48 protein-coding genes, 12 tRNA genes and 1 rRNA gene (1 of these 61 running past the window's edge) are annotated in these 57,671 nt (G+C 52.0%); 52 read left to right on the forward strand and 9 right to left on the reverse strand.

Annotated features, from left to right (window positions below):
- The 16 genes from AC0YNX_RS24105 to AC0YNX_RS24180 all read left to right on the forward strand — a co-directional run.
- Positions 1–92, forward strand: a 23S ribosomal RNA gene (locus tag AC0YNX_RS24105); the annotation flags it as partial.
- 90 nt (positions 93–182) lie between these two features.
- Positions 183–258 (forward strand) — tRNA-Asn (locus AC0YNX_RS24110).
- A 5-nt stretch (positions 259–263) separates the two neighbouring features.
- Positions 264–351: transfer RNA gene (locus AC0YNX_RS24115), tRNA-Ser, on the forward strand.
- A 20-nt stretch (positions 352–371) separates the two neighbouring features.
- Positions 372–446, forward strand: a tRNA-Glu gene (locus AC0YNX_RS24120).
- 15 nt (positions 447–461) lie between these two features.
- Positions 462–537: transfer RNA gene (locus AC0YNX_RS24125), tRNA-Val, on the forward strand.
- A 15-nt stretch (positions 538–552) separates the two neighbouring features.
- Positions 553–629: transfer RNA gene (locus AC0YNX_RS24130), tRNA-Met, on the forward strand.
- Between the two features lie 41 nt (positions 630–670).
- Positions 671–747: transfer RNA gene (locus AC0YNX_RS24135), tRNA-Asp, on the forward strand.
- Between the two features lie 15 nt (positions 748–762).
- Positions 763–838 (forward strand) — tRNA-Thr (locus AC0YNX_RS24140).
- A 9-nt stretch (positions 839–847) separates the two neighbouring features.
- Positions 848–923: transfer RNA gene (locus tag AC0YNX_RS24145), tRNA-Lys, on the forward strand.
- Between the two features lie 35 nt (positions 924–958).
- Positions 959–1,041 (forward strand) — tRNA-Leu (locus tag AC0YNX_RS24150).
- A gap of 8 nt (positions 1,042–1,049) precedes the next feature.
- A tRNA-Gly gene (locus AC0YNX_RS24155) sits at positions 1,050–1,124 on the forward strand.
- Positions 1,125–1,127: 3 nt separating this feature from the next.
- Positions 1,128–1,204: transfer RNA gene (locus AC0YNX_RS24160), tRNA-Arg, on the forward strand.
- Positions 1,205–1,213: 9 nt separating this feature from the next.
- Positions 1,214–1,290 (forward strand) — tRNA-Pro (locus AC0YNX_RS24165).
- 378 nt (positions 1,291–1,668) lie between these two features.
- Positions 1,669–3,834: an alpha-L-rhamnosidase C-terminal domain-containing protein gene (locus tag AC0YNX_RS24170; protein WP_475818258.1), complete on the forward strand. Its 2,166-nt coding sequence runs from the start codon at positions 1,669–1,671 to the stop codon at positions 3,832–3,834.
- A gap of 110 nt (positions 3,835–3,944) precedes the next feature.
- A complete protein-coding gene (locus tag AC0YNX_RS24175; protein ID WP_475818259.1) occupies positions 3,945–4,517 on the forward strand; it encodes a xanthine phosphoribosyltransferase in 573 nt (190 codons plus the stop codon).
- A 73-nt stretch (positions 4,518–4,590) separates the two neighbouring features.
- A complete protein-coding gene (locus AC0YNX_RS24180) occupies positions 4,591–5,061 on the forward strand; it encodes an SRPBCC family protein (RefSeq protein WP_475818260.1) in 471 nt (156 codons plus the stop codon).
- 92 nt (positions 5,062–5,153) lie between these two features.
- On the opposite strand, the gene AC0YNX_RS24185 is transcribed toward AC0YNX_RS24180, so the two are convergent.
- Positions 5,154–5,774, reverse strand: a complete 621-nt coding sequence (locus AC0YNX_RS24185; protein WP_475818261.1) for a GntR family transcriptional regulator — start codon at positions 5,772–5,774, stop codon at positions 5,154–5,156.
- An 81-nt stretch (positions 5,775–5,855) separates the two neighbouring features.
- Here AC0YNX_RS24185 and AC0YNX_RS24190 point away from each other — a divergent pair, with 81 nt between their 5' ends.
- The 6 genes from AC0YNX_RS24190 (at position 5,856) to AC0YNX_RS24215 (ending at position 11,143) form a co-directional block, all read left to right on the forward strand.
- Positions 5,856–6,497, forward strand: a complete 642-nt coding sequence (locus AC0YNX_RS24190; protein ID WP_475818262.1) for a GntR family transcriptional regulator — start codon at positions 5,856–5,858, stop codon at positions 6,495–6,497.
- Positions 6,498–6,612: 115 nt separating this feature from the next.
- The gene (locus tag AC0YNX_RS24195; protein ID WP_475818263.1) at positions 6,613–7,761 is read left to right on the forward strand and encodes a mandelate racemase/muconate lactonizing enzyme family protein; all 1,149 of its coding nucleotides are present in this window, start codon (positions 6,613–6,615) and stop codon (positions 7,759–7,761) included.
- Positions 7,762–7,885: 124 nt separating this feature from the next.
- Entirely contained in the window at positions 7,886–8,656 is a 771-nt protein-coding gene (locus tag AC0YNX_RS24200) for an SDR family NAD(P)-dependent oxidoreductase (RefSeq protein WP_475818264.1), read from the forward strand.
- A gap of 16 nt (positions 8,657–8,672) precedes the next feature.
- On the forward strand, positions 8,673–9,611 hold the full coding sequence (locus AC0YNX_RS24205) for an SMP-30/gluconolactonase/LRE family protein (protein WP_475818265.1): 939 nt from the start codon (positions 8,673–8,675) through the stop codon (positions 9,609–9,611).
- Between the two features lie 18 nt (positions 9,612–9,629).
- Entirely contained in the window at positions 9,630–10,451 is an 822-nt protein-coding gene (locus AC0YNX_RS24210; protein WP_475818266.1) for a phytanoyl-CoA dioxygenase family protein, read from the forward strand.
- A 164-nt stretch (positions 10,452–10,615) separates the two neighbouring features.
- Positions 10,616–11,143: a hypothetical protein gene (locus tag AC0YNX_RS24215; RefSeq protein ID WP_475818267.1), complete on the forward strand. Its 528-nt coding sequence runs from the start codon at positions 10,616–10,618 to the stop codon at positions 11,141–11,143.
- Between the two features lie 73 nt (positions 11,144–11,216).
- Here AC0YNX_RS24215 and AC0YNX_RS24220 read toward each other — a convergent pair whose 3' ends face one another.
- Complete coding sequence (locus AC0YNX_RS24220; RefSeq protein ID WP_475818268.1) at positions 11,217–11,564, reverse strand: DUF805 domain-containing protein; 348 nt, start codon at positions 11,562–11,564, stop codon at positions 11,217–11,219.
- Between the two features lie 117 nt (positions 11,565–11,681).
- On the opposite strand from AC0YNX_RS24220, the gene AC0YNX_RS24225 reads away from it, so the two are divergent.
- Entirely contained in the window at positions 11,682–12,200 is a 519-nt protein-coding gene (locus AC0YNX_RS24225; RefSeq protein ID WP_475818269.1) for a hypothetical protein, read from the forward strand.
- 93 nt (positions 12,201–12,293) lie between these two features.
- Positions 12,294–12,995 carry a class I SAM-dependent methyltransferase gene (locus AC0YNX_RS24230; RefSeq protein WP_475818270.1) on the forward strand — a complete coding sequence of 234 codons (702 nt, stop codon included), beginning with the start codon at positions 12,294–12,296 and terminating at the stop codon, positions 12,993–12,995.
- 56 nt (positions 12,996–13,051) lie between these two features.
- Here AC0YNX_RS24230 and AC0YNX_RS24235 read toward each other — a convergent pair whose 3' ends face one another.
- Positions 13,052–13,894, reverse strand: coding sequence for a WYL domain-containing protein (locus AC0YNX_RS24235; RefSeq protein WP_475818271.1), 843 nt, complete (start codon positions 13,892–13,894; stop codon positions 13,052–13,054).
- The gene (locus tag AC0YNX_RS24240) at positions 13,881–15,227 is read right to left on the reverse strand and encodes a helix-turn-helix transcriptional regulator (RefSeq protein WP_475818522.1); all 1,347 of its coding nucleotides are present in this window, start codon (positions 15,225–15,227) and stop codon (positions 13,881–13,883) included. Before AC0YNX_RS24240 ends, AC0YNX_RS24235 begins: the two co-directional genes overlap by 14 nt.
- A 173-nt stretch (positions 15,228–15,400) precedes the next feature.
- Between AC0YNX_RS24240 and AC0YNX_RS24245 the strand changes: the two genes are divergently transcribed.
- From AC0YNX_RS24245 to AC0YNX_RS24260, 4 genes are all read left to right on the forward strand, one after another.
- Entirely contained in the window at positions 15,401–16,195 is a 795-nt protein-coding gene (locus AC0YNX_RS24245; protein WP_475818272.1) for a nucleotidyltransferase domain-containing protein, read from the forward strand.
- Positions 16,196–17,422, forward strand: coding sequence for an RtcB family protein (locus AC0YNX_RS24250; protein ID WP_475818273.1), 1,227 nt, complete (start codon positions 16,196–16,198; stop codon positions 17,420–17,422). It abuts the gene before it with no gap.
- 321 nt (positions 17,423–17,743) lie between these two features.
- Positions 17,744–18,856: an N-acetylmuramoyl-L-alanine amidase gene (locus tag AC0YNX_RS24255; protein WP_475818274.1), complete on the forward strand. Its 1,113-nt coding sequence runs from the start codon at positions 17,744–17,746 to the stop codon at positions 18,854–18,856.
- 216 nt (positions 18,857–19,072) lie between these two features.
- Positions 19,073–21,223: an acyltransferase family protein gene (locus tag AC0YNX_RS24260; RefSeq protein ID WP_475818275.1), complete on the forward strand. Its 2,151-nt coding sequence runs from the start codon at positions 19,073–19,075 to the stop codon at positions 21,221–21,223.
- A 93-nt stretch (positions 21,224–21,316) separates the two neighbouring features.
- Here the strand turns inward: AC0YNX_RS24260 and AC0YNX_RS24265 are convergent, their stop codons facing one another.
- Both AC0YNX_RS24265 and AC0YNX_RS24270 read right to left on the reverse strand, forming a co-directional pair.
- The gene (locus AC0YNX_RS24265) at positions 21,317–21,538 is read right to left on the reverse strand and encodes a hypothetical protein (RefSeq protein WP_475818276.1); all 222 of its coding nucleotides are present in this window, start codon (positions 21,536–21,538) and stop codon (positions 21,317–21,319) included.
- Between the two features lie 89 nt (positions 21,539–21,627).
- Positions 21,628–22,896, reverse strand: a complete 1,269-nt coding sequence (locus AC0YNX_RS24270) for an MFS transporter (protein WP_475818277.1) — start codon at positions 22,894–22,896, stop codon at positions 21,628–21,630.
- Between the two features lie 406 nt (positions 22,897–23,302).
- Here AC0YNX_RS24270 and AC0YNX_RS24275 point away from each other — a divergent pair, with 406 nt between their 5' ends.
- The 6 genes from AC0YNX_RS24275 to deoC all read left to right on the forward strand — a co-directional run bounded on the left by AC0YNX_RS24275 (position 23,303) and on the right by deoC (position 29,814).
- On the forward strand, positions 23,303–24,433 hold the full coding sequence (locus tag AC0YNX_RS24275) for a BMP family lipoprotein (RefSeq protein WP_475818278.1): 1,131 nt from the start codon (positions 23,303–23,305) through the stop codon (positions 24,431–24,433).
- A 126-nt stretch (positions 24,434–24,559) separates the two neighbouring features.
- Entirely contained in the window at positions 24,560–26,083 is a 1,524-nt protein-coding gene (locus AC0YNX_RS24280; protein WP_475818279.1) for an ABC transporter ATP-binding protein, read from the forward strand.
- On the forward strand, positions 26,080–27,153 hold the full coding sequence (locus tag AC0YNX_RS24285) for an ABC transporter permease (protein WP_475818280.1): 1,074 nt from the start codon (positions 26,080–26,082) through the stop codon (positions 27,151–27,153). The genes AC0YNX_RS24280 and AC0YNX_RS24285 overlap by 4 nt, the downstream gene beginning before the upstream one ends.
- Positions 27,154–27,156: 3 nt before the next feature.
- Positions 27,157–28,113, forward strand: a complete 957-nt coding sequence (locus AC0YNX_RS24290; RefSeq protein ID WP_475818281.1) for an ABC transporter permease — start codon at positions 27,157–27,159, stop codon at positions 28,111–28,113.
- A gap of 75 nt (positions 28,114–28,188) precedes the next feature.
- On the forward strand, positions 28,189–29,106 hold the full coding sequence (locus AC0YNX_RS24295) for a sugar-binding transcriptional regulator (RefSeq protein ID WP_475818523.1): 918 nt from the start codon (positions 28,189–28,191) through the stop codon (positions 29,104–29,106).
- A 24-nt stretch (positions 29,107–29,130) separates the two neighbouring features.
- On the forward strand, positions 29,131–29,814 hold the full coding sequence (gene deoC, locus AC0YNX_RS24300) for a deoxyribose-phosphate aldolase (protein ID WP_475818282.1): 684 nt from the start codon (positions 29,131–29,133) through the stop codon (positions 29,812–29,814).
- Between the two features lie 403 nt (positions 29,815–30,217).
- On the opposite strand, the gene AC0YNX_RS24305 is transcribed toward deoC, so the two are convergent.
- Positions 30,218–30,769, reverse strand: coding sequence for a helix-turn-helix domain-containing protein (locus AC0YNX_RS24305; RefSeq protein ID WP_475818283.1), 552 nt, complete (start codon positions 30,767–30,769; stop codon positions 30,218–30,220).
- A gap of 170 nt (positions 30,770–30,939) precedes the next feature.
- Here AC0YNX_RS24305 and AC0YNX_RS24310 point away from each other — a divergent pair, with 170 nt between their 5' ends.
- Both AC0YNX_RS24310 and AC0YNX_RS24315 read left to right on the forward strand, forming a co-directional pair.
- Positions 30,940–32,151, forward strand: a complete 1,212-nt coding sequence (locus tag AC0YNX_RS24310; RefSeq protein ID WP_475818284.1) for a glycine C-acetyltransferase — start codon at positions 30,940–30,942, stop codon at positions 32,149–32,151.
- A 32-nt stretch (positions 32,152–32,183) separates the two neighbouring features.
- Positions 32,184–33,158, forward strand: a complete 975-nt coding sequence (locus AC0YNX_RS24315) for an NAD-dependent epimerase/dehydratase family protein (protein WP_475818285.1) — start codon at positions 32,184–32,186, stop codon at positions 33,156–33,158.
- Between the two features lie 98 nt (positions 33,159–33,256).
- Here the strand turns inward: AC0YNX_RS24315 and AC0YNX_RS24320 are convergent, their stop codons facing one another.
- The gene (locus AC0YNX_RS24320; RefSeq protein ID WP_475818286.1) at positions 33,257–33,778 is read right to left on the reverse strand and encodes a DinB family protein; all 522 of its coding nucleotides are present in this window, start codon (positions 33,776–33,778) and stop codon (positions 33,257–33,259) included.
- A gap of 102 nt (positions 33,779–33,880) precedes the next feature.
- Between AC0YNX_RS24320 and queF the strand changes: the two genes are divergently transcribed.
- From queF to AC0YNX_RS24400, 16 genes are all read left to right on the forward strand, one after another.
- Complete coding sequence (gene queF, locus AC0YNX_RS24325; RefSeq protein ID WP_475818287.1) at positions 33,881–34,384, forward strand: preQ(1) synthase; 504 nt, start codon at positions 33,881–33,883, stop codon at positions 34,382–34,384.
- 21 nt (positions 34,385–34,405) lie between these two features.
- Positions 34,406–35,608: an MFS transporter gene (locus AC0YNX_RS24330; protein ID WP_475818288.1), complete on the forward strand. Its 1,203-nt coding sequence runs from the start codon at positions 34,406–34,408 to the stop codon at positions 35,606–35,608.
- 466 nt (positions 35,609–36,074) lie between these two features.
- The gene (locus AC0YNX_RS24335; RefSeq protein ID WP_475818289.1) at positions 36,075–38,933 is read left to right on the forward strand and encodes a tandem-95 repeat protein; all 2,859 of its coding nucleotides are present in this window, start codon (positions 36,075–36,077) and stop codon (positions 38,931–38,933) included.
- A 78-nt stretch (positions 38,934–39,011) separates the two neighbouring features.
- Positions 39,012–40,451, forward strand: coding sequence for a glycosyltransferase (locus AC0YNX_RS24340; protein WP_475818290.1), 1,440 nt, complete (start codon positions 39,012–39,014; stop codon positions 40,449–40,451).
- Between the two features lie 91 nt (positions 40,452–40,542).
- A complete protein-coding gene (locus AC0YNX_RS24345) occupies positions 40,543–41,040 on the forward strand; it encodes a DinB family protein (protein WP_475818291.1) in 498 nt (165 codons plus the stop codon).
- A gap of 188 nt (positions 41,041–41,228) precedes the next feature.
- Positions 41,229–42,224 carry a glycoside hydrolase family 43 protein gene (locus tag AC0YNX_RS24350; protein WP_475818292.1) on the forward strand — a complete coding sequence of 332 codons (996 nt, stop codon included), beginning with the start codon at positions 41,229–41,231 and terminating at the stop codon, positions 42,222–42,224.
- Positions 42,225–42,482: 258 nt separating this feature from the next.
- Positions 42,483–44,219: a type 2 periplasmic-binding domain-containing protein gene (locus tag AC0YNX_RS24355; RefSeq protein WP_475818293.1), complete on the forward strand. Its 1,737-nt coding sequence runs from the start codon at positions 42,483–42,485 to the stop codon at positions 44,217–44,219.
- A 128-nt stretch (positions 44,220–44,347) separates the two neighbouring features.
- Positions 44,348–45,265, forward strand: a complete 918-nt coding sequence (locus AC0YNX_RS24360) for an ABC transporter permease (RefSeq protein ID WP_475818294.1) — start codon at positions 44,348–44,350, stop codon at positions 45,263–45,265.
- Between the two features lie 13 nt (positions 45,266–45,278).
- Positions 45,279–46,175 (forward strand): carbohydrate ABC transporter permease, encoded by an 897-nt coding sequence (locus AC0YNX_RS24365; protein ID WP_475818295.1) that lies wholly within the window; start codon positions 45,279–45,281, stop codon positions 46,173–46,175.
- Positions 46,176–46,317: 142 nt separating this feature from the next.
- Positions 46,318–47,895, forward strand: coding sequence for a response regulator (locus AC0YNX_RS24370; protein WP_475818296.1), 1,578 nt, complete (start codon positions 46,318–46,320; stop codon positions 47,893–47,895).
- 28 nt (positions 47,896–47,923) lie between these two features.
- Positions 47,924–49,648, forward strand: coding sequence for a sensor histidine kinase (locus AC0YNX_RS24375; RefSeq protein ID WP_475818297.1), 1,725 nt, complete (start codon positions 47,924–47,926; stop codon positions 49,646–49,648).
- Between the two features lie 103 nt (positions 49,649–49,751).
- Positions 49,752–50,873: a family 8 glycosyl hydrolase gene (locus AC0YNX_RS24380; RefSeq protein WP_475818298.1), complete on the forward strand. Its 1,122-nt coding sequence runs from the start codon at positions 49,752–49,754 to the stop codon at positions 50,871–50,873.
- A gap of 94 nt (positions 50,874–50,967) precedes the next feature.
- Complete coding sequence (locus AC0YNX_RS24385; protein ID WP_475818524.1) at positions 50,968–53,049, forward strand: alpha-glucuronidase family glycosyl hydrolase; 2,082 nt, start codon at positions 50,968–50,970, stop codon at positions 53,047–53,049.
- A gap of 29 nt (positions 53,050–53,078) precedes the next feature.
- Entirely contained in the window at positions 53,079–54,152 is a 1,074-nt protein-coding gene (gene uxuA / locus AC0YNX_RS24390; protein ID WP_475818299.1) for a mannonate dehydratase, read from the forward strand.
- Positions 54,153–54,223: 71 nt separating this feature from the next.
- The gene (locus AC0YNX_RS24395; RefSeq protein WP_475818525.1) at positions 54,224–55,093 is read left to right on the forward strand and encodes an SDR family oxidoreductase; all 870 of its coding nucleotides are present in this window, start codon (positions 54,224–54,226) and stop codon (positions 55,091–55,093) included.
- 83 nt (positions 55,094–55,176) lie between these two features.
- The gene (locus AC0YNX_RS24400; RefSeq protein ID WP_475818300.1) at positions 55,177–55,971 is read left to right on the forward strand and encodes a Nif3-like dinuclear metal center hexameric protein; all 795 of its coding nucleotides are present in this window, start codon (positions 55,177–55,179) and stop codon (positions 55,969–55,971) included.
- 202 nt (positions 55,972–56,173) lie between these two features.
- Here the strand turns inward: AC0YNX_RS24400 and AC0YNX_RS24405 are convergent, their stop codons facing one another.
- On the reverse strand, positions 56,174–57,671 hold the 3' portion of the coding sequence (locus AC0YNX_RS24405; protein WP_475818301.1) for an endo-1,4-beta-xylanase. It continues 3,413 nt past the right edge of the window; only the last 1,498 of its 4,911 coding nucleotides appear in the window; its start codon lies beyond the right edge, outside the window; the stop codon is at positions 56,174–56,176.

The following is a 57,671-nucleotide window of genomic DNA, read 5'->3' on the forward strand; positions in this document are numbered from 1 at the left end:
ACCCCTGAAAGACGATCAGGTTGATAGGTTCGAGGTGGAAGCGCGGCAACGTGTGCAGCTGACGAATACTAATCGGTCGAGGGCTTATCCTAAATAAGTAAATCCAGCTAAAGCAAGAAACCTTCGCAAAGGTTCGTATCCAGTTTTCAGGGTGTTAAGTATTGCCCGAACATTCATGTTGTTCCCTGATAGCTCAGTTGGTAGAGCACTCGACTGTTAATCGAGTTGTCACAGGTTCGAGTCCTGTTCGGGGAGCCATTCATGGGGAAGTACCCAAGTGGCTCAAGGGGACCCTCTGCTAAGGGGTTAGACCGCGTTAGTGGTGCGAGGGTTCGAATCCCTCCTTCTCCGTTGCAATTTTTCAAAAGCAAGGCCCGTTGGTCAAGTGGTTAAGACACCTCCCTTTCACGGAGGTAACAGGGGTTCGAGTCCCCTACGGGTCACCATTTCAAACTTCCTATGGAGGCTTAGCTCAGCTGGGAGAGCATCTGCCTTACAAGCAGAGGGTCGGCGGTTCGATCCCGTCAGCCTCCACCATATGATTTTCAATGACGCGGGGTGGAGCAGCTCGGTAGCTCGTCGGGCTCATAACCCGAAGGCCGCAGGTTCAAATCCTGCCCCCGCAACCAAACATCCTTATTTCGGACCTATAATCGGAATAAGTAAACGCGGAGCCGTGGTGTAGTGGCCCAACATGCCTGCCTGTCACGCAGGAGACCGCGGGTTCGAATCCCGTCGGCTCCGCCATTTCTTCTCAATCATGCCGGTGTAGCTCAGTTGGTAGAGCAACTGACTTGTAATCAGTAGGTCGTGGGTTCGACTCCTATCGCCGGCACCATTTTCACATGAGCCATTAGCTCAGTTGGTAGAGCACCTGACTTTTAATCAGGGTGTCGTAGGTTCGAGTCCTACATGGCTCACCATTTTCTAGCCAAAGAAAATGGATGCAACATAACGTGCGCGTATGGCGGAATTGGCAGACGCACCAGACTTAGGATCTGGCGGGCGACCGTGGGGGTTCAAGTCCCTCTACGCGCACCATAATTTTTGCGGAAGTGGCTCAGCGGTAGAGCATCGCCTTGCCAAGGCGAGGGTCGCGGGTTCGATTCCCGTCTTCCGCTCCATTAGTGCCCTTAGCTCAGCTGGATAGAGCATTTGACTACGAATCAAAAGGTCGGGAGTTCGAATCTCTCAGGGCACGCCATTTTTATAACGGGATGTAGCTCAGCTTGGTAGAGCACCTGGTTTGGGACCAGGGGGTCGCATGTTCAAATCGTGTCATCCCGACCATAAACAACAGACAAGCTTCTTGCCTAGTGCAAGGAGCTTTTTTTTGTGCTTGTCTGAGCCAATTAATTAAAACGTTTTATATGATCTTAGCTAATATAGAAGTGATTTTTCTGCTGTTTTTATAAGTTAGTGTGTCACATATTCAGTAGTATCAAGGGTTTGGCTTCAGAGAAAACATGCTTTGTTTTATTGTTGTTGGTATTGCCCCTTCGATGTTAAGATGACATTACATAATAATGTAAGCGCTTATAGCTTATCCTTCGCAGGCTATATTATCGGCAGCGTACCGACGATTCTAGTCATCGTCTTCGGCATGAAGTACTAAATCGAAGGCATGGTGTCCGGTGCTATTAAATCGTAGATGAAAAGAGGAACTATATGGACACTCAGCAATTCGATTTGAAGCTGCCGCTCTGGCTGTGGCATGAGGAGAGAGATCATCGCCCAAGCTGCGTGCTGTCTCGTAAATTTATACTAGAGCAGGATATAAACGGTGTATCCTTTCACGCTTCGTTCACGGGCGCAGCTCGCGTCATACTGGATGGCGTACTCGTTGCGACGCTTCCAGAACGGGCGGGCAATGCGGGGGAATGGCTAACCATTGGGGGATTCCCTGGCGATCTGAAGGCAGGAGAGCATGAGCTTCGGCTTGAGTTGGACTGCCGTGCATTCATTCCGATTGTGGAAGTGAACTATTATCTATGGAATCGTCGTGTTGGGGCAATTGGTTACCTGCAAGGGGATGGCTTATGGCTGGTGACAGACGAGTCGTGGCAAGCCGATGATGAGCATGCAGCCGTCATCTGCAGGCTTGGCGAGGAGCCGTTCGGTGATCTGGAGAATAGTCCGGCTGCATTCGTAGCAGGCGGTTATGGCGATATTGAAGCCTATGATTTGAATGATACAGCTGTAATAGCAGAGGAGGCGCTTCGAGCGGCTGTCTCGAACGGCGTCGTGAGCGTAACCGGTAAGCATGGTCAAGACGGAACGCTTGTGAAGCCGGAGCAGGAGCAGCTAGAGCTGTTCTACCACCTGCGCAAGCAGAATGAATGGAAAGCGATGCGCGGACTGCAGCGCGAGATGGGGCTCACCGGCGCCTCGTCGGTGACGATTGATCTGCAGGCGGAGCATAATTGCCGTTTCGCCGTTGCCAATACCGGAGCGGAGCGAGTGAAGCTGCTCTGGAATGGCGCGGAGTCTCTGCATGAGCTGGCACATTACGAAGGCTGCATAACGGAGTGGCTCGAAATAGAGCCGGGGCAAACGCAATATACGCTGCCGCAAGGCTGCCGTTATATCCAGCTGTTCGTGCTGGGCGAGATCGGACAGCCCTTCGCGCTTGAGCTGAAGTTTCAATCCGTTCATGTGGCGCTTCGTCAAGCCGGTACATTGTCGAGCGATTCCGAGCAGCTGAATGAGATTTTCCAGGTGTCTGCGCATACGAGCCGAATTTGCCATCAGATCGGTCTATGGGACGGCATTAAGCGAGATCGGCTCAATTGGACGTTTGATTTCTATTTGGCAGCCAAATCGTGTTACTTTCTATGGGACGACACAAAGGTAATACAGAGAGCGGTTCGGGAGCTTGGCGTCGATACGCCGAGCGGACATTGGATGAACAGCATCTGTGAGTATACGCTCTGGTGGCTGAAGACGGTGTGCGAATATTATGTGCAGACTGGCGACAAGTCCTTCGTGCTGGAGATGAAGGAGCCGCTGCAGCGCCATATTGCATGGGTGGGGCAGAATACGCAGCCTGGAAGTGGACTTCTGCCGCAAAATGGCGTCCTCGTGGAGTGGGTGCCGCTTACGGATGAGGAGCGCGCGGTTGCACTGCAAGCGATCTATGCGCTGACTCGGGCAGATTTGCTTAAACTGGCTGTAGCAATGCCGGAGCTGGAGCTTAAGATCGACTGGCCGCTTCAATCGCTTACTTCGGCTCATTACTTGAAGCCGTCGTACGCACTTGCGGTCAAGGTGCTCGGCATCGCGAGCGGCTATGTGTCGGATGATGCGGCAGTCGCTTTTCTAGACAGCTATCAATTGGCTGATCCGATTACGCCGTTATCGGCTTTCCAGCTGGCGGAATGCTATTCTCGATATGGCAGGCATGAACGTGCATATGAGATTATTAAGACGGTATGGGGCGGAATGCTGGACAATGGCGCTACGACATTCTGGGAATCGTATACCTTAAGCTCGGACGACAGCTCGAAGCGGGATTTTCACGATGCGCTCACGACGTATACCGCTTACGGCTCTTATCGGATGAGCTTGTGCCATGCTTGGTCGAGCACGCCGGTGAAGTGGATAGGCGAGGTTGTGCTCGGCATCCAGCCTCTGTCGCCGGGCTACAGCAAGGTACGAATTTCGCCGACGCCAGTTGGCGGTATCCGTTCCTGCAGCGGTACCGTGAATACGCCGCACGGTGATCTGACCGTTCAGTGGTATTTTGACGCAGATGGAGCTTTCCGCTATGTGGTGACTGCGCCTCCGGGCGTAACCGTCGTCGAGATGGCTGAAAGTGAACAGCCTTCGGTATAGCCCCTTGGGTTAAAACAGCCGTTTCCGTGCTCACGCGCGGGAGCGGCTGTTTGTTGTGCGGCGGAACCTGCAAGGGTAAAATGGGGGAAAGAGGAAGGAGCGTGTTGCTTGTGGAGCTGCTGAGAGAAAAGATTAGACAAGAGGGCATCGTCCTTGCTGGCGGGGTCTTGAAAGTGGATACGTTCTTGAACCATCAAGTCGATGCGGGGCTGATGATGGCGATGGGACAAGCATTTGCAGAGCTATTCCATGATGCGGGCGTAACGAAGATTATGACCGTAGAGTCCTCCGGCATCGCTCCGGCTGTTATGGCGGCCTATCGGATGAGCGTTCCGATGGTGTTCGCACGCAAACGGAAGTCGCTCACGCTGCAGACGGATCTCTATACCGAGAAGGTCTACTCCTACACGAAGCAGGAGGAGAGCGAGGTTACCGTGTCGAAGAAATTTCTTGAGCAAGGTGATAGAGTGCTCATCATAGATGATTTTCTGGCGAATGGCGAGGCTGCGCTGGGGATGGCACGCATTGTAGAGCAAGCTGGAGCAGAGGTTGCTGGCATCGGCATTGTTATTGAGAAGTCGTTCCAGGTAGGCAGAGGAAAGCTGAACGATCATGGGTATAGGGTAGAGTCGCTAGCTCGTATTGCTTCGCTTGATGGCGGTATGGTGACATTTGTTGAGTGATAGATAACTTGGGGCTGCTGTGTCTATAAGGTAAAGGGTTGCAATATTGAGCCGATACGGAGGATTGATGACGATGTCTAACGAACGCGTACGGAATGCAGTAACGGAGAATGACCGGGAGATTATCAACTGGCGAATCATGCACGCGCCGCGCGAAGAAGTGTTCGAAGCTTGGCGCAATCCGGAGCAGCTAGCGAGCTGGTGGGGACCGAATGGATTCACAAATACGTTCCAGACGTTCGAGTTCGAGCCTGGCGGTCAATGGGAGTTTGTCATGCATGGACCAGATGGCACGGACTATAAGAACAAGAGCGAGTTCATCGAGATTCATGCGTCGGAGCGGGTCGTGTTTAAGCATCTGAACGGGCCACATTTTCAAATGACGGCGATCTTCGAGGAAGTGGATGCGAAGAATACGAAGCTTACATGGCGAATGCTGTTCGATACGGCAAAAGAATTCGAAATGGTGAAGTCGTACGCGGTGGAAGGCAATGAGCAAAATTTCGACCGGCTGCAGGCTCTGCTGCTGAAACAGCGCGGATAATGAGAAACGTCCTCGGCCTAGTGCCTGAGGACGTTTTGTTGTTGTGGGGTTTGAATAGCGGTAAAGTGATGTGATGTAAGCAGTCGCTTTGATTATTGCCACGTCAGCTTCAGCATACGCAGGTAGCGGTTGATTGCTTCGTTAGCGATAGCTGTTGGGCTGCTCAGGCTGTGCAGCAATGACTGTATGCAGCTGTACATGTCCTGCTGATAAGGCGCTATCCAACGCTTGCGGTTGCTGGACCAGAACAAGCGGGAGGCGCTTCGATCAAGCGTACGAAGCATCTCTTCATTGTGGCTCAGCGCAATCGTGCGCGTGAGGAACTGGTATTCGAAGCGGCAGAGAGCTTGTATATCGCCGCTATCCAAGGAGGCGAGATCGGCAAGCAGCTCGCCGGATAGCGCTGGCAGTGCCGCCGCATCGCGCAGCTGCACGCTCGTTACCGAGAAGAGCAGCATTGCCGCGATCAGCTCTAGCAGGTCGCCGACTCGTTGTGCGGAAGAATCGAGAATGAGCACGCCATGCTTCGGGACGATACGGACGAAGCCCTCTGTCTCCAGCTGCTGAAGCGCTGCACGGATCGGCGTCCGGCTCATATCGAGCTGTTGGCTGAGCTGCACCTCGGAGGTAACGGTTCCTTTTGCCAATTGGTTTGATATAATCCGTTCATAGATGGTTTGATAGGCTTGCTCGCGCAGCGATGGACCGGGCATGGGAAAGGAAAGGCCTCCTCTAAACCTTGTTAAGAAAGCGGTTAAGAGGAAGTATAGCATAGGAAAGGGGACTTGGAGCAGATGAGCAGCGTAGGGGAAGGTAAAACATTGCGCGATACCGCTTTTGACGTGATGAAGCGGAACATTGTCAGCGGCGAATGGCCAGGAGGCATGTTTCTGTCTGAGAAGTATCTGAGCGAGCTGCTCGGGATGAGCAAGACGCCGATACGCTCTGCGCTTGACCGGCTTGAAATGATGGGCCTTGTGAAGCTGTCGCCGAAGCAAGGAGTCATTGTGCAGGAGGTATCGCTGAAGAAGATACTAGAAATCTACGAGCTTCGCCTGTCGCTTGAGACCTTCGCGGTGCGAAAGCTGACAGGGAAGATGGACGACGCCTTCTTCATGCGGCTCGATGAGAATTTGGCGCTTCAGGCGTTAGCCATTGAACGGGCGGATATTACGCGCTATGTCGAGCTCGACGGGCAATTCCATGAGATGATCGTCGCTGGCTTAGATAATGAAGAATATATGGAAGTGATGAAGCGAATTCAGGATAAATTCATGTTGGTGGTCCGCACGACGTTCGTCCGCAACAAGGGCCGGCTAAAGGGCAGTCTGGAAGAGCACTGGCAGATCCGGCATGCGCTGGCTGGTCAGGATACGGAGCTGTCGCTTCGGCTTATTGAACAGCATATTGAGTATGTGAAGGTCATTATGCTGTGATGATGAGATGCTGAATCGATGATGATTTATTGATGTATACAAGTTAGACATCTTGTCCGAGTTATTCGCCCTATGCTACGTTGGATCTACCAACGATTAGGAGGAATACCCTGCGATGAAGATTACTGATGTTCGCACTTATATACTAGGTAACCCGTGGAAGAACTGGCTCTTCGTGCTTGTTGACACGGATGAAGGCATTACCGGCCTCGGCGAAGGGACGCTGAACGGGTTCGCGAAGACGGTGGAAGCCGCCATCCACGAGCTGAAGCATCTCATTATCGGACGCGATCCGTTTGATGTAGAGACAATTAGCCTAAAGCTGTTCCGCGATGTCTATTCCGACGGTGGCCAAATTCAAGGCTCCGCGCTGGCTGCAATAGAAACCGCTTGCTGGGACATTATGGGCAAGGCGACGAATCAGCCTCTCTACAAGCTGCTTGGCGGCAGCTGCCATGATCAGCTCCGCGCCTATGCGAACGGCTGGTACCGCGGACCGAATACGCCGGACAACTTCTTCGAGAAAGCGAAGATTGTCGTGGATAAGGGCTATACCGCGCTGAAGTTCGATCCGTTCGGCGCCGCATGGCGTACGGTGACGAGACAGGACTTCTCGGCGGCGATTGAGAACATCGCAGCGGTACGCGAAGCGGTCGGCCCAGATGTCGATATTCTCATCGAAGGGCATAATCGATTCAGCGTGCATACGGCGCTGCAGTTCGCGGATGCCATGCTGAAATACGAGCCGACGTGGTTCGAGGCGCCGGTGCCGCCGCATCTGATCTCGTCGATGGTGGAGGTTGCGCGTCGCAGCCCCGTGCCTGTCGCTTGCGGCGAAGACTACTACTCGCGCGAGCAGTTCGCGGAATTGCTGCGCCACGACGCGGTGCACATCATTCAGCTGGAGCCGCAGTTCCTCGGCATCTCCGCTTCAAAGCAGGTGTGCGGCATGGTGCATGCGCACAACGGCGTGACCGCGCCGCACAGCGCGCAAGGTCCGGTCTGCTCCGTGGTCTGCAGCCACTTGAATATGGCGACGCCGAACTTCTTCCTGCATGAAATCTTCGACGAGTTCAACGAGCCGTGGGAAGAGAATGTGCTGCAGCCGCCGCTTAAAGTGCAGAACGGCTTCCTCGTTCCGCCGGAAGGCCCGGGCCTTGGCGTAGAGCTGAATCTGGAGGAGATCGATAAGCATCCGTATCAAGTCGGCAACTGGCTGCCGCTCTTCAAACAAGGCTGGGAGAAGCGCGAGACGGTGAAATAACAGGTAGGCAGTTAGGCGAATAGGCAGACAGGCAGACATGTAGATAAGCAAATGGGCAGTTAAATGAATAGGCAGCATTCGGCTTCAATGTAGGGGACTCGTAGCGGAAGCGGGGTTGAATGGTATGGACAGCTGGAAGGATAAGGTTGTCATCGTTACAGGCGGCGGGAGCGGCATCGGCCGGGCGGTCTGCCGGCGGTTCGCGGCGGAAGGCGCTAGCGTCATCGTCGTCGACCGTGATGCGGCGAATGCGGAAGCAGCCGCTGAGGAGATTGCAGCGGCGGGCTTCCGCGCCGCTGCGGTGGAGGCGGACGTTGCCTCGGAAGCAGATGTGAAGCAGGTAGTGGCTGAGACGCTGGCGCGTTTCGGCCGCATTGACGTACTTGTCAATAATGCGGCAGTTTGCCCGCAGATTCGGATCACCGAGATGAGCTTGCAGGGATGGAATGAAGTCATTACGAATAATTTAACATCGGTTTTTTTATTTTGCCGCGAGGTCATTCCGTCTATGGTGCAGCAAGGTGGCGGTGCGATTGTGAACGTCAGCTCTGTTCACGCGCTTGCAACGCTGGATGGCTATTCGGCCTACGCCGCATCGAAGGGTGGCATCGTCTCGCTGACGAGAGCGATTGCGCTCGATTTCGCCAAGCAGAATGTCCGAGTCAATACGGTTCTGCCCGGCGCTGTGCATACGCCGATGCTGGAAAGCAGCGTGAAGAATTTGGATACGCCGCGCGAGGAAACGATGAAGACGTGGAACGAGGCGCAGCCGATCGGTCGCGTCGGGCAAGCGGATGAAGTCGCCTCTGTCGTTCTGTTCGCAGCGAGTCCGGACAACTCTTTCATGACAGGCGCATCGCTCGTTGTGGATGGTGGTCTCACAATAGATCTTTAAGAGAGTAGGGGAATTTATGGATCAGATGGTTGCGCAGGCTGAGGTGCGGGACCGGGTAAGAGCGTTCGCACAGGAAGCGGTTTTGCTGCTGGATGCGAAGACGGTCCTCGGGGAAGGGCCATATTGGCATGCGGAGCAGCGTAAGCTGTATTATGTCGATATTGCCGGGGAAATGTTTTGTCGATTCGACCCGATCACGCTGCAGAACGAAAAGTTTCCACTAGGCAAATCGGTCGGTGCCGTCGTATGCGATGCATCCGATCCCGATGCGGTTATTGTGTCTACACGCGACGGGTTCGAGCGGTATCATATGGGTGCAGACACGCTGACAGCACTTGCCGATCCAGAAGCGGACATGCCAGGCAACCGGTTCAATGATGGCAAATGCGATTCAAAGGGGCGTTTCTTCGCAGGAACGATGCAAAATGTCGAAGTAGATGTAACCGGTTCCTTGTATGTGCTGGACACAGACGGGCAGTGCCGTAAGCTGGTCGAAGGTGTCGGCGTATCGAATGGCATCGCATGGAGCCTCGATGAGAAGCAGTTGTATTACATTGATTCAATGAAGCAAACGGTAACGGCCTTCGACTATGATGCGGCAAGCGGTGCGCTTGGCAATCCGCAGATTATTATCGATTTCCATAAGGAAGACGGCTTCCCGGATGGCATGACCATCGACAGTGAAGGCATGCTCTGGATTGCACATTGGGATGGCTGGCAGGTGTCGAGATGGGATCCTCGAACAGGCAGCAAGCTCGGAGCAATCTACGTGCCTGTTGCCAAGGCGAGTTCCTGCGTCTTCGGTGGTGATGACCTGATGACGCTGTATATTACGACAGCAAGCATCGGCACTTCGCCTTCCGCGATGGCGCTGCAGCCTCATGCAGGCGGAATATTCACCTATCACCCTGGCGTGAAGGGAACGATTACGAATCCGTATCGCCCAAACTTGTAAGCAAGGGGGAATTGGGTCATGAGCAATGGCCAGAGCAGCTCTGCAGCCTACACGGTAACGGACGAGCAAGTGAAGCACTATAAGGAGCAAGGCTTCCTGATTGTGCAAGATTTGTACACGCCGGAAGAGTGTGATCAAATTATTGCCCGCGCAGAAGGGATGGTCGACGGCACTGTTCCGATGTACAAAGGCAATGCGCTGTACATGGAGCCGGAAGCAGTCGAGCGCGGACTTGTATCGGATGAGAAGCCCAATTCGGAATACTTGTTCAAAATCGGCCACGAAATGCATCTCTCCGACCCCGTGTTCCGTTACTACGCCTTGCACGATAGAATCGCGGATGTGCTGAACGCCATTATCGGGCCGGATGTAAAATGTATTCAGAGCATGTACATCGACAAGCCGCGAAATCTCGGCATTGGTCAGCCGTACCACCAAGATTCGCATTACTTGAAGACGGTGCCAGATACGGTAATCGGGGTATGGATTGCCTGTGATGATGTTGATGTCGCGAATGGTTGCTTGCATGTCATTCCGGGCAGCCAGAACTCTCAGATTTATCCGCACGACGTTCCCGTGGACGTGATGCAGCGCAAGTATTTTCAAGAGGTGCATGCCGCGAGGACGATGCGCGAGGTGCCTTGTATCCTGCCAAAAGGAAGCGGCGTCTTCTTCCCGGGTACGCTGCTTCATCGTTCGGGCAATAACGTGACGGAGGATCGTCAGCGGCGTGCCTATGTGCTGCACTATGCAGATGCTCATTCGAAGCCGGGACGCGTGCCTGCTGTTCCGAATCCGCACCTGCTTGTGCGCGGACGCCAGTATCCGGGCTGCATCTAAGCCGCTGTTACCGGTGCAAGTTTTACTCAATCTTTAGCAAGAATGGCGCTGGAGGATATGCCAATCTCGTAAACAATCGGGTATGATAGAAATAGAGGCAAGCCTGCTTTGTTGAATCTTAATAGGCGATGGATTGCGTCAGGTTCGTACACGAGGAGACGGTGATGATGAAACGTCATGCGCTAGGCATCATGCTTACGATCTTGGGTTTGACAGCATGTATCTCAACAGTTTCGGCCTACAGTAATCCTACCTATGAGCCGATCGCCCGTACTCCGGATACGATTACAGTCTTCATCGACGGGATGAACGATCAAGGCGGCAAGATCTCGGTTACAGCCGACCCGATTGAATGGTACGAAGGGAAGGACGCCGACGCTGCCTTCGCGAAGCATGAGCCGGATTCAGGATTGACGAGCGCGCCTGACGGCTACTACATCGTCAATGACGACGAGAAGCTTCAGACGTTCGAGGTAGATCCGCATGCCGCCGTGCAGATGCAGATCTATGATCATGACAGCTTGTACAGTACGACGACCGAGTGGAACAAGAGCATTCCTCTGCCGAAGCTCGAGTCGCTCTTTCATGAAGCTGACGGTGAAGGCGGGCAGGTTGACGTGAGCCAGTACCCCTACCATCTCACGCTGAAGAACGGCAAAGTCGTACGGATTGTGCAGCAATTTATTCCTTAAACTTGAAACAGCGCTACTCGCTGATAGAGGAAAGCCCTCGTCTATGAATCCCATAGTCGAGGGCATTTTTGTGTTAGCCGAATTTCGGATTCTCGCCGTAGCGATTGGTGCCAGGATCGCTGTCGAGGCAAGTAAAGATCAAGAGAACAATGAATCCAACGAACGGGATGAGTCCGATTAATACCCACCAGCCGCTCTTATCGGTATCGTGAAGCCTGCGTACAGTTACGGCTAAACCTGGCAGGAAGATGAAGAGTGAGTACAGCTTCGATAGCAGGTTCGAGAGCCCAAATATGTTCTCAAGGATGCCGAGGATCGCGGAGATGATCAGATTAATGAGGATGAACATCCAATATTCCTTACGCCTTGCCCGACCTTGGAAACCAACGTAGTTCTTAATGACTTTTACATACCATTCCACCTTCTGTTTCCTCCTCTCTGGCCAGCATAGGAAAGGGATGGTAACGGCTGGTATTTCCTATTGTATGTAGTAAACTAATGAGTATGAGAATCTGAACGCTGAAGGAGCTGCTTGCCGATGTTTGATCCAACCGTATTTGACAACTTGAAAGTAGCTATTGAGAACCAGGTGTACGATCTCGATAATATCGCAGGCCAAGTGCTTATCACGCATCGTATTGACCGGATGGAGCTGGCCGTAATGGCTCGCATCTTCGCGCTCCAATTTACGCTTGTGAACGGAGCGGGCATTACCGCCGAGATTCGGCTTGAAGCGTCGCTCAAGGATATCGCGGCGGAGCTGCTCGAGCAAACGGGAGAGAAGCCCGGCTGTACGCTGCGTATTCGATTCTATATGCCGGTGCAGAACGTAGACGAGACTTGTAAAGCGATCGAACAGCAGATCGAGACGCTCTGGCAACCAGAGCTGCCGCCGACGCAGACGCTGAGCTTCGGCTATGGCGAGCAGCAGGAGATCTACAATAACGAGATCGAGCTGCATTTCAACCGCAAGATCAACGAGGATCAGATGGAGGATCTGCCGGAGCTGATCGACCATATGCTGCAGACGCTGGAGGCGCTGGATAAGCTGGCGTAAATAGGCCAAACCAATGGGATTCATAGGAAGCGCGTATTTCACGTAGCGTCGTGCGCGGGTCTATGATGGAAGCAATCAGTTGGAGGTGGTCGTATGGACAATCAAGCTAGTGCGAACCAGCATGTTCGCAGTACATTTAATGAAACGGCGGCTGTGTATGACCAGCAGCGGCGGAAGTTGATTCCTTGCTTTGACGATTTCTACGGTGTCGCTACGTCGCTCGCGGACTCACGGCATGAAGCGCCCAAGATTCTTGATCTTGGCGCAGGAACAGGGCTGTTCGCTTCGCTGCTCGTGCAGCGGTATCCGAATGCAACACTGACGCTCATTGATCTGGCGGATAATATGCTGGACGTGGCGCGGGCGAGGTTTAGCGGTAATTCGAACGTCCGGTATGTGTGCGCGGATTACACAAACTTCGTTGCTCCGGAATCATACGATATTATTATTTCGGGCTTATCGATTCACCATCTATCAGACGAGGATAAGGTACTGCTGTATCGGAATAGCTGGGCGAACCTGCGCGAAGGCGGCGTGTTCATTAATGCGGATCAGGTGCTCGGCCACTCGCCGTTCATTGATGAACGTTACAAGTCGGATTGGCGGGGCAAAGTAGAGGTAAGCGGGCTGTCCGAGGCCGAAATTGCCGCTGCTTATGAGCGGACGAAGCTGGATCGGATGACGGACCTTGCGTCACAGCTGGGGTGGCTTGCGGAAGCGGGCTTCCGAGACGTCGATTGCATGTATAAGTACTTCAATTTCGTCGTTATGTTCGGTAGGAAGATAGCGGAATAGGAAGCAGATTTCCTAATAAACAACAACAAAGAGGCTTGCGCCAGCAAGCCTCTTTGCTATGTGGCGAGACCCTCCGAATCCTCCGCATTGGGGTAGACGGCTGCTTCCGCATACCTGGCAAGCGCCTTCCTCGATGACTCGAGCATCCGCCGGCGCAAGTACTCGCCTTCTATGACCCGAATCCGTTTGCCGAGGAACCGGATTTTGCTAAGCACATACTCGGCTTCGTCGCTCAGGAAGCTTAGGCGAATGGCGTAAATGCCCGCATCCTCTTCATAGTCGACGGTTTTCTCGAAGCAAGAGAACGCATAGAGAATACGCGACAGCTCCCGGTTGTAAGCGGGCATTACTGCAATAACAGCCGCTTCCTTGCGTTTATTCAGCCGCTCGCGAATGGAGCTCAGCGCTTGCTCCACGTGCTGCGGCTGCATCTCAGCTTCGGCAATCGACACAATCTTATCCATCTTCGTGCTCATGAAAGCGCGCTTCCTCACGTTATACCAGAGCAGATACCATTCGCGCTTCACCATCGAATATTCGAGTTTATAAGGAACTCCTGCATGCTCCTCGTATTGGCGTCCATCTCGAATGGAGAACGTAAGAGACACGGCAGCTCGGCTTGCAATGAAACGGCTTAAACTGCGCAGCAATGGATGATAAACCTGCTTCTCGAAGCTGCGGGCTTTCTCAATGAGATGCTCCTTCACTGCGAGAGATACATCCTCGCTCAGAATCGTCCGGAGCTTCTCCAGTGTCTCAGGCGCGAAAGCCGCTTCCGCCGCCGGATGCTGAAGCATCAGCTTCAGCCACGCCCGCTCGTGGGATGTAACCATGAACGTACCAGAGTCCTCCAGGCGGGAGATGACCTGGTAGTTGAATATTTTCTCAAACGGATTCATAGTAGGACGCAATCTCCTTCCATTCCTCAATCATCTCACGCCGAAGCGAAGCGGGCGAGAGTACTTCACAGCTAGATCCGAAGCTGCGCAACCAAGGCCGGATCTCCGTCGTACCGTTGACGACAATCTCGTAGATGAAGGAATCTTCCTCTTCCTCTACGATTTCACCCCACTGCCCTTGCAGCAGCACGCGATCCCGCACGAAATTCGGTTCGGAACCGCCCGGATGAAAGAACCGTACCCGCACAGTCACAGCTCGGCCGGTATCGATAAGCCAGCTATGCTTAATGCGCGCTTCCAGCTCAGAGCGCTTCGCCTCGTACAGCTCCTCGGCAACCTGCTCGCCTTCCTCAATCTGCGTCATCCCTTCCAGCCGGTACTTCCGAATGCCGTCGCGGCTGTTGTTGGCAAGCATATACCAGCGGCCATACTGGTGATCATAGACGACCTTGATCGGCAGCGCGGTTTCCGCTCGACCTTCATGCTCACGCTCGAACAAGGGATTCGTGTTCTTGGAGGCGTAGCTCGTATCCGACTTTGGCGAAAAATAAAGAAATGTCACTTTGCGCCGGTTCTGAATCGCCCCGAGCAGCGTAAACAGATGTGCCTCGTCCAATATGCGAGAGTAGTAGTGGTACTTGTATAGGAACGGCTCTGTGGCATCTGACTTGCCGCCACTGCCGTTTCCGCCGCCATTGCTTTGCTTATGCGCAGCGCTCTTCTTCAAGTGATCGCGCAGCAGATAGCCTTGAACGGACGGTACTTGCGTATTCGCCATCACATCAACGTAGTTCAGTAGATCACGCAGCTCGTCGCCGTCTAGCTGACGAACGAGATCGTCCTGCATCCGGTAGCGATACGGTCTCGGACCCGGCTCCCGCTTGATGACCCCGACCTCCTCCAGGTAGCGCAGGTCGGAGCGGATCGTTTTCTCGTCCGGGAACAGCGAGATGTCTGCGCTATGCGGCGCATTGCAGCAGACGTCCAGCAGCTCAAGCGCAGTCTGCGGCTTCTCATTCAGAGCCGCGAGGAGCAGCGCGAGGCGGACGCTCTCCGATTCCTTGAGCGACTTGGCGCGGAACAGGAAGAGCAGCAGCGGGTCAGCGGAATCATAGTAATTGAGGCGAAGCGCATCCGCGATCTCTTTGCTCTGTTCCTCGGGCGGCTGACCGTGAGTAGCGGACACAATTTCTTTCAGCTTGCGGATGGTCTTGTCAAAGGTATGTACAGAGATGCCGAGCCGCTTCGCGAACTGCTGCCGATTGTAGGCACCACTCGTTAAGACGAGCATCCTCAGGAACTGGATCTCTTTATCGAAGCTTTCTCTAGCCAGGGCGGTTCAACCTCCTTAAGCGACGTACAATGCTCTAATGGTAATATTTTAACAGGGGATGCTTGGAACGAGAACGGGAATTTATTGGGTCGTCATACTTACGCCATGTTCGCGAAGAGCGAAACCGGAGACAATAGGTGCAGGCTTAAGTGAAAAAAGGAGGCGGACGGCATATGACCGTATATACGCGAGAACAAATTGTAGAGCAGCTAAGAGGCATCGAACGCGAGGAAAATGTCCGTATCGTCTATGCTTGCGAGTCCGGCAGCCGGGCGTGGGGATTCCCCTCCAAGGACAGCGATTACGATGTGCGATTCATCTATGTGCGGCGGGTAGAGTGGTACTTATCGATATTCGATCGGCGCGACGTGATCGAGCGTCCGATCAGCAGTATGCTCGACATAAGTGGCTGGGACATTGGCAAAACGCTGCAGCTGTTCCGTAAGTCGAATCCGCCCTTGCTCGAATGGCTGCAGTCGCCGATCCCGTATTTGGAAGAGACAACAATTGCCCAGCAAATTCGAAGCTTGGCGAAGCAGGCGTTCTCGCCGAGATCGTGCCTCTATCACTACTTGCATATGGCAAGAGGCAACTACCGCGTTTATTTGCAAGGGGACCAGGTGAAGCTGAAGAAATATTTTTACGTGCTGCGGCCGATACTGGCTTGCAGATGGATCGAGCGGGAGAACACGATGCCGCCGACGGAGTTCCAGACGCTTGTAAATGCCATGCTGCCACAGGACAGCGAGCTTACGAATACGATTAACCAGCTGCTAGCGCGCAAAATCGCCGGAGACGAGCTGGATTACGGGCCCCGTCTCGACGTATTGAACGAGTATCTAGAGCAGCAAATGTCATATTTCGAAAATGCCGCACCAGCGGTAGCAACTGTGGATGTGCTCGCAGAAGAGAGACTAAATGAATTATTTCGCGCCGCAATTGCGGAAGCGTCGGGAAGAGGGATATAGATGAGTTATACAACTATTGAAGGTGTGCGTGTGTGGGGAACACCTGATGAAGGAGCGGTCGCGCAAGCTCTGACTTGTGCGGAAACCGGCAACGTCGTGCAGACTCTGCTTATGGCGGATCATCACAAAGGGTACAGCCAGCCGATCGGAGGCGTAGTCGTCTATGACGGTCAAATCTCGCCATCCGGTGTAGGCTATGATATTGGCTGCGGGAACAAGGCGGTTCGCACGAACTTGCTGGCAAGCGAGATCAAGCCGAAGATCGCTTCAATTATGAACACGATCGCGCAGCGTATTTCGTTCGGCGTCGGGCGTGTGAACGATGTGCAGGTCGATCATGAGCTGTTCGATGACCCGGACTGGGCGGTGTACAGAGCAGTCGGCAAGCAGGAGCATGATAAGCTGCTGGCATTGGCGCGGAGTCAGCTGGGGACCGTGGGGAGCGGGAACCATTTTGTCGATTTGTTCGAGGAGCAGGCGACGGGCTTGTTGTGGGTGGCGAATCATTTTGGCAGCCGCGGGTTTGGGCATAAGACGGCGAGCGGCTTCCTCAATCTCTCGGCGGACAGAGAGTTTCTGGGGAATGCGCCAGGCGAGAAAATGGATCAACCGCCGACTCTGTTCGATATCGACAGCGAGCTCGGCGATATGTACTACCGTGCGATGCGACTTGCAGGCCGATATGCGTACGCCGGGCGCGACTATGTGATGAGTCAGGTGCTGTCCATTCTAGGCGCAGAGGCGGACATGGAGGTACATAATCACCATAACTATGCGTGGAAAGAGCAGCATGGCGGCAAAGAAACGATCGTCGTCCGCAAAGGAGCGACGCCATCCGCGCCGGGGCAGCTCGGGTTTATCGGCGGGAGCATGGGCGATATCTCCGTCATCGTGCGCGGCAAAGCGACGGAAGAGAACCGCGATGCGTGTTACAGCACGGTGCACGGAGCGGGCCGAGTGATGAGCCGGACGGCAGCCGCAGGCAAAATGAACTGGAAAACGCGGAAACGCAGCGGTGGCCTAATCTCTCCGCAGCAGATGAAGCAGGCGGTTGAAGCGTTCGGCGTCGAGCTTCGCGGGGCGGGTACAGACGAGAGTCCTTTCGTCTATCGCAAGCTGCAGGATGTGCTGGACGCGCATCGTGAAACGATTGATGTGCTTCATGTGCTCAAGCCGATCGGGGTGTGCATGGCTGGCGCGGATGAATTCGATCCGTACAAGGATTAATAGGCTGGCAGAGGCACGGGGATAGGAGTATTGACCCATCTCGGCAATAAAAGAAATCATGTATTCTCGTGTATTCAAAACGAATTCTCAGGTATATATGGATAACTATGGAATATGTGAATGACCCGATAGTCGCTTGTGTAAATGGCTTTACCCAGTGTCGAATAGAGTCGACTAGGGAGATTGATATAGTCTAGGATGCGCCCCTGTTTGAAACTATCCATCGCGGGCACTATTTTAGGCAAAAAAGAGGATGTCGCATTCTACCAGCTGCTGCTATAATGGGAATCAACCTTTTCTATCCACCCGGAAGGAGATTCTATGCGCAAACTCATCAGTCTCGCTATTATTATGATTCTAGTTGTCGGTTCACTAGGCATGACAATGGCGGCAGCCACATCCAAGTTCCCTTATCAAGCCAAAGTAAACACCACCGCAATGAATGTTCGAAGCGAGCCGTCTCTTCAAGCGTCGGTCGTCGGTCAGCTGGAATCGGGCGACGTCGTAACCGTAACGGACGAAGAAAGCGACGGCTGGGTACAGATTAAGAAGAATAAAATGACCGGCTGGGCAGCCGGCTATTTGCTCCGTAAGCTGGACAGCTCGGGCAAAGCAGAGAACACCTCGGCAGCTTCAGCGCCGCCGACAAGCGGCACGGTCAGCACAAGCTCGGGATCTACAGCGACCGTCCTTACGGAATCGCTGCGAATTCGCTCCGGTCCTGGCACGGGCTACAAAGTGGTCGGCTCGCTCATGCAAGGCGAGCAGGTAATGATTAACGGCAGCCAAGGCAGTTGGCTGAAGATTAAGACATCGGCGAAGGTGAATGGCTGGGTCGCGAAGCAGTACGTTGGCAAAGGCGCGCCATTGTCGGCACAGTCATCCGGCGGCAAGGGGCTGAGAGGAAAGCTCATCGTCGTCGACGCCGGGCATGGCGGCAACGATCCGGGCATGATCGGCACGACGCAGGACACGAAGGAGAAGACGCTGACGCTCAGCACGGCGAACTATCTGAAGCAGGAGCTTGTCCGGCTAGGCGCGCGCGTTATTATGACGCGTACAACAGATGTGAAGCCAGAGTTGTCTGAGCGCGTGCGGATTAGTGAATCGGCACATGCGGATGCTTTTGTCAGCATTCACTACAATTCTTCGGTGAAGAAGTCGACCGGAACGTTGACGTTCTTCTACTCGGAGAAGAAGGATCGTCCGCTTGCGCAAGCGGTGGAAGCGGAGCTGAGAAGCGGCACCGGCCTCCCAAGCAAAGGCGTGTCATTCGGAGATCTATACGTGCTTCGTGAGAATAGTACCGTCGCTACGCTCGTGGAGTTAGGCTTCTTATCGAATCCTAAGGATGAAGCGCTCGTTCGCGGAGCTTCCTATCAGAAGAAAGCAGCTGCGGCAATTGCGAGAGGGCTTGCGGATTATTTTGGATAACGAGTTTTGAGGCTATCAAGCTAATGGCTTGGTAGCCTTTTTTGTGTGAATTGGTTACATTTACTAGGGGGCAGATACTCGTTTGAAACCGAAATGTAACTGTTCTGTAACGACATAAACTATTATCCGTTTTATAATGATTCATGCAGGTTACATATTTGAGAGTTATTGAAGCAAGAGTGAGAGTTGCCCATTAACGGAAGGAGAAGGAAGCAAGTGCCAAAACCATTAGGAAACAGTGGACGCTATATGCCCGGATTGGATGGATTGCGAGCGATCGCTGTCTTTGCGGTCATCGCCTATCATCTTAACTTATCGTGGGTGCCAGGCGGACTGCTGGGCGTTGGCATGTTTTTTGTCCTATCCGGCTATCTGATTACGGATATTCTATTAAAGCAGCATAGCAGAGGGAATAAGCTGGCGCTCGGAGACTTCTGGATTCGCCGCGCTCGCAGGCTGCTGCCTGCTATGATCATAATGCTAGGACTAGTCTCGATTTGGCTAGGGATCACGGATTCGCAGCGTTTGTATACGTTGCGTGGGGAGATCGGGGCAGCCTTGCTCTATATGAGCAACTGGAGGCTAATCTATCATCAAGTGTCGTATTTCGAGAGCTTCGGCCCGCCTTCGCCGTTCGGTCATTTATGGTCGCTCGCGGTCGAGGAGCAGTTCTATCTCGTCTGGCCGCTGCTGCTCGCACTTCTCGTGAAGTTCGTTCCGCGGCGCGGCACGCTTGCGATCGTTATTCTAGCCGGCGCAGCAGCTTCGGCTATTGCGATGGCTTACATTTACGTGCCGCAGCTCGATCCAAGCCGTGTCTACTACGGCACGGATACACGCTCTTTCGCGCTCTTGATCGGCGCGGCGCTCGCAGTCGTGTGGCCAAGCTGGAAGCTGGCAGATTTAATTGCAACTCCGCGGTCGGTGAAAGCGCTTGATACGATAGGCTTGATCGGGTTCGCTATAGTCGTTGCCATGATTGCATTGGTGGGCGAGTACGATGAGTTCCTCTATCGCGGCGGCATGGTTATTCTCTCCTTCGCTACAGCCGCTGTGGTTGCAGCGCTGGCGCATCCCGACAGCCGGCTCGCTCGCATCATCGGCAGCAAGCCTCTGCAGTGGTTCGGCGCAAGGTCTTACGGCATCTATTTATATCATTATCCGGTCATCGCACTCTCAACGCCGTCGGCGGAGCTGGATACTTTCAATCCGGTGCGTGCATTATTGCAAATTCTCGCATCGATCGCGCTAGCGGAGCTGTCCTGGCGGTTCGTGGAGGAGCCAATTCGCCACGGTGCGATTGGGAAGCTGGTTCAGCTGCTCAAGCAATCATCACTTAATAGAAGACCGAGCCGCAAAGTCATGTTCGCCTCTGTCTGCATACTTGCTGTCGTCAGCGTATCCTGCTCGGGGCAGAGGAACATTGTACAAGGTGATTCCGTCGGCCAAATCATTGATACGGGCATTAAGAGCGGAGGTTCCTTTCTTGCAGGGGGACAAGCTGTAGTGAAAGGCGGAGGTTCGGCGACTGGATCAGTGCAGAACGGGACGAAGCCGGAGCCGGAGACGAATACAGATACAGATACAGATACAGATACGAATGCAGATACGAATACAGGTACGAAGGATTCTTCGGGACAGTCTGATGCGTCATCTGGAGAAGAGAAGCCTGGCGCTGGCAGCGATGTGAATACAGGCTCGGGTTCGGGTTCAGCTGGTACAGGTGCAGGTGCAGGTGATGCGGCGGGCAAACCTGATGATGCGAATTCGGATCAGGGTGAGCCGAACTCGGGGCAAGCTGCAACGGGCGACAATCAAGTCGGCGATGGAGCGGGTCAGCCAGGGAAAGGTGAAGGAGCGACTGAGCCTCCGCCGAGCAATCCAAACACACCGGTTGCGCCGGAAGATACGGTGACGGTCATTGGTGATTCGATTCTTCTGGACGTGAAGCCGTACTTGGAGAAGCTGGTGGACGGAATCGTCGTGGATGGCAAAGTCGGCCGTCAAATGTTCGAGGCTGACGATGTGGTGGAAGAGCTGAAGCAGACCAAACAGCTCGGCTATACGGTCGTGATCGAGCTCGGAACGAACGGCTCGTTCACAACAAAACAGCTCGATTCGCTGCTTGAGGCAATAGGAGATAATCATCGCGTCGTACTCGTTAATACACGCGTGCCGCGCAAGTGGCAGGATGTCGTGAACGACCTGCTCAGTGAGACGGTCAAGAATAAACCAAGCTTAACGCTAATCGACTGGTATTCCGCAAGTAAAGGCCGTGACGACTTCTTCGGCAAAGATGGTGTCCATCTGAAGAAGCGCGGCGCAGAATTTTTCGCAGATATGATCGTCCAAGGCATTGGACGTTAATAGTGGAATAAAGAAATCCCCGCCTTACACGCATCGTTAGGATGCGTGTGGGGCGGGGATTTCTGTTGTTTGGCTTAGGCGGTTGTTCTCGCTTCAGCAAGCCGGATAAGCCAATATATCACTAATTTGGTTCAGCGGGTAATGGAAGGTGGCGAATTGGGACGCATACATGTACTGCATGACATACACTTCGCCGCCTTCAACCCGGCATAGAATGCCGGAGACGCCGGTGCCGTTTCTGAGCGAGATGCCGACGGGCCTGCCCATCAGATAAAGCGCCTTCTGCTGCAGCGGCATTTGGCTTGGCATGAACATAAGGACCTCTTCCTCCTTCTTGGATAAGAGCCTGGTGTTGTGCTGCAATTAGTGTATGTTCATGCAGGCGCTATGCCATCCGCTGCTGCCTATGCGCCCTGAACGCTCGCGCTCTTCTTCACTTCCGCTCCACGAACCTTCATATAGAGGAAGCCGGAAGCGATCAGCACACCGCCAGAGATGTACCAAGTGATAGAGATCGATGCATGCTCTGCGATAAATCCGTGAATGAGCAAGCCGATCAAGCCGCCGAACTGAAGGAACAACGAAGAGAGCGACTGCATCGTCGAACGGTTGCTCTCATCAAGCTGTTCATTGAACAAGGTGGAATCCGGCGAGCTTGCCATGCCATTGCTCATAAACAGGACAAAGTAGAAGACAGTAAAACCGATTATCGTGCTCTGAGCAGCCAGAATGAGAAATAGGATGCCGAGCAGTATACGTGCAACGAGCAGCAGTGTGCGGAAAGGAATGTTCATCCAGCGGGCTAGCGGTCCGATGAGAAGGCCGCCAACGGAAGCTGAGATGAAATAACCGGCGGTAAGCAGGCCAAACTGCCATGTTGCTGAATTCGCGCCAAGAATGTCCTTCACCTGAGGCTGCCAGTAGGTTTCGAGGCCGGAGAATGCGAAGCCCCATGCGAAAGTAGTGAGCAGCAGCATGAGGACGGCCGTTTGTTTGATTCCGTAGCGCACAGAATCTGATACAAGCTGCGGCAGCTGGCGGAAGCCGTCCGTCATTCGCGCAGAGCGAGAAGTATGGATTTTCTCTACAACAAGCCTTTCAGTGAGTACATATTGCACTACAATCATCAGCGCCATCGCGATGAAGTTAATCGAATAGATGCCTGCCCCGAATTTCGTGGTGTAGCTCCCGAGCAGATCCGGCAGCGCGCCGCCTGCAAGCGCGCTTATTCCCATCGCAAGCGGAATATAGATGTTCGCTTTGGCTAGTTTGCTGTTCAAGTCGCCGCCTGGCTCGAGGCGGTTGAATTCATCAACGAACCACGCGTCGATCGATCCGGAGGACAGCGCTCGCGCCGCTCCGAATAGCACATATCCAAGCATGAGCGAGATTAGATTCCAAGATAGCATGACGAGCACCACCGATCCGAGCAGGAAGAGCAGCGAGAGTTGGTAGACGCGTTTGCGTCCCAGCGCATCCGATAAGCCGCCGGTCGGCAGTTCAAGCAATAACACGGCGCCGGAGTATACGGCGAAGATGAGCCCGATCTCCTGTAGATTGAGCCCTTTTTCAAGCATGAAGAGACTGGATACAGGAAGAATGAGGCCGATGATAAACCAATGGAGCGATTGATTGATAATGTACACAAGCAATAATTTGGATACGGAATTCATTCGTTTTGTAACCTCGCATTTGTAGGAAGATGGTTTAAGTCTACACTCCCAATATCGATTCGGACAAGGTTAAGAAATGGCATAGACAAGCAGAACCGATCACACTACAATAAACTAGGTATTACTTACCAATTTATGGATGCGATATTGGTTATTCGCGAAAAAAAGATGGAAGAAATGATTCATTTTGGGAATGCTAACAGTGTATAAATCTAGTGTGATAGGCTTGTTAGAAAAGTTGACACAAAGAGGTAAGGAGCTACGATTAAACGAAGAAATCTTATTTACAAATACCTAAATTCCCCGTATATTTGATACTGGACAAACAAATGCTAAATTAGGTTTTTTACAAATGTTCAAACCAGGGGTTAGCAGTGAACAAAATATGGAAATGAGGAGTGGGATCATGAAAAGAACATTAACGACAATCGCAATGTGCTTGCTCGCGGTTACGCTGGTCGTTGGTTGCGGAAGCAAAAACAACACAGGTAACAACACAGGCAACAATGCAGGTACAAATGCAGGCACGAATGAACCTGCGAAAGCATCCTTCAAAGCAGGTATGGTTACGGACTCCGGTACGATCGACGACAAGTCCTTTAACCAAGGTACTTGGGAAGGTCTGGAGCAAGCAACGAAGGATCTTGGCGTTGAGAGCAAATATCTGAAACCAGCAGGCACAACAGAAGCTGACTACCTTAAAGAAATCGGCAACCTGTACGATGCAGGCTACAAAATGATCGTCGTTCCAGGCTTCAAATTCGAGACAGCGATTTACGCTGCACAAGATAAATATAAAGACGCTAAATTCGTTCTGATCGACGGTTCGCCGCATACAGCAGACGACATGACGCCTAAAGTTGGCACGAACACGGTATCGATCTTCTTCGCAGAGCACCAATCCGGCTTCATCGCAGGCGTAGCAACTGCGCTTCAATTGAAAGAAGGCGAAGCGGGCTTCATCGGCGGTATGGAAATTCCACCGGTTCAGAAGTACAACTGGGGCTTCCAACAAGGCGTGAAATACGCGAACGACAACCTCGGCACGAAGATTACAATCAAGCCTGAGAACGTTGTATACCAAGGCAGCTTCGATAACGTAGCGGCAGGCGGCCAACTGGCAGCAGCAATGTACGACCGCGGCGTTAAAGTCATCTTCGCAGCAGCAGGCGGCGTTGGCGTAGGTGCGATCAACGAAGCAAAAACTCGCGCAGGCCAAGGCAAAGAAGTTTGGATCGTTGGCGTAGACGGCGACCAATTCAAAGACGGCGTATACAAAGACGACAAGTCGATTATCCTTACATCCGCAATGAAGAAAGTAAATGCTGCTTCCTTCGATATGGTGAAAGCTGAGCAAGAAGGCAAGTTCCCAGGCGGTCAAACATTGACGCTCGATATCAAGAATGACGGCGTAGGCATCCCGGCAACTAACCCTAACCTTAGCGACGAAACAACAACGAAGGTTACTGAAATCGTAGGCAAGCTGAAGAACGGCGAAATCGATGTGAAAGCTGAGAAGGGCGACCTGATCAAGTAATTCGTTTCGGATACGCTTAGCCAGTTGCTTTATAAATCCAAGAAGAGACGGGACGCTCCGTCTCTTTTTGGTTAGTCACTGATGAATTTATCTTTACGATATTTTGGTAAAGGAGCCGCGAGGCGTATGGAATACGTAGTAGAGATGTTGAACATTCGCAAGGAGTTTCCGGGGGTCGTCGCCAATGACGACATTACGCTTCAGCTGCGTAAAGGAGAAATCCATGCACTGCTTGGGGAGAACGGCGCCGGCAAGTCGACGCTGATGAGCATTTTGTTCGGCATGTATCAGCCGGACCGCGGTGCGATTAACGTGCGCGGCGAGCAGGTGAAGATTGCTAATCCGAACGTTGCGAATAAGCTTGGCATCGGCATGGTCCATCAGCATTTTAAATTAGTTAGCAATTTCACCGTTACCGAAAATATCATTCTCGGCAATGAGCTTAAACGCGGACTTACTCTGAACATTAAAGGAGCAGCCCGCAAGATTGAAGCGCTCTCGAAGCGTTATGGCCTTAATGTAGATCCCTATGCGAAGATTGAGGATATTTCCGTTGGCATGCAGCAGCGTGTCGAGATTCTGAAGATGCTTTACCGTGACGCGGAAGTACTCATTCTGGATGAACCTTCAGCTGTACTAACACCGCAAGAGATCGACGAGTTAATCAAAATCATGAAGGGTCTCGTCGCTGAGGGTAAATCGGTTATTATTATCACCCACAAGCTTAAAGAAATTAAAGCGGCTGCAAACCGCTGTACGGTTATCCGCCGAGGCAAAACGATCGGTACGGTAGACGTCGCAACAACAAGTGAGCTGCAGATGGCCGAGATGATGGTGGGTCGCAGCGTTACATTTAAAGTCGATAAGAAACCTAGTCAGCCAGGCGACGTTATTCTGCAGCTTGAAGGACTTACGGTTAACAATAATAAGAACGTGCCTGGTCTTAAGGACTTTAATCTGGAAGTCCGCGCTGGAGAGATTGTCGGTATTGCCGGTGTGGAGGGCAACGGTCAATCAGAGCTAGTGGAAGCGATTACAGGTCTCCGCAAGTCGGAGCAGGGCAGAATTATTCTGAACGGCCATGAGATTACGAAGGAATCCATTCGCGAGCGGATTATCAAAGGAGTCGCACATATTCCGGAAGATCGGCAGAAGCGCGGTCTCGTACTCGATTACACGCTGGAAGAGAATATGATTCTGCAGGTGTATCAGCGTGAACCGTTCTCGAAGCGCGGCATTCTCAACAAAGGAGCTATCCGCAAATATGCGAGCGGCATTCTGGAGAGCTTCGATGTCCGCTCCGGACGCGGTCCGGTCTCGGTGTCGCGTTCCTTATCGGGCGGTAACCAGCAGAAGGCGATTATCGGCCGGGAGATTGAGCTTGATCCAAGCCTGTTGATTGCGGTTCAACCGACGCGCGGACTGGATGTCGGTTCAATCGAGTACATTCATAAACGGCTCATCGGCCATCGCGACCGTGGTAAAGCGGTACTGCTCATCTCGCTTGAGCTTGATGAGGTCATTAACGTGTCGGACCGGATTGCCGTGGTCAATAATGGCGAGCTAATTGGCATCGTTAACGCATCAGAGACGAATGAGAACGAAATCGGCCTTATGATGGCTGGCGTTGGAAAAGGGGGAGACCAATGAGAAACTTCATTATTTCCCTGAGTGCGGTGTTGTTCGGCCTTATCGGGGGTGCCATACTGATGGCGGTAACGGGGCATGATCCGATGGAAGGGTATCGCTACTTGTTCCAGGGCGGTCTTAAGAACGTGAGCCGGTTCGGCGATACGCTTGCAACAGGCACACCGCTTATCTTCACAGGGCTCTCGGTGGCATTCGCCTTCCGGACGGGATTATTCAATATCGGCGCAGCCGGCCAAATGCTGTTCGGCGGCTTCTGCGCATCTATTATCGGCCTTAAGCTCGATGCATCCGGTGCTGTGCTCGTGCCGCTCATGATCATCGCAGCTATTCTTGGCGGCGCAGTATGGGCGTTCATTCCGGGTCTGCTCAAGGCAAGGTTCAACGTGCATGAGGTCGTATCGACTATCATGATGAACTGGATTGCCTACTGGACGATCTACTATGCGGTTCCGGCTTACCTGAAAGCAGAATCCGTCGAGACGGAATCTCGTGCGCTACCGGATAAAGCAACCTTGAAGGCGGTATGGCTATCGGACATGTTCGGCGGTTCCTATGTGAACATGGGCTTGTTCCTCGCGGTCATTGTCGTCATCATCATCGCGTTTATTATCAATAAGACGACGCTCGGCTATGAGCTTAAAGCGGTTGGCTTCAACCGTCACTCGGCGGAATATGCGGGTATCGGCGTTAACCGCAGCATCATTCTGTCGATGCTGATCTCCGGCGCGCTTGCCGGCCTTGCCGGATTGGCGCAATACGCGGGCAACGGCAACAATATTCAAATCGGCGTGCTGCCTACGCAAGGCTATGACGGCATCGCGGTCGCGCTGCTTGGCGCAAACTCGCCGATTGGCGTGCTCGTCTCTGCGCTGTTCTTCGGCCTCTTGTACTCCGGCCGCGGCTTCATGAACGCGATGACAGATATTCCGCCGGAAATTGCGGATTCCATCATTGCGATCATCATCTACTTCGCGGCAACAAGCGTGCTGATGAACCGCGTCATTACTTGGTTTATCGGGCGTCGCCGGTCCAATGCAGACAGTGCTGTAAGCGGAAAGGGGAAGGTATAGCGTATGTGGACGACGATTCAACAAATTTTCCCGTATGCGATCATGTTCACCATTCCTTTGCTGATTACCGCACTTGGCGGATTGTTCAGCGAGCGAAGCGGTGTTGTCAATATTGGTCTGGAAGGTCTAATGGTTATTGGCTCGTTCGCATCTGCGTTTACGATTAATCGGCTGGAAACCAATTGGCCGGGGCATACGGTTACATCGATCTGGATCGGCATAATCGTTGCGGCGGCCGCAGGACTTGTCTTCTCGCTGCTGCATGCCTTTGCCAGCATCCATCTCAATGCGAATCAGGTTATTAGCGGTACTGCGATTAACATGATCGCAGGTGCCCTTACTGTATTCTTGTCCCGAAACATTACAGGCAGCGGTAATATCCGCCTGACGAATGGCTTCCCACCGTTTGACGTATGGGGACTGTCCGATATTCCTATCATCGGTCCTTTGATCTTCACGAAGACGTACTGGACGACGTGGCTCATTCTCCTTGTCGTGCTCTTAAGTTCGTTTGTGCTTCGAAAGACGGCGTTCGGTCTAAGGCTTCGTGCTTGCGGTGAATATCCGCAGGCGGCTGAGGCGGCAGGCGTTAATGTTCGCAAAATTCGTTATATCGGCGTGCTCATCTCCGGTGCTTTCGCTGGACTTGGCGGCGCTATTCATCTCGTTACGATTGCCGGAGAATTCAACGGTACGGTATCAGGTCTTGGCTTCTTGGCACTCGCCGCGCTCATCTTCGGACAATGGCGTCCGCTCGGCATTCTTGCCGCGACGCTGTTCTTCGGTTTTGCCAGCACGGTTGCCAACGTATCTCAAGTTATTCCGCAGCTTGCTGAGTTTCCGCCGATCCTGCTTAAGGTATTCCCTTATGCTATCACGCTCATTGCGCTCGTCATCTTCTCGAAGTCGTCGCAAGCGCCGAAGGCTGCAGGCGAGGTATTCGACTCTGGCAAGCGTTAAGAGGTATGCGGCTTAACGATCACAGGGGAGGGAGAACCAGTGTACGAAGAGCGCTCAGAAGATAAACGGGGAAAAATGCTTGATGCGGTTCGGATGTACTACCAGCTGGATTACAGTCAGCAGGAAATTGCCAAGAAACTGGGCGTATCCCGTCCGACCGTAAGTCGTTTCATTCAACAAGCCAAAGAAGAAGGCTATGTCATCATTAGCATCGTCGATCCGCTGGAGAATAACGATCTTCTTGCCGGGCAAATCGAACGTAAATTCGGCCTGAAGAAAGTGGTCATCGTCAATGTGCCGCATTATGAAGATGCGGTCGTGAAGAAGTATCTCGGCGTTGCAGGTGCGAAGTACTTGGATAAGAATGTGAAGGACGGCGATATCATCGCAGCGACGTGGGGAACGACGCTGTATGAGGTGGCGCTTAACCTTCCGGATAAGCATGTACGCGACGTCAAGGTTGTGCAGCTGAACGGCGGCGTTAGCCATTCGGAGACGAATACGTATGCGAGCGAGATCATTACGCTGTTCGGCAAAGCGTTCCATACGGTGCCGTACTTCATTCCGCTTCCTGCGATATTCGATCACGCTGTCGTGAAGAAGACGATTGAGACCGACCGTCACATCAACAATATTCTGGAGCTGGGGAAGAAAGCGAATATTGCGGTTGTGACCGTTGGTACGCCGACGGAAGATTCCGTGCTGATCAAGGCGAATTACTTTAACGAGCAAGAGCTGAAGATGATCTTCCAGAAGGGGGCGGGCGATATTTGCTCGCGCTACTTCAATATCGACGGGGTCATCGTCTCGCAGGAGCTGGATCAGCGCACAATCGGCATTTCGCTGAACGATCTGAAGCAGAAAGAACAGTCGATTCTGATTGCAGGCGGCATCCGCAAGGTGGACGGTATCTATGGCGCGCTTCGCGGGAAATATACGAACGTGCTTATCACCGACCAGTTTACGGCAAAATATTTAATGGAACGCAATTAAACAGCTAGAGAGAAGGTTTTATGGATGGGGCTACAATTAGAGGGTGCAGCATTAGCTGCTTATTTTGACCATACGTTATTGAAGCCGGAAGCGTCCTACGAGCAGATCGTGAAGCTCTGCAAGGAAGCGAAGGATAACAAATTTGCAACCGTATGCGTGAATCCGTATTGGGTGTCTGAAGCGGCTTCTCAGCTGGCAGGCTCAGGCGTTGGTATTACGACGGTTATTGGCTTCCCGCTTGGAGCGTCGACTTCGGCGATCAAAGTGGCGGAGACGAAGGATGCGATCGAGAACGGCGCAACGGAAATCGATATGGTGCTGAACGTTGGTGCGCTGAAATCCGGACGTCTCGATGAAGTGGAGAAGGATGTTCGCGGCGTAGCGGAAGCTTGTAAAGGCCGTGCGGTGTCGAAAGTGATTCTCGAGGTTGGCTTGCTGACTGACGAGGAGAAAGTAACGGCATGCGAGATCTGCAAGCGCGCAGGCGCTAACTTCGTGAAGACGTCGACAGGCTTCGGCCCAGGCGGCGCGACAGTGGAAGACATCGCGTTGATGCGTAAGACGGTTGGACCTGAGATGGGCGTTAAAGCGTCCGGCGGCGTTCGCGATCTGGAAGCGGTTCGCAGCCTGATCGAAGCAGGCGCGACGCGTATCGGCGCAAGTGCTAGCGTGACGATTGTCGGTGGCGGTAAGGGCGAAGGGTACTAAAGACGCGAGAAGAGGCGGAGCAGATGTAGATGCTCCGCCTCTTTTTTTGTTTTCATCCGCTGTCGGCTATGGTTATAGTCGGCCTAACGGAACGTACAGCGCTTATTCGCCGGTTTTTCGCGTATCTGCAGCTCTAACGGAACACAGCGTTGCTATTGCCTCGAATTTACTCTCAAATGGGCACAATTGCTGTGAATAAGGTCGCTGTGTTCCGTTACATTTTTCAAGCCGCCTCATTTACCGCGATAACGCTTCTGTGTTCCGTAAGCGAAGCTCATGAGGAGGCGTCAGCCGGTTGCGCTCGGCCTGATATAAATTCATAGGATCGGCTTGTATGAATTTCTATCATGTCCCGCGAAACGTAAGCTTGTGCCACGAGGAGGCGTCAGCCGTTTGCGCTTGATTAAGGATAATAAATAATGACGTCGTAACGAACCATGTCATCGCCTGTATTGCGGTACATATGCGGCTGATCTGCCACATAGCGGACCGCATTGCCCGCGTCGACCGTATAGGACGTGCTCTGAATTTCGATAATCAAGGTACCGGATGAGACGAGGATGTACTCTTCCACGCCTGTGCTATGCGCTTCGGACTCGTGGACGCAGCCGGCATCCATCTCGACGGAATAGACCTCGAACTTCTTCGTCGGATCGAATGGGAACATCGGATAGACGCGATAATGTCCGTCCGACTCGAGCATTGGTTCCATCTCGTCGCGCACGATGACGGCAACTTCAGACGGCGGCTCTTCAATAAGAGTCGTGAAGGAAAGGCGCAGTCCGTTCGCGATTTTCCATATAATCGAAATCGTCGGGCTCGTCTCGCCCCGTTCGATCTGGCCGAGCATCGCTTTGCTGACACCGGTCAACTCCGCTACTTTATCAAGGCTTAATCCTCTCGTTTGACGAATTGCCTTCAAATTCCGCCCCAGCTTGATGTGAATCTGTTCCATACTCTTCCTCCATCGGCGCACTTCTATTTCATTTATTGTAGCTGAAACGGGCATAGATGTCGAAAAATAAATGTGCGTTATAGCATACAAACTTATTGTGCGTCATAACATACGTATGTATAATATAAAATAATTAAACCAGACGACGTACAGAAAAGGGGAATGCGCGCATGTCCAGTCCATCTTTGCTCACCTATTTGCGAACCAACTTGGAGGATCTGAAACAAAAGGGCTTATACAATGAAATTCAAGTTCTTCAAGGCGGCAACGGTCCGATCATTCGCATACAAGACCGGGAGCTTATTAACCTCTCTTCCAATAACTATCTTGGGCTTGCTGGCGATGAGCGCCTGATTCGCGCAGCTGAGAAAGCGCTTCATAAATACGGTGTTGGCGCTGGCGCAGTCCGTACGATCAACGGCACGATGGATCTGCACGAAGAGCTAGAGGCGAAGCTTGCGAAGTTTAAGCAGACGGAGGCCGCTATCGCGTACCAATCCGGCTTCAACTGCAACATGGCAGCGATCTCGGCTGTTATGGAAGCCGGGGATGCGATTCTGTCCGACGAGCTGAACCATGCGTCGATTATCGATGGCTGCCGCTTGACGAAGGCGAAGGTGATCCGCTACAAGCATTCGGATATGGCGGATCTGGAGCTGCAAGCGAAGACGGCGCGTGAATCCGGCCAGTATAACAAAATCATGGTCATTACGGACGGCGTCTTCTCGATGGATGGTGACATTGCGAAGCTTCCTGAGATTGTAGAAATCGCAGAGCGTTACGATCTGATTACGTACGTCGACGATGCGCATGGCTCCGGGGTTCTTGGCAAAGGGGCAGGTACGGTCAAACATTTCGGCTTATCGGATAAGATTGATTTTCAGATCGGGACCTTGTCCAAGGCAATCGGTGTTGTCGGGGGATACGTCGCTGGCCGCCGCGAGTTGATTGACTGGCTGAAGGTGAGAAGCCGCCCATTCCTGTTCTCAACGGCAACACCTCCGGCGATAGTAGCGGCATGTAGTGCAGCGCTTGATATTCTGACGGATAGCGCGGAGCTGCAGGAGAAGCTGTGGAACAATGCGGCCTATTTCCGAAACGGGCTGACGCAGCTTGGGTTCCAGACGGGTCATACGGAAACGCCGATTATTCCGTGCATTATTGGTGATGAGGTGCTGACGCAGCGGTTCAGTAGAGAACTGTTCGAGGCAGGCGTGTATGCGAAGGCGATCGTGTTCCCAACCGTTCCGAAAGGCGTAGGCCGTATCCGCAACATGCCGACAGCCGCGCATACGACGGAGATGCTTGATCAAGCTTTGGCGATCTACGAGCGCGTGAAGAAGCAGATCGGCGTAGGTATTGGCGTACACGCAGGCGTATAAGGCAGTTTCTCGATAATCGGAGGCGATGCGGTATGAACACAATCTTGGTTACAGGCTCCTCGGGTCAAATCGGCAGCGAACTGGTCACTGCACTTCGCGCGCGCTATGGGGCGCACAACGTCATTGCGACAGATATTCGCCCGAGCGCATCGATCACATCAGGTGGTCCGTTTGAGACTCTCGATGTGAATGACATGCAGTCGTTCTATGCGATTGCGAATAAATATAAAGTCGATACGATCATCCATCTGGCAGCGTTGCTGTCCGCAACGGCTGAAGCCAATCCGCTGTTCGCGTGGAATCTCAATATGGGCGGACTGCTCAATGCGCTAGAGGTGGCGAAAGAGCTTAACTGCCAGTTCTTCACGCCAAGCTCAATCGGGGTGTTCGGCCCGGATTCACCTAAGGATCTGACGCCGCAAGTGACGGTGCAGAGGCCAGTCACGATGTACGGCATTAACAAGGTAGCCGGCGAGCTGCTGTGCGACTACTACTATCGGAAATTCGGTGTGGATACGCGCGGCTTAAGGTTCCCAGGCTTGATCTCGCACTTAACCCCGCCTGGAGGCGGCACGACGGACTATGCGGTATCCATGTTCTTCGAAGCGGTTCGCTGCGGCGAGTACAGCTCCTACATTAATAAAGGGACATACATGGATATGATGTATATGCCGGATGCGATTGATGCGATTATTCAGCTGATGGAGGCTGATTCTGCGAAGCTTATTAACCGCAATGCTTACAATGTATCAGCAATGAGCTTTGATCCGGAGATCCTCGCCGCTGAGATTCGCAAGCTGCTGCCGGCATTCAAGCTGACGTACGAGATCGATCCGGTACGGGAGCAGATTGCGCAGAGCTGGCCGAACTCGCTGGATATCTCGGCCGCGCAGCAGGAATGGGGCTTCAAGCCGCGCTACTCGCTCGAGCAAATGGCGTACGATATGCTGATCCAGATCGCATCGCGTACGATTGAGAGCAGCAGAGAGGTTATGAAAGTTTCATAATTGGATATTTCTGTGTAATTAACAAAGGTTCCTCTGCCCGGCGAACTGTAACGTTCGTTGGTGGCAAGGGAACCTTTTTCGCTGTGCATTATTCGGATTTAAGTTTGTTGCAAGTAGCGCTCGCGAACAATGTTTATATGATGCATTTCATGGCCTGTAATGACGTGCGCAAGCGCGCGAGCGGAGATTTCCGTATTGCTCGCAATGCCTTTGCGCAAATACGCTTCAGGCGTTAAGCTGCGGAGCAGTGCAATAGTCGCGGAGCGGACCGCGTCGTAATTCTCTAGCAGCTCGCTGATGGCATTGTCGTCGAACGAAGCATTGGCAACGTAATCATTCTCTTCAAAACCGGGCAGCGGCGTCCGGTCGGCGCGGGCAACGCGCAGCAGGCGGTAGCTCATAATGCGCTCCGTGTCGATGATATGGCCGAGCACTTCTTTCAAGCTCCATTTGCCCGGTGCGTAGCGGTGTAGCGCTTGCTCCTCCGTAAGTGAAGAGAAGAGCTCTCTCGTCGTGTCGCGATTCTCGGCTAGTATATCCAGCAAATTGCCGTCTTGCACAAGCTTGATGTATGTACCGAAATGGCCTCCATACTCGTCTGCGGAAGGTCTAGTGAACAAGGGCTCCATCTCCTTAGGTTGAATTTACACCGCCTTAAGGTGTAAGCTACTAGAACAAGAGTAACCCTTAATGCAATGTAATGACAAGGAGTGTTGTACAAAATGTCAGGAAGATCGAAGGAAGAACTGCAAGAAGGCGGAATCAGCCACTTGGGCAACCAAGGCACGCAATATCTATTCAACTATAGCCCGGAAGTGCTGGAGTCGTTCGACAACAAGCATATTGGCCGTGATTATTTTGTGAAATTCAACTGCCCGGAATTTACGAGCCTGTGCCCGATTACGGGGCAGCCGGATTTTGCGACCATCTATATCTCTTACATCCCTGATGTGAAGATGGTTGAGAGCAAATCGCTCAAGCTGTATCTGTTCAGCTTCCGCAATCATGGCGACTTCCATGAGGACTGCATCAACATTATTATGAATGACCTTATTGCACTGATGAACCCACGCTACATTGAAGTGTGGGGCAAATTCACGCCGCGCGGCGGCATCTCGATTGATCCTTATACGAACTGGGGCCGTCCAGGCACCAAGTTTGAGGAAATGGCACATTACCGTCTGATGAATCACGATCTCTATCCCGAAAAAGTAGATAATAGGTAAAAGTCAGGACGTGGCTGCATAATGAAATTTTCATGGGAACGGAACTTGGTTGTCTTGTGGACCGGGGTTTTCTTCTGCAGCATGGCGTACTCGATCTCGATCCCTTTTTTGCCGATCTTCCTGAATACGGAGCTCGGCGTAGAGCATCATCTTGAGGCTTGGTCCGGCATTGCATTCGGCATTACCTTCTTGGCGAGCGCGCTCATCTCCCCGTATTGGGGGTCGCTCGCTGACAAATACGGACGCAAGCCGATGCTTATCAGATCCGGCTTCAGCCTTGCCGTGCTGTACTTGCTCAATTACTATGTGCATGACCCGTACTGGTTTCTCATTATTCGTATTTTTCAAGGCTTGCTCGCAGGCTTCGTGCCTGCATCCATTGCGCTTGTCGCGACGAATACACCGGAAGAGAAGACTGGCTATGCGCTTGGCATTATGTCGACCGCTGGTGCGACAGGCAGCATTCTCGGCCCGCTTGTGGGCGGCGTCGTCAGCCATTATTTCAGCAACCGTGAGGCGTTCCTCTTCTCCAGCTTTATCGTGCTGATCGCTGCTCTTATTGCCACATTCTTCGCGAAGGAGAAGAATTTCAATCGGCAGGCGGTGCGCTCGCATGTGATGGATGATTTGAAGCATGCGCTCTCGAATCGTACTTTTTCGATTATGCTGCTCATGGCAGGGGTCAGTACCTTCTCTGTCATGATTCTTGAGCCGCTTATCACGGTCTATGTGCTGAAGATGGGCGTGCCTAAGGATACGGCTTCGCTTAGCTCCGGTATCGTCTTCTCCGCTGTCGGCATAGCAACGGTAATCATGGCCCCACGCTGGGGCAAATGGGGACGACGCATCGGTTACGAGAAAGTGCTTATAATCGGTCTTCTCGGTAGCGGAATTGGCAATATGCTGCAGGTATTCGTACCGAATTACATCGGCTTCGGTATTCTGCGCTTTGGTTATGGGCTCTTCTTCGCGGCGGTCAATCCGTCGATCAATGCGATGATTGTAAGGACGACGGAGCCCGAGTTCAGAGGGCGGGCATTCAGTCTGAATCAGTCCGCATCGCAGCTTGCGACGATGGCCGGCCCAATTATAGGCGGCTTACTCGGCGGCATGATGCCGATCCGCTGGATCTTCATTATTAACGGCAGCTTGCTGCTGCTGGCGGCATGGTTGTTCCGCTTCAAAATCCAGCATAGAACCGCAGCGGTATCGCGTCATAGCTGATCGGATGCTCACATAGAAGGAATTGAACCACCTCGCTAATTAGGCGAGGTGGTTTTTTAGGCTGTCGAGAAAGTCGCGTAAATCAGAGTGTGTTGAATCTGATCTCTCAAAGCAGCATCGGCTGCTTCCGAGTCTGAGAGATCGAATATCGCACTCTCAGCTTCACACGTAGCCGATATCTGGTTAGTATCCTTAACTGAGACTCTCCGAAACCCTGAAAGAGAAATGTATACAAAAAGAGAAACACGCCATTTTGAATAAAGTGAGGTTCTCTACACTCTGAAAACCATTTAGCTAGCAATGCGAAGCTGTTATCTTTTTGTCATGATTCGACATATTTTTAACATATTCTCGTTCTCTATCGAATCTCGTCGTGGTATATTAGCAATAGTAGAATTGGTATCTAATACCTATTGTTTAATAGGGGGTTTATGACATAGAGCATATGAATAGGGAGGTATTGATCATGTCGAAAAGACAGAGGAAGCTGCATAAGAAGCGGTCGATGAAGAAGATTGCTCGTATGATCGGCTCGACAGCAGCAGTGATTCCGCTGGCGATTGCAATTCCAGTGATGGTGAGTGCGGACGCGTCTGGGCCGGTAACATTGTATCCATCACTTAGCCAGTTAATGGCCACTACCTATGCGGATCAACTGGTTGCAGGGAAGAGATTAGCGGTGGATTTAAGAACCGTTTTTGGAGACGTCACGACTTATAAATTTGATGACGTAGTTGTTCAGAATAGTTCTGTAGCGGATGCGGAGGTTATTCGAGAAGACGGGATTCCTATACTATATCTTTCCTTGAAGAAGACGGGGACGACCAGTATCGATGTTCAGTATCGACAGAATGGGCAGGCACCGACCTCCCACGAGAGATTTCAAATTAAAGTCGATCCGAACACGACTATTGATACGAACCATAACGGTGTCGACCTCGGCGATGTGGTTAGATATTTCAAGACGAACAGCAATGGTTTCAATACTAGTGACTATCGCACTTTATTGAAGGCCGCAGTTGCGAGTTCTATTACAGAACCGAATCATGTACCAAGCGTCTCCTCGGAAACAACATCGATTGCAATGACAGCAGGAACCTACACTGAAATTCAATTAAACGATCTATTCAGCGACGAAGACGGTGATAAGCTCTCTTTCGCACTCGTTAACCCACCATCCAGCGGTTCTTTTGTAAGTGCAAACCTTTATAGTGAGACTGGCACTCTAGTTCTGCATGCAGTGAGTCGAAGCTCGCAGCCTCTTAGCATTTCGGTTGATGGAAGTGATGGTGAAGAGAGTGCAACGAAGGTCTTTAGTGTGACAGCTGATGCCGCGACTGAGGTGAATCATCCTCCGGTTGCCGATGTGCTTAATTTCAAAGTAGATGGGGATGGCAGCTATGTTGGCACATTCAGCGGTACGGACCCGGATGCGGCGGACTTTCTTACTTATCGTGCCGTGTCAGAGCCTTCTCATGGTACGCTAAGCTATGATTCGCTAGAGCCAAATCAGTTTAGGTTTACGCCTGCAGCGGACTATGTCGGCGAGGATTCTTTCACCTACGTGGCGAACGATGGAAAGGGCGATTCGGTGCCAGTGCCAGTTATGATTGCAGTCAACCCCGTAAAAGTGCGACCAGTAGCGGATCCGATTAGCTTCGTAATGGATGAGGATGGCAGCTATATCGGAACCTTCAGCGGAACGGATGCGAATGCGGCGAATATTCTTACTTATCGAGCTGTGACAGAGCCCCTTCATGGTAATCTTAGCTATGACTCGCTAGAGCCAAATCAGTTCAGGTATACACCTGCAGCTAACTATAACGGCCAGGACTCTTTCACCTACGTAGCGAACAATGGAACGATTGACTCGCATGAAGCGACTGTTGCTGTGAATATCAGGCCAGTTGATGACTTGCCTGTAGCTGGTACGATAGGCCACGAGGGGTACTTCCAGCTTCGCCCAGACCAAACTGCCATGCTGGATCTATCGAAGATTTTCACTGATGTGGATGGTAAACAGCTTATATATCGTTCCGACTTCCAAGGAAATAGCGGTTTAACCGGAACATTTAGCGGGGCGGCTTATTATTTGAATGCTCACGGCTCACCTGGTTTGTCTTCTTTCAATATAGAAGCTAGTGACGACGGTTTTGCAACGTATGTTACGATCCCGGTTACGGTTCAAGTTACCGGAAGCAGTCTCCCGGATAAAGAGCAAATAAGTAATAATCAGGATGAGTATACGGTTTACCTACCTGAATATTTCGATGAAGGTCTGAGCGATTATGTCGCCTTTGACACAGGAACCAATACAATGCTGTCCATTGAAGACTCAACGTTAGCGGTTCCTTTGGAGGATGATTCCAATGTTTCTGTCGTAGTCTCAGCCAGTGACGATCACGGCTTGACGATTACGGATAACTTCAACCTGTATGTAGGGCTCGGAGTAAAAGATATCGGAGTCCAATTCTTTAATAATTACTATGAGGACTACAGTGCTTATGTTGACATGAAAGACATCTTTCATAATGCCGATGAGTTTAAAGTTACCGCGTATGACGGTGATGTCATCAAGAGCATTGGCAGTCACGAGTTGAATACGTGGACAAGTGACGACTATTTAGAAATACTTACAAATGAGACGTTTACGAATGTTACGGAGATTCAAATACAAGGCCGTACTTTAGATGATGCGGGAAAAGAAACCAACGTTAAAAGCTACACGCTGCAAATTCGTGAGAATACGGCTCCTTCTTTGGACGGTGGTGTAGAAGCTCCACCGATCCTAATCAAGAAAGGCGAGACGGTTGATCTGGATATTACGGATGCTGAGGGAGATCCGATTACTTCTGTTGATGTCCGGCCTGATGATTCGATCTGTGGCGAGAACGGGAGTTGTGTTGCGGCCAACTATGCAAACGGCAAGCTTACTGTTGCAGGGCTGGAAACGGGTTCAGTGTCATTGACAATCACGACGTCGGATGGACTACCGTTCGGCACCGGCAATGTTTATCGCTACTTCATCGTTTACGATGATAGCATCGATATTGTAAACGACTTTAGTATTGATAAGGACCTTGCTGGGCTGCTATCGGGAATGAATGTAGATACATTACAGCTCCAGGGCATAGATAGTGAATACATTATTCCTGGTGCAACATTAGTGGGAACAAGTTTGCATTTTGACGTGAATTCAGAAATCATGTACCCGGGTGACAGTGAATTTATTACTGTGCATATTACAGACGGGGAAATTACCAGAGCACTTAAACTATACATGAACGTTGCCTTGCCGGAGATCCCGGGGCAAGGAAGCGCTTAGTAGAAGATGCAGGACCAATGGCCAACTTCCTTCAGGTTGGCCATTTCTCTTCAAATCAATCCGAAGGAGAATGAGCCCTTGAATCAGGCAATGGGAATGAAACAGTCTGCTTCGAACGCGATTCGTGAAGCGCTGACGGCTCGTCAGTTCAAGCTGGCAGAGAAGCTTGTGCTGGATAATCTGCACAACCAGCCTCACTATGCGCAGAATTGGGTGTTTCTCGGTGAAGCGCTGCTACACCAAGGCTACGTGCAAGAAGCGGGACGAGCATTCGAAAGAGGCAGTCTGCTTGACCCGCAGGCAATGTGGATAAGAGAAGTGGAGGAGGCGCTGGCAGGCAAACCGCCAGGGGAATCGCGTGCGGATTTAGAGCACTTGTGGCAGTTAAATCCAGGTGTAACCGTAGCAGCGGCAATAATGACGCGTAATGAATCGCGTTGTATCGTCCGCTGCGTGAATAGCTTGCAGGACGCCGTTGACGAAATCCTCATCATTGACTCGGATTCTACGGACGGCACGATTGAGCTTGTCAAACATTTGCACAAGGTGAAGATTATTCGAAGCGTTGCGCTAAATGATGATTTTGCATGGAAACGAAATCAGGCTCTGCCGCATATCAAGAGCGATTGGGTGCTTTGGGTGGATGCGGATGAATGGTTGTTTCAAGAAGATCGTGAAGCTGTTCGAATAGCAGCATCGATGTTTCATAATCGGTTTCAGCACACCGTTCTTAATGTATGCCAAGTCAATCAAGTGCAAGGCAAACTAACGGCTGATTATGCGAATCCGCGCATGTTCCCACTTAATCGCGGGCTGCATTATTATGGGCGAGTTCACGAGCAGGTTGTGATTGAAGGCGAAGATATGTACGACGACCGCATGATGCGGCGCCCGGTTCGAATACGTCTTCATCATGACGGCTACGAACCGGCTATCATGAACAAGCAGAATAAGCTCGAACGCAACTTAAGACTGCTGAAGCTAATGGTGGAACAAGAGCCGGACAATCCGGGCTGGTATCTGTATTACGGGAGAGAGACGCTGGCGACAGGGGATCTCGAGAAGGCAAAGGACTTGTTCATGGAAGCGGAGCGGCTTGCACCGAGTAAACCGAATTTTGGCAGGCTGCTGGACATCCTAATGTACTTGAACCAAATCTATATGAGTTCAAAGGATTATGAGCAGGCACAGCGTGTATGCTTGCGTGCGTTACAGGTGCAGCCGAACTTTCCTGATGCGAAGTATCATCTGGCAAGAGCTCAGATGAAACAAGCCGGTGTTCTGCTGCAGCAAGCTCAGCGCAGCCTTAAAGAATCGAAAGAGGCCTTCGGTACCTATCGGGGAACCGTAACAGCGGATGCATCTATTGCGGATTGGAAGGCGGATCTTGCACTGGCGGATCTTGCAGCAATAGCGGGTAAACGAGCAGAGGCGAGAGGCCAATATGAACGGATTCTGGGTCGTCATCCCGAGCTGAATATGGTGCGCAAGAAGCTAAATAGGATGAACGATGAATAAAAGACGAACTCAACTGACATGCTGTTGTCAGCAGACCTTCTGTATAGTAAGCATATGAAAGTTAGCAATACAAGTAATGGAGGCGAACAGCATGTTTACAAGCGTGGAAGATTTTATTAATGACTATAGCAAAGAATCGCAAGGGACGCAGAAGCTTCTTGATTCCCTGACAGATGAATCATTGAAACAGCAGGTCGGACCGGGCGGCCGCACTCTCGGTTTCTTGGCTTGGCATTTGATTCATGATGACAAAGGCATGCTTCAACAGATCGGCATCAAGTTCAAAGCACCGGCCGCGCATTCGGAGCCGCCGCAATCGGCAGCAGTCATTGCGCAGACGTACAAAGAGACAACAGCATCGTTGCTTGAAGCTGCCTCGCAATGGTCCGATGACAAGCTGCAAGAGATCAACACTCTATTCGGCCAAACCTGGAAGAACGGATATACGCTGATCCAATTCTTGAAGCACGAGGTTCATCACCGCGGTCAGGTGACCATTCTTATGCGTCAAGCTGGCTTGCCTGTCGCAGGCGTGTACGGTCCGTCCAAGGAAGAATGGGAACGTATGGGCATGACAGCGCCGGTGTGACCTCCGAACCTCCGATATACTTTCAATGAAGAAGCTGCGAAACGCACCGCACAGGCGGGCGTTCGCGGCTTTTCTTTAATTTTCGAAGAAAGAGCCATACTTTCTTTACTGTACCTCGTAGCATTCCTTTCTATAATAGGATGTAAGCGATTTCTAGAATCTACGTAACAAGAAGGAGCGCTAAACTTATGGATACAAAGACAAGCAACAAAGCGCAGCAGAACGAACCTATTGTAACGCATATCTATACCGCGGATCCTTCTGCTCATGTATTTGAAGGCAAGCTCTATATTTATCCTTCTCATGATATTGACCATGATGGGCCAACGAATGATAACGGCGATCAATATGCGATGGAAGATTACCATGTCCTGTCGATGGACAGCGCGGATGCGCCTGTCGTTGATCATGGCGAAGCGCTTCATATTAAAGACGTGCCATGGGCTTCCCAGCAGATGTGGGCGCCGGATGCAGCTTTCAAGAACGATACGTACTACTTATACTTCCCGGCAAGAGACAAGGACGGCATCTTCCGGATCGGCGTAGCGACAAGTGCGTCCCCAAGCGGACCGTTCAAGGCGGAAAAGAACTACATGGAAGGCAGCTTCAGCATTGACCCAGCCGTATTCGTCGATGAGGATGGCCAGTCGTACATGTACTTCGGCGGCCTATGGGGCGGACAGTTGGAGAAATGGCAGACAGGCGCCTACAAGCCAGAGGCGGTAGGACCTGCTGCGGATGAGCCGGCGCTTGGACCACAAGTTGCTCAGCTGAGCGATGATATGCTCTCCTTCAAGACGGCGACGAAGGAAATTCAGATTGTTGATGTGAACGGCGCACCGATTACAGCTGGAGATGAAGACCGCCGCTATTTCGAAGGTCCGTGGATGCATAAGCACGAAGGCAAATATTACCTCTCGTATTCGACGGGCACAACTCATAAACTGGTCTATGCAGTAGGCGATCATCCGGAAGGGCCGTTCGTGTTCAAAGGCACGATCTTAACACCGGTGCTCGGCTGGACGACCCATCATTCCATCGTCAAGTTTCAAGAGAAGTGGTACTTGTTCTACCATGATGCGTCGCTCTCCGGCGGCGTTGATCATAAGCGCAGCGTCAAATTTACCGAGCTTCATTACAACGAGGACGGAACCATTCAATTGATTGAGCCTTATAAGAAGTAAGCGGAAGAAAGCGGCCTGCGGGCTGCTTTTTTTTCTTTGGCAATAGCCGTACACTTGTCATCTGCAGTTTTTGGGGAAGCTATAGAAGAAGGTTTACTGGAAAATGGGCCAAGCCTTGCTTGATTTGCTGGGTGAGCACCATGAACGTATATGCTTTTTAAAGCTTATGCTATAGTTTATTGGGTCAACAAAATCCCTACAAATTATATAATGAAAGTGCTTACAAAACATACGGTGATTGAAAGGGGTTTGAACGCATTGGCTAAAAAGATAATGGTTGCTTCTATGGCGCTTGCAGTGGCTTTGACTGCATCTGCATGTGGGAATAGCAACAACAATGGCGGAGAAGAATCAACGAAGAACAACAATGCATCGAAAACAACAAACAACACGGCAGCTTCCACCGATAACGCGGCGGCAACAAATGAAAGCGCTTCGGCGGTTAAAGAGAAAGTAACATTCAGCTTATTCAACGGTGTAGCTAATGCGCCGGACGGCAACACGAACGACACTACAATCGGTAAGTCGCTTGAGGATCAAACCGGTGTCAACTTCAAAATCGAACACTTGGTAGGCGACCTGAAAACGAAATTCGGTACGATGATCGCATCCAATAAATATCCGGATGTCATCGACCCAGACGCAGGCATTGACCAATTGCTTGATGCTGGCGCGTTTATCGACATTTCCTCTTATATTGAGAAGTATCCTAACATTAAGAAGGTATATGGTCCTTATCTGAACCGAATGAAGGCTAAAGACGGCAAGATTTACTTCTTACCATTCTCCACGCAAGTTGGCGAATACACAGCAGATCCGAACATCAACCAAGGTGCTTTCTGGGTTCAACGCCGTGTGCTGAAGGAAGCTGGCTATCCGAAGGTCCGTACAATGGACGAGTACTTCAAGCTGGTTGAAGACTTCGTTAACAAGCATAAAGACGAGGACCTGATCGGCTACGCGTCGCTGACGAATGACTGGAGATTCTTTGCAACCTCCAACCAACCGATGCACCTTGCTGGCTACCCGAACGACGGTAACGTCGAGATTGACATGAACACGCACGAAGCGAAGACTTATTACAACAATGAGGATACGAAGCGTTGGCTGCAAGCGTTGAACCAGCTGAATGCCAAAGGCTTGTTCGACAAAGCTTCTTTCGTAGACAACTATGACCAGTACATCGCGAAGCTCAGCTCCAAGAAAGTCGTTGGCTTCTTCGACTACGGCTGGCAAATCGCAAATGCAAACAATGTATTGAAGGACGCTGCGAAGAAAGATCCGGCACAAGACGATTATGTGTACTACCCGCTGCCGGTCACATTCGACGGTCAGCCGGACCAATTGCTTGACCCGCCAGGATTTGTTAACAACCGTGGTATCGGCATCACTGTAAGTGCGAAGGATCCTGAGCGCATCATGCAATACTGGGATACGCTTCTTTCCGAAGATAACCAGATTCTTAGAAGCTGGGGCATCAAAGGCGAAACGTATGAAGTGGATGACAAAGGACGCTTCTACCGCACGCCTGAACAAATCGCGAAGATTGATGAGCCATTCAACCTAAAATTCGGATTTAAATACTATGCATGGGATTGGCCGCAATACGGCACGAACTCTACGCTGTCTAACGGCAATGCGCTCGCGCCAGGCCTGCAGCCGGAAGTGTTCCAACTGAGCTTGACGGACAAAGATAAAGAAATTCTAGGCAAGTATGGCGTTCAAACCTATGCGGCGCAATTCGCTACTCCGCAAGATCGTCCTTGGTACCCGGCTTGGGGTATTCCGAAAGAACAAGGATCGCCGCAACAAATCTGGGAAACGCAGAAGGACGAAGTGACGAAGAAGTACTATCCGAAGCTCGTTCTTGCGAAGCCAGCCGACTTTGACGGCGTATGGCAAGAGTATCTCGGTGCATTCGGCAAGCTCGATACAGCCGGCTACGAGAAGTGGTACACAGAGCAAATCAAAGCCATTCTTGATGCAAGCAAGTAAGTAAAGTAATCATCGATTAGAATCAGAAGGCTAAGCGAAGGGCCGACATAAGCGTGCAGCTACTAGCGCATACGTCAGGCCCTTCGCTTATTTCTACCTTGGCCGAAATGGAAGGGGAAGTATAGCGTATGGAAAAGAGTTTCTTCAAAAAGCTCATACAGCAACGGATGCTCGTCCTGATGTCCGTTCCATTCGTCATTTGGTTGTTTATTTTTAAATATTTGCCGCTCTGGGGCTGGACGATAGCATTTCAGAAATACAAGCCTGCTCTAAGCTTCTCCCAGCAGGATTGGATCGGGTTCGAGCATTTCAAATTTTTGTTTCAGGATGAACGGTTCCTTCGCGTATTGCGCAATACGCTTGCGATGAGCGGCATTAATCTCGTGCTTGGCTTTGTAACCGCAATTACGCTCGCTTTGCTTCTTAATGAGATCCGGATGGTCGCGTTCAAACGTATCGTGCAGACGGTCAGCTATTTGCCTCACTTTATTTCATGGGTTGTCGCTGCGGGCATCGTTCAAACGACACTCGCGCCGGATGGCGTCATTAACGAATTATTGAAGGCGACAGGCATTATCGAGAAAGGCCAGGAAATTCTGTTCCTTGGCATCCCGCACTACTTCTGGGGTATCTTCGGTGCAAGCTCCGTATGGAAAGAAGTCGGCTGGAATACGATCGTTTATTTGGCCGCAATGACGGCAATTGATCCTTCCCAATATGAAGCGGCTGAGATGGATGGCGCAGGCCGTTTCAGAAAGATGTGGAACGTCACGCTGCCGGGTATTCGGCCGGTTATCGTCGTTCTGCTCATTATGAATATCGGATATTTGCTGGAATCGGGATTCGAGCCGCAGTACCTCCTCGGCAACGGGATGAATATCGACTTCTCCGAGAACCTTGATATATTCGTACTCAAGTATGGTATTGAACAAAGCAACTTCTCATTGTCCATTGCAGCGGGGATGTTTAAAACCGTCGTTAGCCTTATTCTTCTGACCGCGGCGAATACAATCGCCAAGAAAACAGGAGAAGCCAGACTGTATTAAGGAGGGTAGCCAGATGATCAAGAACTCATCTTTGGGAGATAAACTGTTTAATGGTTTCAACTACGTTTTTTTGGCCTTGCTCATGGTGGTCACCTTGTATCCGTTCCTGAATACGCTGGCTTATTCGCTCAACACCGGGCTTGACTCGCTTAAGGGCGGCATTCACGTGTGGCCTAGGCAGTTTTCGATCGAGAACTATAAGTTTGTATTCAAGGAAGCGACGATCTTCCACGCAACGATGATTTCCGTGTTTCGGACAGTTATCGGTACAGTCGTAACGGTGTTCTGCTCCGCGATGGTAGCCTATACGTTAAGCCGTCAGGATTATGTGCTGCGCAAGTTCATTACGGTTGCTTTTATCTTGACCATGTATTTCAACGGCGGATTAATTCCAACCTTCCTCCTGATGCGTGATTTGGGTCTCGTAGGCAGCTTTTGGGTTTATATTTGGCCAGGCATCATCGGCGTATTCAACCTCATTATCATCCGTTCCTTCATCGAAGGGCTTCCAGAGAGCATTATGGAATCCGGGCGAATTGACGGCGCTGGCGATTTCCGCACGTTCTTCAACATTGTGCTGCCGCTCTGTCTTCCGGTGCTCGCAACGGTTGCGCTGTTCACCGCGGTCTATCAGTGGAACTCGTGGTTCGATGTCTTCTTGTATAACTCGTCTGATATCAATTTGAGCACGCTGCAATATGAATTGATGAAGATTTTGCAGAATTCCAACGTGTCATCGGCAACGATGGAGAGCGGATTCGCGAATTCGGGCGGGACATCTTCGATGGTAACGCCGTTATCGATTCGGGCGACGATGACAATTGTGGCATCCGTGCCGATGATTATCATCTATCCGTTCCTTCAGAAGTATTTCGTGAAGGGAATGACGGTTGGCGGCGTGAAAGGTTAATCATACGAATGAGGCGCATGCTGCTACTGGCATGTGCCTGCTCGCGTTTTTACGGCAAGTGAATAAATCTCTTGGAACGTGCTATACTTTTCAACAGTGCTGTCACATCTTGAAAGCGATTGCAACGTAAGGAGGCGTTCTGATGCGCAGAGCTATTCTTGTTGACGATGAAGTATTTGCCCGCAAAGGGCTTGTTAAGCTTATCCCTTGGGAAAGATACGGCTTCGAGATTATCGCTGAAGCTGAAGATGGGGAAGAAGCGCTCGCGCTTATCGAACAGCATAAGCCTGACCTTGTCATAACGGATATTCGCATGCCTGTGCTTGATGGGCTTGGATTAATCCAGACCGTTCAGGAACGACTCGGTAAAGCGGTCAAATTCATTATTATAAGCGGATACGGTGATTTCAAATATGCACAGCAGGCTGTACGCTTCGGTGTCCATGATTACTTGCTGAAGCCGATTGACGAGGATGAACTGATAGAGACGCTGCAGCGGATCTCGGCGATGCTCGATAGCATGCCGAGTTGGTCGCAGGAAGGCAATCCGATGCTGCAAGCTTCGTTATTTGAGCAGCTGATCTCCGGCAAGGCAGACGAGAAGACGATGTCCGAAGCGGCCCAATATCTCGCATTGCCAGACCATAAACCGATGCGCTATATCGCGCTCGAATTGAATGATATTACGGTGGATGCAACAGATGAGGAAAGAACCAGCCAGATTGAGATGGCGAGAGAAGCGGTAATCGACCTCTTGAAGCGCAGGCTTGAGGTAACGCCTGTTGTTTACGTGCGAAGTCAGACGGAGCTCGGCATTATTATACTTCCAGATGCCAACCCCGCTTGGGTTGTACGGCTTGGGGAAGAACTAATTCGTGCTGCGAAAGGCCAGATCATTGAAGGCACAGTGCCTCTTGTCTATGTCGGGGCGACAGCTGCAAGCTTGCGCGAGGTCAAACAATCCTACCAGAGCGCGATGGAACTTGTGCGGCTCAAGTATGCATATGCAAACCAAAGCGTGATCGTATTTGACGACTTATGCGGGATGAAGCTGCAGTTCAAGGAGCTTGCGCCATCGTTCTATTCCGAGCTGATGGAGCGTCTCGAAGAACATGACATCGGCGGCGTGAACGCGCTGGTGGACGCGATGTTCCGCGCGTTTCAGGAGCAGCGCTTCGCGCTCGAGTCGATGACTTCATCGCTTGCAAGAGGCGTGCATGAAGCGACCCGGATCGTCCAGACGATGGAGGGCGACGAGAGCAAGCTTGCTGCTTTGCAGCCCATCTTGCAGTGGCATAACGAGCCGCGAACGCTGCAAGGCGTGAAGCAACTGCTGATTCAGTTCTTGTCGGAGTGCATGACTTCGATTGCAGCGCTTCGCAGCACGACAATGAGAGGCGATATCGGCAAGATTCGAAGCTACATCGAGACGAACTATACGAGCAATATTAGCTTGAAGAGCATTGCGAAGCTCTTCTATATGAATCCGGTCTATCTCGGTCAATTGTTCAAGAAAACATATGGCGTCTACTTTAACGATTTCCTGCTGCAAATTCGAATTCAGGAAGCAAGGCGCCAACTGCGCCAGACGGATAAGAAGATCTATGAGATTGCAGCCAGCGTCGGCTTCGGCAATCCGGATTATTTTGTCAGCCAGTTCGAGAAGGTGGAAGGGAAGACGCCGACTGAATATAAGAACGCCATGATGGCCAAGAAGTGAGCAGAATGTACCCGGGGGATCTGCCTTTATGAAGTTTAACGCTTTTCACAATATTAGGCTCCGCAGCAAAATGCTGATCATCTATTTCTTGTCCGTATTCATCCCGGTCATTCTGACCAACGTGATCTTCTATAACATTACGACGAACAACGTCAAAAATCAGAAAATGCGAGATTTATCGCTGGCGATGGAGCAGATGCGCAATGAGCTGATGTATCAGGCAGATGCTGTCATCGGGATCGCAACGGTACTATACACCGACTCCATTCTGAATAATTATCTCGATACGAGGTACGTCAATGATTCGGATTACGTCTACAACTATCACTCCTACATTACGGATATGCTGGAGAAGTATACCCCTGTTTACCGAGCCATTCAGCGAATCACCTTGTATACGAATAACGATACGATCATCTACGGCGGTTATGTTTATCCGATCTCTGGCATTAACACACAAGCAAGCTGGTACAAGCAGCTGATGACGTCGGGGACTTCTAATCCAATCATTGTCGAGGATACAGAGGCCGTCTCGAAGCCTTCGCTTAGTGTCGTTGTCAGAATGAGCAATACGACCGGCCAGAATGTTTTTGACAAAATCATTAAGATTGATCTGCACCCCGAGCTCGTTAAACAGATCCTGAGCAATGTGACGCTGGAAGGCAACGTGTACTTAATGGAGGGAGATCAGGTTCATTACAAGCTCTACTCCGGGGATAAAAGCATGAGCGAAGAGTCAGAGGATGGTGCGATTGAAATCATAGAAGACTTGTCTAGCAAGGCCTACTTCAGCAACTGGCGAATCGTCGGCAAATTCCAGGAACGCCAAGTGCTCGAAGAGGTTCGCAAGTCGAAGGAATTCGTGCTCTATATGGCGCTGCCGAACATTCTGATCCCGTCGCTGATCATTATCTGGTTCACACGGTCGCTTAACCAGCGATTATTCCGCATTCTGAAACAGATGAAGCGGGTTAAGAATCATAGCTTCGAGCTGATTAAGAACGATGAGACGAACGATGAGATTGGTCAACTGACTTCGGAATTCAACCATATGACGTTGCAGCTCAGAAGCCTGATTCATGACGTATACATGGCGGATATCCAGAAGAAGGAGCTGGAGCTTGGGCGCAAGCAATCCCAGCTTCATGCGCTTCAAAGTCAGATCAATCCGCATTTTCTGTTCAACTCGCTTGAGACGATTCGGATGCGCAGCTTAATGAAGTCGGAAGAAGAAACGGCGAAGATCATCCACCATCTGGCGAAAATATTCCGTAAGTCACTCTCATGGGGGCGAGATCTGGTTAGCGTCCGAGATGAGCTTGATCTGGTCGATAGCTTTCTAAAAATCCAGAAATACCGCTTTGGCGACAAGCTGGATTATCTCATCGAGGTAGATGATGACTGCGTTTCGAGACTTATACCGAAGATGACGCTGCAGCCTTTGGTCGAGAACTCCAGCATTCACGGCATCGAACCGATGAAGCAGCCCGGTTTCATTCGCGTAAGCGTGCGCAAGTCGAGCAATGGCGAGGGTATCGTCTGCACGATTGCCGATAATGGAGTCGGCATGACGGAGGAGAAGCTGAGCCAGCTTAAGTACGATATGAATCACGCAGAGGAACTCGGCGAGAGCATTGGTATGCGCAATGTATTCATGCGACTGAAGCTGTTCTATGGAGATGAAGCGAAATTCTCGATAGAGAGCGTCAAGGATCAAGGGACAACCATTCGTATCGAGATTCAGTCTCTATAGTTTCCTAAGTGCGATGTATAGTTTAGTGGGTGAATAAAGCTTCGCCCGCTTTGTATACTGAATGAGTCTATTAAAAGCGCTTACAAGGAGGCAGGATGGGCGTATGAACGCGTACTATCGCAATCTTCTGCTCGACTACGGATATGACGAAGCAGCAATCGACCGCAAAGTCGAAGAGACGTGGGAGCTGCTCTTCGGGGAGCATGAAGAGACACGCATCTATTACCCGGCCGGAGACGATATGGGCTATATGCTGGACACGGGCAATCTCGATGTTCGTACGGAAGGCATGTCCTACGGCATGATGATGGCAGTTCAGCTGGATAAGAAGGATGTATTCGACCGGCTGTGGCGCTGGAGCTACCAGTATATGTACATGACGTCAGGTGCGAATAAAGGGTATTTCGCTTGGTCCTGCAACACGGATGGGACGAAGCGTTCGAATGGTCCTGCGCCGGATGGCGAGGAATATTTTGCGCTAGCGCTGCTGTTTGCTTCGCATCGTTGGGGGGACGGAGAAGCGCCGCTTGATTACAGTGTGAAAGCGCGTCAGCTGCTGCATGATTGCATCCACAATGGCGAAGATGGCGTAGGGTATCCGATGTGGAACCCGGACAATAAGCTGATTAAGTTCGTTCCGAACTGCGAATACAGCGACCCTTCGTATCATTTGCCGCATTTCTATGAGCTGTTCGCTCTGTGGGCAAATGAGACGGATCGTCCGTTCTGGCGGGAAGCGGCGATTGCTAGCCGCAATTATTTGAAGATCGCCTGCCATCCGTTGACGGGGCTATCCCCGGAGTATGCGCATTATGATGGCACGCCGAATGATGAACGCGGCTACGGGCATTTCTTCAGCGATTCATACCGGGTTGCGGCTAATATTGGCCTGGAGGCGTCATGGTTCGGCGCGAGCGATTGGATGCGCCAGGAAGCGGATCTCATTCAAGCGTTCTTCGCGGACAAGAACCCTGCTGACTACCGGCGGTATACGATTGCGGGCGAGCCCTTCGAGGAGAAGTCGCTTCATCCGGTTGGTCTTATTGCGACGAATGCCACAGCATCGCTGGCAACGCCGGAAGGGCCGCACGCACGCTGCTCTGTGGAGTTATTCTGGAGCACGCCCGTACGTGACGGAGAGCGCCGGTACTATGACAATTGTCTTTATTTATTCGCATTATTGGCTCTTAGCGGGCGCTATCGGATCTGGCAGCCGATGCAATAAGCGCTTGTATGTGTGCGGCGAGGGTCTCCTATTAGCGGAGACTCTTTTCATTTCGGCAGAATTTGCCTGAGATCAGAGAGGGGAGCGGTAGATGATGAATCGGACGACTTTAATAGAAAGTGGCTACGATTGCTGGTTAGGTTATGAGCTCATTGGGGATGAGATGCGACGTGAGGATTATGAGCGGGTCTGCTCTTGTTATGCGGTCATCGGCGAATCGCCACTCCTTCGCACGGCGAGCAAGGAGCTGGCAATTGCGTTATCTGCGATGCTTGGCAATGTCGAGCGGGGCAATTCAAGCGAGAGGCAAGACGGCAGGCAAGGAGGTACTGTCATTGCCGGTGTGTACGGCAGTTCCCCTGTATTTGAGCCATTAGCGAACATTTATGATTTCGCCGGGCTGGGCGATGAAGGTTATATCATTCACTCACGGGATGAAGAAGGTTGTATCTATTTGACGGCGACGTCGGATAAAGGCGTGCTGTATGCGGTCTTCCATTTCATTCGCTTGCTTCAAACCGGTCAGCGGCTGGATAGCTTGCGAATTCAGGAAATACCGCGGAACGGGCTGCGTATGATTAACCATTGGGACAACATGGACGGATCGGTCGAACGCGGCTATGCGGGTGGGAGTATCTTTTATAAGGACGGCAGATTCATCGAAGATAAGAGCCGCATTCGGGATTATGCCCGGTTGCTTGCTTCTGCTGCGATCAATGCGATCTCGATCAATAACGTCAACGTGCACAGGGAGGAGTCGAAGCTCATTACCGATGAGTTTCTGCCTGACGTGGCTATTGTTGCAGGGATCTTCCGAGAGTATGGGATTCGACTGTATTTGAGCGTGAACTATGCGAGTACGATTGAAATCGGCGGCTTGGATACAGCGGATCCGCTTGATGCCGGCGTTGCTGCATGGTGGGGGCGGGCAGCCGCGGACATTTATCGGTACATCCCCGACTTCGGCGGATTCGTCGTGAAGGCGGATTCGGAGTTCCGACCGGGTCCATTCACATATGGCCGTAATCACGCGGATGGCGCTAATATGCTGGCTGATGCGATTGCACCATTCGGTGGAGAAATCATCTGGCGGTGCTTCGTCTATAATTGCTTGCAGGATTGGCGCGATCGGAAGACGGACCGTGCCCGCGCGGCGTATGACCATTTCATGCCGCTCGATGGTCAGTTCCGGGATAATGTATTGCTGCAGATCAAGAACGGACCGATGGACTTTCAAGTTCGGGAGCCTGTCTCGCCGCTGTTCGGCGGACTGACGAAGACGAATCACCTGCTTGAATTGCAAATTGCGCAGGAGTACACAGGGCAGCAACGGCATCTCTGCTATCTCGTTCCGCAGTGGAAGGAAGTATATGACTTCGATACGCATACCCATGGAGCCGGGTCAACCGTTGCAGAGATTGCAAGCGGACGATTGTTCGGCCTTGCGCGTGGCGGCATTGCGGCTGTCTCGAACATTGGCGATGACCTGAACTGGTGCGGCCATGTGCTGGCACAGGCGAATTGGTACGGATATGCACGGCTGGCGTGGAACCCGGATTTGAGCGCGGAGCAGATCGCTTCGGAGTGGATCCGGATGACTTTTGGGCTGGATGAGTCGCTTGAACGTATCATACTGGATATGCTGCTTAGCTCATATGACATCTATGAGTCGTACACTGCTCCGCTTGGCGTAGGCTGGATGGTGAATCCGAACCATCACTATGGACCGAATGTCGATGGGTATGAGTATTCCAAATGGGGGACCTACCATTACGCTGATCGAGATGGGATGGGCGTTGATCGCACGGTTCGTACAGGCACAGGGTATGCGGGTCAATATCATGAGACGGTTGCGGAACGTTATGAATCGCTTGCCGACTGTCCGGATGAACTGCTGCTGTTCTTCCATCACGTGCCGTACTTGCATGTGCTGCATAGCGGGAAGACGGTCATTCAGCATATTTACGATACGCACTTTGAAGGCGAGGAGCAAGCAGCTATGCTGCTCGCGAAGTGGGACTTGCTCGCTTCGAAGGTGGATAGCGGGCGATTCGAGCAGGTACGCGAACGTTTGGCGCATCAGGCGGAGCACGCGTGCGAGTGGCGCGATATGATTAATACGTATTTTTATCGCAAATCAGGCATTGCGGATGAGCAGGGCCGCGTGATCTACTAACCCTCTGGGTAGAAAGGCAGTGAACGGATATGCGTATGGTGTTCCGCTGGTATGGAACGGGGAATGATACGGTAACTTTACGGCAGATCAAGCAAATTCCAGGCTTGGAAGGCATCGTCTGGGCGCTGCATGACGTACCGGCTGGCGAAGAATGGCCGATGGATAAAATCATGGCGTATAAGGAAGAAGCTGACCAATACGGGCTCCATCTTGAGGTTGTCGAGAGCGTAAACGTGCACGAGGACATTAAGCTCGGCTTGCCTTCGCGTGATGTCTACATTGAGAACTATAAGCGGACGATTGCGAAGCTGGCGACGGTCGGGGTTAAGACGATCTGCTATAATTTCATGCCGGTGTTCGACTGGGTGCGCACCGATCTGTTCAAGGAGATGGCGGACGGCTCGACGGCGCTGTTCTATGAGAAGGCAAAGGTTGATCAGATGAATCCGGCTGAGCTTGTGAACCGGATTGCGAATGATGTGAGTGTGACGATGCCGGGCTGGGAGCCGGAGCGGTTGAAGCAGCTGGCGCCGCTGTTCGAGAAGTACAAGTCCGTCTCGGAGGAGGATCTGTGGGGGAATCTGCAATATTTTCTCGAGCAGATCATTCCCGTTGCGGAGCAGCATGACATTAAGATGGCGATTCATCCGGATGATCCGCCGTGGCCGATCTTTGGGCTGCCGCGCATCATGACGGGGCAGGCGAGCATACGCAGGTTGCTCGCGTTGGTGGATAGTCCGTATAACGGCGTAACGCTGTGCAGCGGTTCGCTCGGTGCTAATCCGGACAACGATATCGTCGCGATGGTGCATGAATTTAAAGGGCGCATCCCATTCGCGCATATTCGTAATGTTCGCGTTTACGACAATGGCGATTTCATCGAGACGTCTCATCGCACGGAGGATGGCACGGTCAATATCGCGGGCATCGTGCGTGCCTACTACGAGAGTGGCTTTACCGGTTATGCGCGTCCGGATCATGGACGGCATATTTGGGATGAGCAGTGCCGACCGGGCTACGGGCTGTATGACCGGGCGCTCGGCATTATGTATCTGTGGGGCGTCTGGGATTCAATGCGTGCAGGGGAAAGGAGCGGGGCATGACGGGGATGGAAGGTCCGAGAGACGAGGAAGTGCGAGGCGTGGCAAAGGCAGGGATTCCGAGTGGCGAGGAGATGCAAGGAGTAGCCAGGGCAGGGATTCCGGTTCATGACAATTTGCGTGGCAAAGTCGCCGTTGTGACCGGAGGGAGCGGCGTGCTCTGCTCCGCCATGGCTGTCGAGCTCGGCCGCCAAGGGATGAAGGTAGCGATTCTGAACCGCACGGAGGAGAAGGGCCGCGTAGTTGCGGAAGCTATTCGCGCTGCGGGCGGCACGGCGATTGCGATTGTTTGCGATGTCTTGGATGCTACGAGTGTGGAAGCTGCGGCTGTAAGGGTGAAGGAGGAGCTCGGCGATTGCCAACTGTTGATCAATGGCGCTGGCGGCAATCATCCTGAGGGGTCAACGACGAATGAGACGTTCAAGCTGGAGGATCTCGGACAGCCGGACATTCGGACGTTCTTCGACTTGACGCAGGCCGGCTTCGGCTACGTGTTTGATCTGAACTTCCGCGGTACCTTGCTGCCGACGCAGGTGTTCGCGAAGCAAATGCTGGGCAAGGAAGGCGCATCGGTAATTAATATTTCTTCGATGAGCGCGCCGAGCCCAATGACGAAGGTGCCTGCTTACAGCGCGGCGAAAGCGGCGATCGATAACTTCACGCAGTGGCTCGCGGTGCATATGGCGGAAGCGGGCATTCGCGTGAATGCGATCGCGCCGGGTTTCTTCTTGACCGAGCAGAACCGGAAGCTGCTCATCCGTGAGGACGGCGCCTTAACCGAGCGCTCGAACAAAATCATCACGCATACGCCGATGCGCCGCTTCGGCAAGCCGGATGACCTGCTCGGCACGCTCGTATGGCTGGCGGACGATGCGGTGTCTGGGTTTGTCACCGGCATAACGGTGCCGGTCGACGGCGGGTTTATGGCGTATGCAGGTGTGTAAGATGGATAGCGGCGGTTGCAAAGATGGACATGCGGGATTTCTTGTCGAAGCGGCTTGGATAGTGGGGCGGCGATGATGATACGATGACGGATTTTTTGCGGATTCGAGATGTGATTCATGCCTTGGGAGGGCCAGTAGGCGGTGATCACTTGCGCTTTGGAGAGCCTGAAGAGAGCGTGACCGGCATTGCTGTAACATTCACGGCATCTCAGCAAGTGCTGGAGCAAGCTCATCGTTTGGGCTTGAACCTGATTATTTCACATGAAGGGATATTCTATAGCCATCATCATCAGCCGCATGCGAAGCTGATTGAGGTCAAGGACCCTGTTTACGAGGCTAAGCTGCGAATGATTGCCGAGCATCGACTAGCGGTCTACTGCTACCACGACGGTCTACATCGGCTGAAGGTTGACGGCATTATGGAGGGACTCTTGGCGGAGCTCGGCTGGGACGACTTTGTACTGGAGCACGAGCGTGCAGCTTCTGTTATCGAGCTTCCTGCTTGTTCAGTAGGCGAGCTGGCAGAAGAATTGAAGCGCAAGCTCGGCATCGGACTCGTGCGTGCTGCTGGCGACTTGACGATGACTTGCAGGCGAATCGGCGTGCTGGTCGGTTATCGCGGTGGCGGGGATGTGGCGATTCCGCTATTCGAGCGGCATCAGCTCGATGCTCTCGTGTACGGCGAGGGGCAAGAGTGGGAGACGCCGGAGTACGTTCGGGATGCGTGCTACGGGGGCAAGTCGAAGGCGCTACTGGTGCTCGGCCATCTCGAGAGCGAACAGCCGGGCATGAAGCTGTTAGCCGAACGGCTCGGCATTCAGTTCCCGAATTTGCCGGTACATTACATGCCAGTGGATTCGCTGTTTACTGTATTGTAGGGGACCGTTTCGCAAGTCACAGGGTGTGGCTTGCGAGACGGTTTTTTTGTTGGGTTCACCGCCGCAGCAGAGCAAACTAACCAACATTCTGAAGCTGAGAGAACACATACGTGCTCTCACCGCCACGCAGCAAACAACCAACAACCAACACAACAAAAAGAACCAACACCACAAGGTTGGTTCTTTCTGTTTCCTCTACAATCTACAGCTTCCACATGCGGTAAAGCATAACCGCCGCTTCAGCGCGAGTGAGCGAATCGTTCGGCGAGAGCTTGCCGCTATTGCCGAGTACGATTCCGGTCTTCACCAAAGCCGCTGCGCTGTCTTTGGCATAAGCAGAGATGCTGGATGAGTCAGAGTAAGCGCTGACGCTTCCTCCCGCCGCAACCTGCTTGCCTGCTGCAGCCAGTGCGCGTGCTGCCAGCACCATCATATCTTGCCTGGTAATCGAGCTTCCCGGCTTGAACGTATGGTCACCAAAGCCTGTAGCAATCCCGAGTTCCTTCGCAATGCTCAACTCGTTATAGTAATAGGCGCTCGGCGACACATCCTTGAAGGCTGCTGCCCCATTGCCCGCTGCCGTACCTTTCAATTCAAGCACCCTTACAAGCAGTGCGATGAAGTCTGCTCGCTTAATGGAAGCCGCAGGAGAGAAGCTGTCCGCAGACGTTCCTTTGATCACATCGCGCGCTGCCATCGCTTCAATCGCTTGCTTCGCCCAAGGCACGCTAGCTATGTCCCCAAAGCTTTTCAGATTGGAGGCTATCGCATAAGTGCTGAAATGCGTCGTTTGGAACACGACCGTTCCAGTTGCGGCATCATAACGACCATTCGGGACCGAAGTTACGCTGCCATCGCCGGCAATGTACCAGACAACGATCGAGTCCGGATTGCTAAGCTCTGCCGCTGTCGGTTTGTAAGGAATAGCAACAGTTACTGGTGCGAGCGGGTTGTTCCAAGCAATCACTTGGTCACCTGCAAGCACCTCAAGGTTCACAATAGGATGCTCCCCAATTTGCGCTGCAACCTCTGGGATTAAGCGATCCGTCTGAGCTTTCGAAATACGAATTGCAACGGAATCGGTACTGCCTAGATTCGTGCCTGCAAGCATCGTACTCGGCAGCAAAATATCGCCAAGCTCGCTTTTCACCTTAATCTCATAGGTTCCGGCTGCACTTAAGATTTGAGCTGGAAGCTGGACGCTATAGGAATTAGCGCCGCTCTGCGCACCGACAACGATAACCGCTAGCTTCTCGCCATTCGTATCAGCAGGTGCTTGCCCTAATGCCTCCTCAAGCAAGTCTCTTGTCACAATTGCTGTAACATGACCGTCACTCCACTTAACAGTAGGCGTGATTGTGCCGCCTTCTACCTTCGGCTGATCCACCATTTCTGAAGGACCGCCGCCACCGCCGCCTGTTTGGTGGTCCACAGCAGGTGCATCCATTAGACGGACTACACCGAAGCGGGATGTGTTCTGCCACGAGCTTCCTGTAGGGTCGTTCCACATCGAGACGCTGCTTCTAGCGCCGTTTCCGTCTTGGTCATTATTGACTTGCAAGTCGAAGCCGAGCAGGTTGTCTTTCGTTGTAAAAGAAGAATCGACGTCAATTGCGGCTTCCACCACATAGCCTCCGGATACACGGCGTGTTGCCGAATGGAGATTGGATAGGTTTGTCGATCCGCCACCGCTTTGCTCG

This window comes from Paenibacillus sp. J31R98 (assembly GCF_056269245.1).

Excerpts from the sequence above, each read along its gene's own strand:
- AC0YNX_RS24315 (WP_475818285.1), top strand. The coding sequence starts at position 32,184 with ATGAACACAATCTTGGTTACAGGCTCCTCGGGTCAAATCGGCAGCGAA.
- deoC (WP_475818282.1), top strand. The coding sequence starts at position 29,131 with ATGGGGCTACAATTAGAGGGTGCAGCATTAGCTGCTTATTTTGACCAT.
- AC0YNX_RS24370 (WP_475818296.1), top strand. The coding sequence starts at position 46,318 with ATGCGCAGAGCTATTCTTGTTGACGATGAAGTATTTGCCCGCAAAGGG.
- AC0YNX_RS24295 (WP_475818523.1), top strand. The coding sequence starts at position 28,189 with ATGCTTGATGCGGTTCGGATGTACTACCAGCTGGATTACAGTCAGCAG.
- AC0YNX_RS24230 (WP_475818270.1), top strand. The coding sequence starts at position 12,294 with ATGGACAATCAAGCTAGTGCGAACCAGCATGTTCGCAGTACATTTAAT.
- AC0YNX_RS24285 (WP_475818280.1), top strand. The coding sequence starts at position 26,080 with ATGAGAAACTTCATTATTTCCCTGAGTGCGGTGTTGTTCGGCCTTATC.
- AC0YNX_RS24335 (WP_475818289.1), top strand. The coding sequence starts at position 36,075 with ATGTCGAAAAGACAGAGGAAGCTGCATAAGAAGCGGTCGATGAAGAAG.
- AC0YNX_RS24330 (WP_475818288.1), top strand. The coding sequence starts at position 34,406 with ATGAAATTTTCATGGGAACGGAACTTGGTTGTCTTGTGGACCGGGGTT.
- AC0YNX_RS24310 (WP_475818284.1), top strand. The coding sequence starts at position 30,940 with ATGTCCAGTCCATCTTTGCTCACCTATTTGCGAACCAACTTGGAGGAT.
- AC0YNX_RS24290 (WP_475818281.1), top strand. The coding sequence starts at position 27,157 with ATGTGGACGACGATTCAACAAATTTTCCCGTATGCGATCATGTTCACC.
- AC0YNX_RS24205 (WP_475818265.1), top strand. The coding sequence starts at position 8,673 with ATGGATCAGATGGTTGCGCAGGCTGAGGTGCGGGACCGGGTAAGAGCG.
- queF (WP_475818287.1), top strand. The coding sequence starts at position 33,881 with ATGTCAGGAAGATCGAAGGAAGAACTGCAAGAAGGCGGAATCAGCCAC.
- AC0YNX_RS24180 (WP_475818260.1), top strand. The coding sequence starts at position 4,591 with ATGTCTAACGAACGCGTACGGAATGCAGTAACGGAGAATGACCGGGAG.
- AC0YNX_RS24190 (WP_475818262.1), top strand. The coding sequence starts at position 5,856 with ATGAGCAGCGTAGGGGAAGGTAAAACATTGCGCGATACCGCTTTTGAC.
- AC0YNX_RS24275 (WP_475818278.1), top strand. The coding sequence starts at position 23,303 with ATGAAAAGAACATTAACGACAATCGCAATGTGCTTGCTCGCGGTTACG.
- AC0YNX_RS24235 (WP_475818271.1), bottom strand. The coding sequence starts at position 13,894 with ATGAATCCGTTTGAGAAAATATTCAACTACCAGGTCATCTCCCGCCTG.
- AC0YNX_RS24200 (WP_475818264.1), top strand. The coding sequence starts at position 7,886 with ATGGACAGCTGGAAGGATAAGGTTGTCATCGTTACAGGCGGCGGGAGC.
- AC0YNX_RS24265 (WP_475818276.1), bottom strand. The coding sequence starts at position 21,538 with ATGTTCATGCCAAGCCAAATGCCGCTGCAGCAGAAGGCGCTTTATCTG.
- AC0YNX_RS24400 (WP_475818300.1), top strand. The coding sequence starts at position 55,177 with ATGACGGATTTTTTGCGGATTCGAGATGTGATTCATGCCTTGGGAGGG.
- AC0YNX_RS24365 (WP_475818295.1), top strand. The coding sequence starts at position 45,279 with ATGATCAAGAACTCATCTTTGGGAGATAAACTGTTTAATGGTTTCAAC.
- AC0YNX_RS24270 (WP_475818277.1), bottom strand. The coding sequence starts at position 22,896 with ATGAATTCCGTATCCAAATTATTGCTTGTGTACATTATCAATCAATCG.
- AC0YNX_RS24210 (WP_475818266.1), top strand. The coding sequence starts at position 9,630 with ATGAGCAATGGCCAGAGCAGCTCTGCAGCCTACACGGTAACGGACGAG.
- AC0YNX_RS24185 (WP_475818261.1), bottom strand. The coding sequence starts at position 5,774 with ATGCCCGGTCCATCGCTGCGCGAGCAAGCCTATCAAACCATCTATGAA.
- AC0YNX_RS24280 (WP_475818279.1), top strand. The coding sequence starts at position 24,560 with ATGGAATACGTAGTAGAGATGTTGAACATTCGCAAGGAGTTTCCGGGG.
- AC0YNX_RS24350 (WP_475818292.1), top strand. The coding sequence starts at position 41,229 with ATGGATACAAAGACAAGCAACAAAGCGCAGCAGAACGAACCTATTGTA.
- AC0YNX_RS24380 (WP_475818298.1), top strand. The coding sequence starts at position 49,752 with ATGAACGCGTACTATCGCAATCTTCTGCTCGACTACGGATATGACGAA.
- AC0YNX_RS24385 (WP_475818524.1), top strand. The coding sequence starts at position 50,968 with ATGAATCGGACGACTTTAATAGAAAGTGGCTACGATTGCTGGTTAGGT.
- AC0YNX_RS24215 (WP_475818267.1), top strand. The coding sequence starts at position 10,616 with ATGATGAAACGTCATGCGCTAGGCATCATGCTTACGATCTTGGGTTTG.
- AC0YNX_RS24305 (WP_475818283.1), bottom strand. The coding sequence starts at position 30,769 with ATGGAACAGATTCACATCAAGCTGGGGCGGAATTTGAAGGCAATTCGT.
- AC0YNX_RS24375 (WP_475818297.1), top strand. The coding sequence starts at position 47,924 with ATGAAGTTTAACGCTTTTCACAATATTAGGCTCCGCAGCAAAATGCTG.
- AC0YNX_RS24245 (WP_475818272.1), top strand. The coding sequence starts at position 15,401 with ATGACCGTATATACGCGAGAACAAATTGTAGAGCAGCTAAGAGGCATC.
- AC0YNX_RS24170 (WP_475818258.1), top strand. The coding sequence starts at position 1,669 with ATGGACACTCAGCAATTCGATTTGAAGCTGCCGCTCTGGCTGTGGCAT.
- AC0YNX_RS24360 (WP_475818294.1), top strand. The coding sequence starts at position 44,348 with ATGGAAAAGAGTTTCTTCAAAAAGCTCATACAGCAACGGATGCTCGTC.
- uxuA (WP_475818299.1), top strand. The coding sequence starts at position 53,079 with ATGCGTATGGTGTTCCGCTGGTATGGAACGGGGAATGATACGGTAACT.
- AC0YNX_RS24255 (WP_475818274.1), top strand. The coding sequence starts at position 17,744 with ATGCGCAAACTCATCAGTCTCGCTATTATTATGATTCTAGTTGTCGGT.
- AC0YNX_RS24195 (WP_475818263.1), top strand. The coding sequence starts at position 6,613 with ATGAAGATTACTGATGTTCGCACTTATATACTAGGTAACCCGTGGAAG.
- AC0YNX_RS24225 (WP_475818269.1), top strand. The coding sequence starts at position 11,682 with ATGTTTGATCCAACCGTATTTGACAACTTGAAAGTAGCTATTGAGAAC.
- AC0YNX_RS24250 (WP_475818273.1), top strand. The coding sequence starts at position 16,196 with ATGAGTTATACAACTATTGAAGGTGTGCGTGTGTGGGGAACACCTGAT.
- AC0YNX_RS24345 (WP_475818291.1), top strand. The coding sequence starts at position 40,543 with ATGTTTACAAGCGTGGAAGATTTTATTAATGACTATAGCAAAGAATCG.
- AC0YNX_RS24395 (WP_475818525.1), top strand. The coding sequence starts at position 54,224 with ATGCAAGGAGTAGCCAGGGCAGGGATTCCGGTTCATGACAATTTGCGT.